31 protein-coding genes are annotated in these 44,305 nt (G+C 29.2%); 26 read left to right on the top strand and 5 right to left on the bottom strand.

The features are described 5' to 3' along the window. From KJQ99_RS01200 to KJQ99_RS01150, 11 genes are all read left to right on the top strand, one after another. Positions 1–483: LptF/LptG family permease (locus KJQ99_RS01200; RefSeq protein WP_214149764.1), on the top strand; the 483-nt coding region annotated here is incomplete at its 5' end. Between the two features lie 18 nt (positions 484–501). Then, a complete protein-coding gene (gene lysA, locus KJQ99_RS01195) occupies positions 502–1,713 on the top strand; it encodes a diaminopimelate decarboxylase (protein WP_214149763.1) in 1,212 nt (403 codons plus the stop codon). 4 nt (positions 1,714–1,717) lie between these two features. Then, positions 1,718–2,782, top strand: a complete 1,065-nt coding sequence (pheA, locus tag KJQ99_RS01190) for a prephenate dehydratase (RefSeq protein WP_214116008.1) — start codon at positions 1,718–1,720, stop codon at positions 2,780–2,782. Then, a complete protein-coding gene (gene fliF / locus KJQ99_RS01185; RefSeq protein WP_214115799.1) occupies positions 2,779–4,467 on the top strand; it encodes a flagellar basal-body MS-ring/collar protein FliF in 1,689 nt (562 codons plus the stop codon). The genes pheA and fliF overlap by 4 nt, the downstream gene beginning before the upstream one ends. Beyond that, positions 4,467–5,495 (top strand): flagellar motor switch protein FliG, encoded by a 1,029-nt coding sequence (gene fliG / locus KJQ99_RS01180; RefSeq protein ID WP_214115798.1) that lies wholly within the window; start codon positions 4,467–4,469, stop codon positions 5,493–5,495. The genes fliF and fliG overlap by 1 nt, the downstream gene beginning before the upstream one ends. After that, complete coding sequence (locus tag KJQ99_RS01175; RefSeq protein ID WP_214119882.1) at positions 5,495–6,277, top strand: FliH/SctL family protein; 783 nt, start codon at positions 5,495–5,497, stop codon at positions 6,275–6,277. The genes fliG and KJQ99_RS01175 overlap by 1 nt, the downstream gene beginning before the upstream one ends. After that, positions 6,267–8,072, top strand: a complete 1,806-nt coding sequence (gene dxs / locus KJQ99_RS01170; RefSeq protein WP_214115796.1) for a 1-deoxy-D-xylulose-5-phosphate synthase — start codon at positions 6,267–6,269, stop codon at positions 8,070–8,072. The genes KJQ99_RS01175 and dxs overlap by 11 nt, the downstream gene beginning before the upstream one ends. Next, entirely contained in the window at positions 8,069–8,578 is a 510-nt protein-coding gene (locus KJQ99_RS01165; protein WP_214119880.1) for a phosphorylase family protein, read from the top strand. Before dxs ends, KJQ99_RS01165 begins: the two co-directional genes overlap by 4 nt. After that, a complete protein-coding gene (gene rlmN / locus KJQ99_RS01160) occupies positions 8,575–9,639 on the top strand; it encodes a dual-specificity RNA methyltransferase RlmN (protein ID WP_214115794.1) in 1,065 nt (354 codons plus the stop codon). The genes KJQ99_RS01165 and rlmN overlap by 4 nt, the downstream gene beginning before the upstream one ends. Beyond that, a complete protein-coding gene (locus KJQ99_RS01155; protein WP_214149762.1) occupies positions 9,620–10,477 on the top strand; it encodes a helix-turn-helix transcriptional regulator in 858 nt (285 codons plus the stop codon). The genes rlmN and KJQ99_RS01155 overlap by 20 nt, the downstream gene beginning before the upstream one ends. After that, the gene (locus KJQ99_RS01150) at positions 10,477–10,851 is read left to right on the top strand and encodes a hypothetical protein (RefSeq protein WP_214115792.1); all 375 of its coding nucleotides are present in this window, start codon (positions 10,477–10,479) and stop codon (positions 10,849–10,851) included. Before KJQ99_RS01155 ends, KJQ99_RS01150 begins: the two co-directional genes overlap by 1 nt. 4 nt (positions 10,852–10,855) lie before the next feature. Here the strand turns inward: KJQ99_RS01150 and KJQ99_RS01145 are convergent, their stop codons facing one another. Continuing rightward, the gene (locus KJQ99_RS01145) at positions 10,856–11,626 is read right to left on the bottom strand and encodes a DUF5718 family protein (RefSeq protein ID WP_214115791.1); all 771 of its coding nucleotides are present in this window, start codon (positions 11,624–11,626) and stop codon (positions 10,856–10,858) included. A 95-nt stretch (positions 11,627–11,721) separates the two neighbouring features. Here KJQ99_RS01145 and KJQ99_RS01140 point away from each other — a divergent pair, with 95 nt between their 5' ends. Continuing rightward, positions 11,722–15,840 (top strand): hypothetical protein, encoded by a 4,119-nt coding sequence (locus KJQ99_RS01140; RefSeq protein ID WP_214149761.1) that lies wholly within the window; start codon positions 11,722–11,724, stop codon positions 15,838–15,840. A 32-nt stretch (positions 15,841–15,872) separates the two neighbouring features. Here KJQ99_RS01140 and KJQ99_RS01135 read toward each other — a convergent pair whose 3' ends face one another. Beyond that, positions 15,873–16,952 (bottom strand): Mrp/NBP35 family ATP-binding protein, encoded by a 1,080-nt coding sequence (locus tag KJQ99_RS01135; RefSeq protein ID WP_214149760.1) that lies wholly within the window; start codon positions 16,950–16,952, stop codon positions 15,873–15,875. A 51-nt stretch (positions 16,953–17,003) separates the two neighbouring features. Here KJQ99_RS01135 and KJQ99_RS01130 point away from each other — a divergent pair, with 51 nt between their 5' ends. From KJQ99_RS01130 to ychF, 8 genes are read left to right on the top strand one after another with little or no spacing between them, the layout of a single operon-like run. Beyond that, positions 17,004–17,909, top strand: a complete 906-nt coding sequence (locus tag KJQ99_RS01130; protein WP_214149759.1) for a lipoprotein N-acyltransferase Lnb domain-containing protein — start codon at positions 17,004–17,006, stop codon at positions 17,907–17,909. Positions 17,910–17,917: 8 nt separating this feature from the next. Further along, the gene (gene smpB, locus KJQ99_RS01125; RefSeq protein ID WP_214115787.1) at positions 17,918–18,355 is read left to right on the top strand and encodes an SsrA-binding protein SmpB; all 438 of its coding nucleotides are present in this window, start codon (positions 17,918–17,920) and stop codon (positions 18,353–18,355) included. A 32-nt stretch (positions 18,356–18,387) separates the two neighbouring features. Continuing rightward, entirely contained in the window at positions 18,388–18,828 is a 441-nt protein-coding gene (locus tag KJQ99_RS01120) for an RpiB/LacA/LacB family sugar-phosphate isomerase (RefSeq protein ID WP_214149765.1), read from the top strand. Next, positions 18,829–19,161 carry a hypothetical protein gene (locus KJQ99_RS01115; protein ID WP_214115786.1) on the top strand — a complete coding sequence of 111 codons (333 nt, stop codon included), beginning with the start codon at positions 18,829–18,831 and terminating at the stop codon, positions 19,159–19,161. It abuts the gene before it with no gap. Beyond that, positions 19,155–19,703 (top strand): adenine phosphoribosyltransferase, encoded by a 549-nt coding sequence (apt, locus tag KJQ99_RS01110; RefSeq protein WP_442862231.1) that lies wholly within the window; start codon positions 19,155–19,157, stop codon positions 19,701–19,703. Before KJQ99_RS01115 ends, apt begins: the two co-directional genes overlap by 7 nt. Before the next feature lie 2 nt (positions 19,704–19,705). Then, positions 19,706–20,356, top strand: coding sequence for a DedA family protein (locus KJQ99_RS01105; protein WP_250325095.1), 651 nt, complete (start codon positions 19,706–19,708; stop codon positions 20,354–20,356). Continuing rightward, complete coding sequence (locus tag KJQ99_RS01100) at positions 20,340–21,752, top strand: leucyl aminopeptidase (RefSeq protein ID WP_214115784.1); 1,413 nt, start codon at positions 20,340–20,342, stop codon at positions 21,750–21,752. Before KJQ99_RS01105 ends, KJQ99_RS01100 begins: the two co-directional genes overlap by 17 nt. Beyond that, positions 21,749–22,852, top strand: coding sequence for a redox-regulated ATPase YchF (gene ychF, locus KJQ99_RS01095; RefSeq protein ID WP_214119875.1), 1,104 nt, complete (start codon positions 21,749–21,751; stop codon positions 22,850–22,852). Before KJQ99_RS01100 ends, ychF begins: the two co-directional genes overlap by 4 nt. A 335-nt stretch (positions 22,853–23,187) precedes the next feature. Here ychF and KJQ99_RS01090 read toward each other — a convergent pair whose 3' ends face one another. After that, positions 23,188–31,275, bottom strand: a complete 8,088-nt coding sequence (locus KJQ99_RS01090) for a hypothetical protein (RefSeq protein ID WP_214149758.1) — start codon at positions 31,273–31,275, stop codon at positions 23,188–23,190. Between the two features lie 406 nt (positions 31,276–31,681). On the opposite strand from KJQ99_RS01090, the gene KJQ99_RS01085 reads away from it, so the two are divergent. Both KJQ99_RS01085 and KJQ99_RS01080 read left to right on the top strand, forming a co-directional pair. Further along, on the top strand, positions 31,682–34,075 hold the full coding sequence (locus KJQ99_RS01085) for a molybdopterin-dependent oxidoreductase (protein WP_214149757.1): 2,394 nt from the start codon (positions 31,682–31,684) through the stop codon (positions 34,073–34,075). A 1-nt stretch (position 34,076) separates the two neighbouring features. Beyond that, entirely contained in the window at positions 34,077–34,658 is a 582-nt protein-coding gene (locus KJQ99_RS01080) for a hypothetical protein (RefSeq protein WP_214149756.1), read from the top strand. A 44-nt stretch (positions 34,659–34,702) separates the two neighbouring features. Here KJQ99_RS01080 and topA read toward each other — a convergent pair whose 3' ends face one another. After that, positions 34,703–36,790 (bottom strand): type I DNA topoisomerase, encoded by a 2,088-nt coding sequence (gene topA / locus KJQ99_RS01075; RefSeq protein ID WP_214149755.1) that lies wholly within the window; start codon positions 36,788–36,790, stop codon positions 34,703–34,705. Further along, complete coding sequence (ciaB, locus tag KJQ99_RS01070; RefSeq protein WP_214149754.1) at positions 36,787–38,529, bottom strand: invasion protein CiaB; 1,743 nt, start codon at positions 38,527–38,529, stop codon at positions 36,787–36,789. The genes topA and ciaB overlap by 4 nt, the downstream gene beginning before the upstream one ends. A gap of 93 nt (positions 38,530–38,622) precedes the next feature. Here ciaB and KJQ99_RS01065 point away from each other — a divergent pair, with 93 nt between their 5' ends. The 4 genes from KJQ99_RS01065 to KJQ99_RS01050 all read left to right on the top strand — a co-directional run bounded on the left by KJQ99_RS01065 (position 38,623) and on the right by KJQ99_RS01050 (position 44,068). Beyond that, on the top strand, positions 38,623–39,438 hold the full coding sequence (locus KJQ99_RS01065) for a flagellar hook capping FlgD N-terminal domain-containing protein (RefSeq protein ID WP_214149753.1): 816 nt from the start codon (positions 38,623–38,625) through the stop codon (positions 39,436–39,438). Next, positions 39,435–40,982: a flagellar hook-basal body complex protein gene (locus KJQ99_RS01060; RefSeq protein WP_214149752.1), complete on the top strand. Its 1,548-nt coding sequence runs from the start codon at positions 39,435–39,437 to the stop codon at positions 40,980–40,982. Before KJQ99_RS01065 ends, KJQ99_RS01060 begins: the two co-directional genes overlap by 4 nt. A 386-nt stretch (positions 40,983–41,368) precedes the next feature. Continuing rightward, positions 41,369–43,822, top strand: a complete 2,454-nt coding sequence (locus KJQ99_RS01055; protein ID WP_214149751.1) for an autotransporter outer membrane beta-barrel domain-containing protein — start codon at positions 41,369–41,371, stop codon at positions 43,820–43,822. A gap of 93 nt (positions 43,823–43,915) precedes the next feature. Then, positions 43,916–44,068 (top strand): hypothetical protein, encoded by a 153-nt coding sequence (locus KJQ99_RS01050; protein WP_214149750.1) that lies wholly within the window; start codon positions 43,916–43,918, stop codon positions 44,066–44,068. Positions 44,069–44,305 lie beyond the last annotated feature (237 nt).

The raw sequence follows: 44,305 nt of genomic DNA, 5'->3' as shown, positions 1-44,305 counted from the left end.
GATAATAATTGGGTTTTAGAAGACGCAAAAGTTATGGAATTTAAATTAGGAAATAATTTTGATGATACCTTTATAATTAATCAAAATTTAGAAAAAGAAATGATTTTAAAAGATTTTAACCCAAGTTTGCTTGATAATTTAGGCACTGATGATAGTTCTTTAAAAGACGCATTTTTTTATCTTAATAATTTTGAAGCTAATAAAAACATAGCAAGAGCTAGTATTTATAAGCAAAGTATATTTTTATTATATGCTCCATTTTTTATGCTTATAATTTTTTACAATATTCCTATTATGCCAAGATATAATGATTTAAATATCTATGCTTCAACATATACAAGTTTATCTTTATTAGTTTATGGAGTTTTATTTTTGCTATTAAGATTTGCTAGTAATGGTAGTATAAATCCTGAACTAGCTATTCTTTTGCCAATAAGTATAATTATTGTATATTCATTAATGAAGTTTAATAAAAATAAGTGATTATAAAAGGAGCAAAAAATGGACTTTTTAAAACTTGCAAATGGTATTAATACACCTTTTTATTTGTATGATTTTAACGAGATTGAAAATAGATTTAATAGTATTAAAAAAGCATTTAGTGGAGCTAAAAATAATATTTTTTACGCGGTTAAGGCTAATTCAAATTTATCTTTATTAAAGTTTTTAGCGAATTTAGATAGTGGATTTGATTGTGTTAGTGCAAATGAGATTAGAAGAGCTTTAAAAGTAGGTGCTAAACCTTATAAAATAATTTTTAGTGGGGTTGGTAAAAGTGCAAGTGAATTAGAATTTGCAATAGAGCAAAAAATACTTTATATAAATGTAGAAAGTAGTGCTGAATTAGAGCTTTTAGAAAGTATTGCAAAGAGTAAAAACCAAGTAGTAAATATAAGTATTCGTGTAAATCCTAATATAGATGCAAAAACTCATCCTTATATTTCAACAGGTCTTAAAGAAAACAAATTCGGAGTTAGCCTAGATAATGCTAGGGCTATGTTTTTAAAAGCACATAAATCAGATTATTTAAATCCAGTAGGAGTTCATTTTCATATAGGTTCAAATATCTTAGAATTAAGTAGTATTATCCAAGCTGCTATTTTGGTAGAAAAATTTATAAAAGAGCTAAATACCGCAGGGCTAAATATTAAGTTTTTTGATATTGGTGGCGGAGTTGGTATTAAATACAAAAATGATGAAATCGAGCCTAATTTAGATGAGTTTGCACATATGATTAAAAATATTGCAAAAGCACAAGATTTGACAATTTGCTGTGAGCCAGGTCGTTATATTGTAGGAAATGCAGGTTATTTAGTAAGCAAGGTTTTATATGAAAAAATTAACGAAGGAAAAAGATTTGTAATATGCGATGCTTCTATGTGTGAACTAATTCGCCCAAGTTTATACGAAGCATATCACGAGATTTTAAGCTTTCCTAGTGTAAATAAGCTAAACGAAAGTAGCAAGGCTGATTTGGTTGGTGGAGTTTGTGAAAGTGGAGATTTCTTAGCAAAAGATGTAGTTTTACCACCTTTAGTGGCAAATGATTTAGTAGTTATTAAAAGTTCAGGAGCTTACGGATTTGTAATGAGCTCAAATTATAATTCAAGAACAAAGGTTGCTGAATATTCTTTATATAACAATGAGTTAAAATTAATAAATAAAGCTCAAAGTTTTGATGAATTAATAGCTAATGAATTATCTTGTTTGTGAGTATATTATGAATTTAGAAGAAATTAGACAAAATATAAATAAAATTGATGATGAAATAATTAAATTATTAAATCAAAGAATGGAATTTGTAAAGCAAGTTGGTATTTTAAAGCATAATGAAGGTAGTCCAATTTATCGTCCTGTAAGAGAAAACGAGATAATAAATAGACTAAGTGAAAACAGCAAAGGCTTATTGGAAAAAGACGCAATTAAAGCAATTTATCAAGAGATTTTTGCAATTTCAAGAAATCTTGAATTACCACAAAGAGTTGCGTTTTTAGGTCCAATTGGCACTTATACTCATCAAGCAGCAAGATTATGGTTTGGAGCACTTAGTGAATATATTGAGATTGCTACTATTGAAGATGTTTTTGTTAGTTTAAATAACGATGAAGTATCTTATGCAGTAGTTCCTATAGAAAACAATACAGAAGGTGGAGTTGGAGCTACTCTTGATTGTCTTGCAAAATACGATGATATTTTGATTTTTGCTGAAAATTATTTAGATATTCATCATTCATTCGCAAGCACAACTGATGATATAAGAGATATTAAAGTGATTTTTTCTCATCCACAAGGCTATAATCAGTGCAAAAAATTCTTAGAAGCTCATAATATTTTAGACATTGAGTTTGTCCCTACAAAAAGCACAGCCGCTGCTGCAAAATTAGCAAAAGATACGCCAAACTCAGCTGCAATTTGCTCAAAAATTGCAGCAAAATTAAGCGATTTGCCTTTAATGTTTGAATGTATTGAAGATAATAAGGCAAATAAAACTAGATTTTTAGTGCTTAGCAAACATTCTTGCGAAAAATCAAGCAATTCTAAAACATCAATTCTAGCAAATACAGCACATAAAGCAGGTGCTTTAGTTGATTTGCTTAATGAGTTTAAAGAAGCAAATATCAACTTAACTAAAATTGAATCAAGACCTTTAAAGAAAAAAGAATTTGAATATAGTTTTTTTATTGATTTTGACGGACATATTGATGATTTGAATGTGCAAAAAATCTTAAAAAATAAAACAAATATAAAATGGCTTGGCTCATATTTAAAGAATGATAAATGATTAAGCAATTTTTACAAGGAATAGGCAAGTTCTATTCGGGTTTAGAAAAAAAACAAAAACTAACTATATTAGCAGCCATTATTGCAACCGTTGCTTTTATAGTTTTTTTACTCGTATATAATTCTGGTAATAATAAAAACTACTCTGGATATTCTGTTTTATTTGATGAATTAGATACTAAAAATTCAGCTGCAGTTGTATCAATATTAGAAAAAAATCAGATAAATTATATTTTAAAAGATGAAAGCACCATTTTAGTTCCAAGTGCTGATGTTTATAAGCAGCGTTTAGAAGTGGCAAGTGCTGGAATTTTAAAGGATAATAAAGTAGGTTTTGAGATTTTTGATAAACAAGAATTTGGAGCTACTGATGAAGAACAAAAAATCAAGTTTAAAAGAGCTTTAGAAGGCGAATTAGCAAGAACAATTGAGAGCCTAAATCCTATTAATAAAGCTGCAGTTCATATTGCTTTTGGTAAAGAATCTTTATTTGTAAAAGAAAAAGAGCCACCAACAGCTTCAGTGGTTTTAAATATTAAAATGGGTATGAAATTAGGTCAAAAACAAGTTTTAGGGATTAAAAATTTAATAGCATCATCAGTAGCTGGTTTAAGTGTTGAGAATGTTAAAATAATTGACCAAAATGGAGTTAATTTAGGCGCTGATGAAGTAGGGCTTGATGTAGATGAATTAAACGCACAAATAAATTATAAAAAAGAATATGAAAATTCATTAGAGCAAAAGATTATAAATGTTTTAGCACCTGTTCTTGGTGGTTGGGATAGAGTTGTTGCTAGAGTTAATGCTGATTTTAATTTTGATAAGGCAAATAGTCAAAGTGAAGTGTTTGACCCAAATTCAGTCGCTAGAAGTGAGCAAAGTTTAGAAGAGAAAAAAGAAGGCAAAAAAGGTAAAGAAGTAGGCGGAGTGCCAGGAGCAATATCAAATATTGGACCTGTTCAAGGCATTGAAGATGGAGAAAATAAAGAAAGTTATAGCAAAAATCAAAGCACAATTAATTATGAAATATCTAAAAAAATTACAACCATCAAAGGTCAATTTGCAACCTTAAATAGAATTAGTGCAGCAGTAGTAGTAGATGGAAAATACGAAATTGATGAAAACGGCGAAGTAAAATATGTAGCAATTAGTGATGATGAGCTTAAAAAACTGCAAGGTTTAGTAAAAAACGCAATAGGATTTAATGATACTAGAGGAGATAGCGTTAGTGTTGATAATATTAGATTTAATAATATTAAAGCTCCAGTTCCACCATCAATTAAAATTACTAATTTCTTAGAAAGCTATATAATGCCGTTTATCCCACCTGCAAAATATATTTTTGCTATGGTGTTAATGTTTATATTTTATAAAAAGGTTATATCTCCGTTTATTAAGAAAATGCTTGAGGATAAGGTATTTACACCTGAAGAATTAGAAGAAATTAGGCGTGAAGAAGGTGCTGATGATGAAGAAGATGCGATAGAAAAATATCAACAAGCTAAGAAAAGAGTTGAAGAACAACTTGGAATTGACGCTGGATTTAGTGAAGATGAATTACAATATGATATTTTACTTGAAAAATTAAAAACTATTAGCACAGAAAAAAGTGATGAGGTTGCTATGCTATTTAAAAGTTTATTAAAAAACGATGCTGAATTTAATCAATCTCAAAAGGAAATGTAATGGCAAATTTAAGCAACGAACAAAAAAGCTTATATAATGATTTAAGTATTTTAGAAAAAATTGCAATATTTTTGGTTCTAATGGGAGAAGAGCCAAGCACATTAATATTTTCAAATCTTGATACAGATATGGTAATTGAAATCACAAAATATATTGCAAGTGCAAAGCAAGTCGATAGAGCAGTAGCTACTGCTGTATTAGAAGAATTTCACGCTTTACTTAAGTCAAATCAGTATATTAAAAATGGTGGTTTGGAATTTGCTAAAGAGATTTTATACAATACTTATGGGATTGAAGAAGCTGAAAAAATCTTATCAAAATTAGCAAAAACTTTAGATGGAAATCAAGCATTTTCTTATCTTAGCAATATTAAACCTCAACAATTAGCTGACTTTATCGTAAATGAATATCCACAAACAATAGCTTTAATTATTGCACATATGGAGCCTACTAGAGCAGCTGAGACTTTAGAGTTTTTTGAAGATAATTTAAGAAGTGAAGTAATCCATAGAATTGCTACTTTAGGTGATATTAGCCCAAGTATTATTAAAAGAGTTTCAACCGTTTTAGAGAGTAAATTACAATCTCTTACATCTTATAAAGTTGAAGTTGGAGGGACTAGAGCAGTTGCTGAAGTGCTTAATCGTCTAGGTCAAAAATCAAGCAAATCAACTATTGCATATTTAGAGCAAACTGATGAAAAACTTGCAACTACTATTAAAGATATGATGTTTACTTTTGATGATATTACTAAATTAGGCACAACAGCAATTAGAGAGATATTAAAAGTAGCTGATAAAAAAGATTTAATGATAGCTTTAAAAGGAAGCACGGAAGATTTAAAAGGTATGTTTTTATCTAATATGAGCCAAAGAGCAGCAGAGAGTTTTAATGAAGAAATGGGATTTTTAGGTGCTGTTAGGGTAAAAGATGTAGAAGAAGCACAAAGAAAAATCGTTGAAGTTGTTCAAAAGCTTAATGAAAGTGGAGTAATACAATTAGGCGAAAGTGATGAGATGATAGAATGATGAAAACTATTATTGATAATAAAGCCAAAGAGCATCATATTCAAAATTATAAATTTAAAATTCTAAGCTCATTTGATACTGATACAAGTGAAGAGCAGCTTAGTGAAGTTATTGAAACTCCACAAGAAATAAAAGAAGAGCCTGTAATAATTAAAGAAATTACTCCGCCACCACCACCGCCACCAAATCCAATCAATGAAGAAATGCTTAAAAAAATGGAAACTTTAAGCGATAATGTAGTAAAACTTCAAATGAAACTTGAAAAACAAGAAGAAGAATTTGAAAAAAGACTTTTAAATGAGATTGAAATAGCTAAAAAAAACGCTTATGAAGAAGGTTTAAACGCAGGTAAATCTCAAAATGAAGATAAAATAAACGAGCTTAGTATAAATGTATCAAATAGTATTAAAAAGCTTGAAAATAAATGCCAAGAATTAAGTGATTTTTGTGAAAAAACAAAAAGCGATTTAAACGAAGCTGCTTATTTAATAGCTAAAGAAGTAGTAAATAAAGAGCTAGAAACAAGTTCAGCAAAAATTGCTCTAGCTTATGCAAATACGATAATGCAAGGAATTGATAAAAGTATTAAGATTAAAATCAGCGTAAATCCTAAGGATTTTGATTATTTAAATAAAGAATTAAGTTCAAATAGGATTGAAATCTTAGCTGATGATGCTATTAATAAGGGTTGTTTGATTATTAATTCAGATACATTAAATACTCAAATTAACTTAAAAGAAAGATTAGCACAAGCAAGGAGTATGATATTAGATGAAGCGTAAAATTGAAAATATCAAAAGCCTTAATGAAAACGAATTAAAAGAATTATGTAGTGATATAAGAGCTACAATCATTGAGCAAGTTAGCAAAAACGGCGGTCATTTATCGTCTAATTTAGGCGTGGTTGAACTAAGCGTTGTTCTTCATCATTTATTTGATATAAAGGAAAATCCTTTAATTTTTGATGTATCTCATCAATGCTACGCACATAAAATATTAACAAATAGGAATTTAGAAAATCTAAGACAATTTAATGGAATTAGTGGTTATACCGAGCCAAATGAGAGCGAGTATGATTTTTTTATAGCAGGGCATTCATCTACTTCAATATCTCTTGCAACGGGGGTTGCAAAGGCTTTTAGTCTTAATAAAAAAGATGCAATTCCAATTGCTATTATTGGTGATGGGGCGATGGGCTGTGGATTAGCTTATGAGGCTTTAAATGAATTAGGAGATAGAAAATATCCAAGTATTATTATCTTAAATGATAATAAAATGAGTATTAGTAAGCCTATTGGTGCGGTTTCAAGATTTTTATCAAAAAGTTTATCAAGTCCAATTTATCAAAAATTTAAAAAAGGCGTTGAAGCAATGCTTGAATACTTGCCTGAAGGTGCTAGATATACTGCAAAAAGATTTGAAGATGGATTTAAATTAATCACTCCTGCTGGAATGTTTTTTGAAGAATTAGGACTTGAATATATTGGCCCAATTGATGGGCATAATATTGCTGATTTAATAACCGCATTAAATCTAGCAAAAAGTCTTAAAAAGCCTGTATTATTGCATATTCAAACAATCAAAGGCTATGGTTATGAGTATTCTTTAAATGATGAAGGTAGTTGGCACGGAGTTGGAGCTTTTGATATAAAAACAGGTAAGAGTTTAAGTAGCTCAAAAAAACCTAGTGCAACGGCAATTTTTAGTGATATTTTAGATGAACTAGCAAGTAAAAATGAAAAAATAGTAGGTCTTAGTGCAGCTATGCCAAGTGGCACAGGAATTGATAAATTAATAGCAAAATATCCTAATAGATTTTATGATGTAGGAATAGCAGAAGCTCACGCAGTAACTTCAATGGCTGCTATGAGTAAATGTGGTTTTATGCCTGTTGTAGCTATTTATTCAACTTTTTTGCAAAGAGCTTATGATAGTTTAATTCACGATTGTGCAATACTTAATCTTAATATGGTTTTTGCACTTGATCGTGCAGGGATTGTAGGAAATGATGGCAAAACTCATCAAGGAGCTTTTGATATTTCATATATATCTTGCATACCTAATTTTAAAATTTGTGCTCCAACGAATGCTAAAAGTTTTAAATTATTGCTTGAATACGCTACAAGTAAAGTTGGGCTAATTGCTATTCGCTATCCAAGGGGAAGTTTTGCTTTAGATGAGAGCTATGAGCCAAGTTTAAAAACTCATTTTATTAAAAATGTAAATTCTAATATAAGCTTTTTAGGTTTTGGAGAAGGCGTTGCAAAAGCTTTAGCAGTTAGTGAAGAAATCAATGCAAATGTAATTGATTTAGTATTTGCTAAACCACTTGATAAAGAGTTTTTATTAAATCTTGCTAAGAGTTCAAAAGAATGGCATATTTTTAGCGAAAGTGCAAAAATAGGCGGATTAAATTCTATAATTTCTAGCTTTTTAAAAGAATATGATTTAGACATTAAATTAATATCTTATGAATACGAAGATGAGTTTATAACTCACGGAAATACAAATGAAGTTATGCAAAGCTTAGGGCTTGATGCAAAAAGTATTATAAATAAAATTAAAGGCAATAAATGATAGTTAGTGCAGGAATAAGTGAGATTTATGATTACGCAGAGCCTATTGGATTAGGTAGTAATTGTTCTATAAAACTTAGCGAATTAATACTTAAAAAGCAGCCAAAAAGATTGATTTTTATAGGTTCAATGGGGCTTTATACTAAAGAAATTGAGCTTTTTAGCGTAAATGAGTTTAAAAGTGCTGTAAATATTGAATTAGCTATGTTAGATGATTTAGTTTATACCCCTATGAAAACTAATGAAGTTTCTAATTTAAATTCTTCTAATTATATTTGTAAAAATTACGAATACGCTAAGAAAATGAATGAAAAATACGGGATATTAGGCGAAAATATGGAGTGTTTTAGTTTTTTTGCGACTGCTAATTATTATAAAATCCCAGCTAGTGCAATTTTAGTAGCGACTAATTATTGTGATGAATTCGCACACGAAGAATATATAAAAAACATAGCAAAAGCTAATGAAATACTAGAAAATTACTTAGAAAACAAAGGACTTTTATGAAAGAATTATTAGATTTTTTACCAGAAGAATACAACCTTAGTCCAAAATATCTAAATAATGAATTAGCAAAATTTGTATATCAAAAATATATAAATGATTTTAGCGAAGCTACAAGTTTATCAAAAGCTTTAAGAGAGCAATTAAAAAATGAATTTAACATTATGCCACTTAGCTTAAAAATAGCTCAAACAAGTATTGATGGGAGTATTAAATTCTTATTTTCCTTGCACGATAATCACACAATAGAAAGCGTTTTGCTACCTATGAAAAAAGAAAGAATAGAAAATGGTGTGAAAAAAAGTGCAAAATACACTATTTGTATAAGTAGCCAAGTAGGTTGCAAAAGTGGTTGTGCCTTTTGTTTAACGGGTAAAAGTGGGCTTATTAGAAATCTTAGCACAGCTGAAATAGTAGCCCAAGTATTATTTATCAAAAAATACGCAAAAATTCCTTATGAGCAAGGTATTAATATAGTTTTTATGGGTATGGGAGAGCCACTTGATAATTTAAAAGCAGTTAGCAAGGCTATTAAAATCTTTTCTCATAACGATACTCTAGCAATATCACCACGCCGTCAAACAATCTCAACAAGTGGTCTTGCAAAGCAAATTGAAGAATTAGGCAAGATGAATTTAGGTGTATTACTTGCAATTTCGCTTCACGCTGTAAATGATACTTTAAGAGATGAATTAATGCCTATTAATAAGGCTTATAATATTGAAAGCGTTTTAAATGCGGTAAGGAATTTCCCAATAGATGCTAGAAAAAGAGTGTTATTTGAATATTTATGTTTAGGTGGGATTAATGATGATTTAAGCCACGCAAAGGCTTTAGTAAAATTATTACACGGAATAAAAGCTAAGATAAATTTAATTTATTTTAACCCACACGAAGGCAGTATCTATAAACGCCCAAGTGAAGAAAAAGTAATTGCTTTTAGAGATTATTTACAAGCACACGGACAAAACGCTACCATTAGACAAAGCAAAGGTCTTGATATTAGTGCAGCGTGTGGGCAATTAAGAAATAACGAGGATGAAAATGCAAAAACCATCATATAGAATAGCTCAAATATTAGTAAGACTTTATAATGAAGAGATATTAAATAAGCACGATTTAGCTGAAGAATTTGGAGTAAATGCTAAGACTATTCAGCGTGATATTAATGAAAGATTATCAAAATTACCAATAATTGCTAGAAGAAATGGGGATTATAGTTTAGATAAAACTTATATCAAAAGCAATCACGAAGAGATTAGAAAACTTATAAAAATATTTGATATTACTATGCTTCCAACAAGGCTTAGCGATGAGTTTTTAAACAATCTTTTTACTCAAAAAGAACTGCCAATTACTAATATTAAAAATAACGAAATTGATGATATTAGCAGTGTTTATGAGAGCTTAACTAATGCGATTTTAAATAAGGTAAAAATTAAAATAACTTATAATGCAAAAGAAAGAATTCTAATGCCTTATAAATTAGTAAATCATCAAGATATTTGGTATTTATTAGCTTGTGAAGAAGCTGAACTTAAAAGCTTTACTTTATATAAAATCAAAAATTTATTAATCACACAAGAAGAATTTATCCCAAATGAAAGCACACAAGAGCTGATTAACAATAATTCAAGTAGTTTTATATCAAATAATATTACAAATGTTATTTTAGAATTAGATTGTGTTGCTAAAGAATATTTTTTAAAAAGAGCAATATTAAAAAATCAAAGAATAATCTCAAGCCATTTAGATAAAATCATAATAGAAACAGAAACAAGCTATGAAGATGAGATTATTAGGCTGGTTTTTAAGTGGATTCCACATATTAAAATTCTTGAGCCAAAAAGCTTAGCAAATGAGTGCAAGGCTAGAATTAAAGAATATTTAAAGAATATATAATGCAAAAGCAAAAGATATTTGAAATAATTTGTAATGAGTGCAAAGAAAAGCAAATTAGCATAGTAAATATTGAAGGATTTAGCATAATAAACGAAGAGATTTTTTGCCTAAAAAGCTCAAATAAGATTTCTTATAATGATTTAAGATATATTGATTTTGCTTATATTTTATTAGAAATTAACACTAAAAATAGTTTAATAAATGCTTTTAGTATAGCTGCAAAATTAGTAAGCGATGATTATGAAGAACATAAAGAATTATTAAAAAAATGCTTTTTGCTCTTAGATGATACAACACATTTTAAAGACCTTGAAAAATGCTTAATAATGTTGCAATTAAAAGAAAGTTACGATAAGTTAGAAGATAAATTCTAGTAAATTATTTACTAGAATTATTGCTTTTTACTATTTGATGAAGGCAAGAGCCATCTTTAACATTTATAAATTCATCATTTTTAGAAATAGCTACAAAGATTTCATCATTATTTTTTAAATAGTGTTTTTCTCCAAAAGGAGTATAAGATAAAGCACCTAAACATATCAATAAATTTGCAGGCTTACTAGCTATTAAAGGTCTTATATCTTCAAGGGTTGCTATGTCTATTTGATTATTTATAGTATCAATTAGCCAAGTGATTAATGTATTTGAATAATAAAAATAATTTTTTATATAATCTTCGTTTGCGTATTTTATTATCTCATTATCTCTTTTTAAATAGCAATGGATTTTATAATCATTTAATTCATCAAGATTATTTAAAGGAACTAAATTCCCAATACCTTTACTAGCAGTTGAGAAGTTCTTTTTAGAAGATATTTTATTTTCATTTACTCTTTTACTAGCGTCATTAAACGCTGCATAAAATTGTGGTTTTAAATCACTTAGTTTATCATTTTCATAAAAAGCTTTAAAAATTACACATAATTCAGGCTCAATTTGAACAAAATCTCCATCTAAAATAAGCTCATTTTCACTAATACAAAATCTCTTTAAATATTCTTTATCACTATCTTTAGAGTAGAATGGAAACACACCTTTAGGTGCAAAATCACTTGTGTGTAATTCAGTAAAATCTTTAGCTTCGTTAGCTTGATTTAAATGATTAGGCACATTTCCTATCACACCTAAGCATAAATAGTCTTTAAACATTATTTTTCCTTAAATTGAAATATTTTTATAATTTATAGCATTAATTGATAAGTTTTATGTAAAATAAATATACTTTTTTTATTTTAGGAGAAAATATGAAAAAAACGATATTTCTATCCCTATGTGCGATAAGTGTATTGCACGGAAGTATGGTAACAACAGAAAATAAAATTAAAGGTATTTTTATTGGAAATGTTGATAATGCGTATGGTGCTGCACATACTAAACTTGAATTAATACAAGACTTTTATAACTATGGTCGTGATAATGCAATCATTGGTTGTCTTCACGGAAGACCTGGTAGTGATGCTTGGGCTTATTATGATTGTGCTTCTTTAATGCAAGTGTATAGTTATAAAGATGGTAGTGGAAATCCTGAAGCAGATAATGCAAATTATAGAGATAATGTGTATTGTATGGTTGATGGTAGTAATGATTTAGGAACAAATAAAATTCCAAATGCTAGTGATTTTATTGCAAATATTAATAAAGCTAATCTTGATAAAGGATTATATGTTTCAAAAGACAAGATAAGCCCAAGTATTAAATATGATACTACTATATATCAATATAGTTTAGGAAATTATCAAGAATCATATAAGGATTTTGGTGTAAATACTACAGGTAGATTATTAGTGGTTGCTAACAATCAAAAAGAATACAATCCATTTAGTTTTTATCTAAGCGATAATATTAATCTTGGCTCTTTTCCTAATGATTTTAAAAACTTCGTAAATCAAAATCTAGGCATACAAAATGGACAAATGATACCAGGAACAGGCTCAAAACGCTCTAGTATGTATCAAAGTTGGGCTCTTTTAGCTCAAAGAACAATATCAGGTGGTAATGATAGAGGTCCTTGGTGTAATCAGATTTATCATTGGGATAATCGTAATTTTAAAAATGGTAAAGGTTGTGGTTCTAGCGATTGGAATAGTTTAAGTGCTCATGGAAAATATGTTAGATTTTTCCATTCTTTATGGGGTTTAGGTTATCAATTTAGAGCTTCTACTGCTAGTGACCATGTTTATGATATGAAAACAGGTATGGCTCAATATGGTGGAATAAAAAATGAATATGGTCAAGTAGTTCCTTTTGGAATTAGTGGAGACCTTTATGGTTCTGCAGAATTTAGAGGGGATGATTGGCATGTTAGACATTATCCAGAAGGCTATAAAAGAGATTTGTATTATCAAACTTATAATTTAAGAAAAATAACTGAAGCAATTACTTTAAAAAATATAAGTTTATACGGAACTAATGAGTTTAATAATAAAGATAATGTGTTTCCTTTTTTTAATAAGAATTTAGACCAAGGTAGCAATAATTCTAATGCTTTTGGTAATAATAATAAGATAGGAAAATGCTATTTTATTAATTTACAATATTATGGAAGTAAAAATCAAAATGGTTATGCAAAGTTTGAAGCTATGCAATCTAGCAAATTATTATGGAATAAACCAGCTAATGAGTTTTTACAAAACTATATAAGTAGTTTAGATGGTAAATATGCAATCGCTAATTACTCAATAGATAGAAGCAATATTTATACTAGAGCAACTTCTGGTGAAGAGCATATATTTACTTTAAATACTAGACCTACAAGTTTTAGATATGATGATGCGAAAAAATACGGCAATTCTTCAAATGGCAAAATTGGTGCTAGGTATTATTTACATTTTTATCCTGACGCTGATGGAGCTAAAACTACTGAAATTGATAAAAATTTAGTTCCTAGAAAAGCAAAAGTTGAAAATTTACCAAGTAGCTTTAATGATAAAGAATTTTATGTTGTAACAGAGCTTAAATACGGAGTAAATAATAATGCTCAATTATCATTTACATACGAAGGCGTTGATTTAGACCCTAATAGATTAGGCTTTGAAAATAAACAAGAATGTGATGTAAGTAGTGGTAAAAACTGCTCTAATATGAAATTTAAATTTAAAGATTTCAAATACAAAACTTATAAATTAAGCAAAACTGATGGCGGCTTTAGAGTAATTAGCGAAGATAGTGAAAAGAATGGCTATTTTTCAAGTGAATACACAACTGATGTTATGGCATTAAGAGTTGATGAAGGGTTATTAGATGCAATTAAGTATAAATCTGGTGAATCAATACTATTAGAACTTACACTTGATAGAGGTTTTTATGCTGATGATAGACCATTTTTTGAAACCAATTCAAATACTATTATTAATGCTAAATCATCAGGTAAGTTCTATGTAATTATTAGTGATATTAATTTTAATGCTAGTAATGTAGATTTTGGTTCTATTTGGAATAAACAAGACCCTGATAAAATGCCTGTATTAAACAGCACTAGCACAGGTTTTAATCCTACGACTGCAAATACTAGAATAGCTGGAAAACCTGTTTATTTAGGTATTCAAAGTGCAAAATCATCAAATAAATTAAATAATATTGACAATTTTGTAACTTTTGATGTAATAGATGCAAATACTAATAAAATAATTAAATCAGCAAATCTTACTTATTATGACAATGGAACAAGCAAGGTTAATATTAGTCACGAAAATGATTATTTAGTAGGTAATCCAATATTTACTCAAACAGGATTTAGTGGTGCTTATCCGTTTTATAATGGCGTTGTTAGAATTGATGATTTAAAAGTAGGTAGATATAAAGTATGCTATACAATATATTCTAAATCTCAAGTTCAAGAAGAAATCAATAAAAATAATAACAATAAAGACGCTAAAAGCCTAATTGAAGTGCCTGTTAAAGCTAGAAATTGCACTAATGATTTTAGTTTAAGACCTGCTTTAGTTGAATACACTACAAGCACTACATTTACAGCTGGAGAAAATGCTCTTGCAGGTGGAAAAGTAGCAGTATTTAATGCAGGATTAAAAGATGCTGATGATAAGCTAATAGTAACAAATGAAGAATTTGCTTTAACAAAAACTACTTTAAGTGTAGAAGATAGTCAAGGTAAAAATTATGATTTTAGTTTAAATGCAACTAATAAAAATACTATATCTGATAGCAATGAAGTTGCGTTTGTAAAAGACAATAATAATACCTATAAAATCAATGACGCAGTTGTAAATTTCCCATTATCAACTGATGCAAAACTTAAATTATATGAAGGTAAATTCACAAAACCAGATAGTATTAAAGGTTTATGTAATGCAAATGCTGTCAATAATAAAGTAGATGAATATGGAAAAGTAGGTTGTTTAATTGATAGTAAAAGTGCTATAAGTATTAATTTTGCTAGCACTAAGGAATATGTTTTAAGAACTCCTATAATAAACAATGCCTTTACAGATGAAAAAACATTCTTTAAGAGTGAAGTAGGCGATAATAATAGCTTAAAGATTTATTATGTATTTAATAATTTAGGTGTTAAGGATACAAATAGCTTAAATTATGTATATCATAAATTTAGCAAAGACCATAATCTTGAGTATGAATTAAATTTTGATAATACTGATAAACAAGCTAAAGATAGATATTTAGTAAATATTGATGAAAATTATACGGATAAAAGCTTTAATACCACAATTAATGGTGCAAATCAAATTCTAGTAGATAGAGTTATCATTACAAAAGATAAGTTAAATAAAGATTTTGATAAAAAATTAGAAGATTTATATAATGATACAAAGACAAATAACATTAATGCTGTTATAGCTGGATTTGCTGCACCAAAAGATAAAATATCTGTAGATTTAGAATTAGCTTACACTAAATACAAAAAAACTCCAGATAATAAAACAATAGATACTAATGCAAGTTTAGCTAAGCCAAGTGTTGCTGAGTTTTCATTATTAAAATCATCAAAAGTTTCTTTAGATGGAGCTAGCACTAATTTAGCTAATGAATACTCATTTATCTTTACTAATGTTACTTATAAAGATAATAAAGTAACAAATACTGACAAAATTACTTTAAATCCTACAACAGATTTAGAGCTTTATTATTTAAATAAGAAAAACGAAAGAACAAAAATACCTTTAAAGAGTTCTTTATATTATAAAGACGCTGGTGCTATTATTAATGAATTATCATTTAATGCTGAATATGGCTCAAGCTTTTCTAAAAATCCAAAAACAGGCGAAGTAACTATCACACTAACACCTGATAATGCTAAAAAGCAATACATTAAAGAAGTAATTAATCTTAATAATACAAGTGATTTACATGGTGGTAAGTTCAGTTTAGAATTTACAAATGCTAAGTAATTTTAAGAAGGGTTTAAAAACCCTTCTTTTTATTAATGACAAGCCGGAGTGTTTGTCGTTGGTTGAATACTAGAATTATCAGCTTTAGTAGTGTTTAAAAACTCAATTAATTTAAATGCAGCTTCTTCATATCTTTTTGCTACTATTGAATTTGGCTCACACATAGAAATAGGCTTACCACTATCTCCACCCGTTCTAATTGATAAATCAATAGGAATACAAGCTAAAACAGAGCAATCATATTCATGAGCTAAATTAAGCGCTCCACCTTTACCAAAAATCTCATGCTCAACATCGCAATTAGGACAAATAAAACCACTCATATTCTCAATTACACCAGCTACAGGTATATTTAATTTATTAAACATATCTAAAGCTCTTTTACTATCATCAAGACTTACTGCTTGTGGGGTGCTAACGCAAACTCCCGCACTAACAGGCACGCTTTGAGCTAGAGTAATTTGTGCATCACCTGTTCCTGGAGGCATATCAAGTAATAATACATCAAGCTCACTCCATAACACATCGCATAAAAGCTGTTCAATTGCTTTCATAACCATAGAGCCTCTCCACATTAATCCTTGTCCTTCTTCAATTAAAATTCCCATACTCATAAACTCAATTCCATAAGCTTTAACAGGACGGATTTTATTGCCTACTACTACAGGTTTTTCGTTTTCAGCACCAAGCATTCTTGGCATATTAGGACCATATATATCAGCATCTAGCACTCCTACTTTTTTACCAAGTTTTGCAAGTGATAATGCTAGATTTAGAGTAGTTGTACTTTTGCCAACTCCGCCTTTTCCACTACTAATCATCACAAAATGCTTAATTTGTGGAGCTAGATTTTTGATTTTTGGTCTTTTTACTTCTGGCTCTTCTAATTTTGGTTGAATGATTTTAAGCTCAAGTTTATAATGATTATTTCTAGCTATTGCTTCACATTCATTTCTAATAGCATTTGCTATTTGCTCACTTGCAGCTGGAATTTCAATATCCATTAGGATAATATCTCCTGCTAATTCGCACCTTTTTACAAAACCAAAACTTACAATATCCTTTTGAAAATTAGGATATTTGACATTTTTGAATAGTTCAATTATTTCCATTTTTTCTCCTTTTTTTACCTTTTATGCTAACAAAAAAAGTAAAATAATAAGATGAAATTTGTATTTTTATTAATTATTAGTATTTTTTTAAGAGCAAGTGATATTAGTGTTTGTTATGTAAGTGATAGCTACAAGCGACTTGATACTATGTTTGGGCATATATTTTTAGCTTATAACAATAAAGCGGCTAGTTTTAATCTAAATAGTAATTTAAATATTAAAGATAATTTATCAGCACTTTTTGGAGTAGAAGGCATTATGCAAATTTTGCCTAAGGATAAATTAATTAAGTTTTATGAAGATGATGAAAGACAAGTAAAATGCTATCCGCTTAATTTAGATGATAGCCAAGAAGCCAATCTATCAGCTTTATTTTATGAAGATGAGATTTATGATACTTATACATTTTTGCATAAAAATTGCTCATCAGCTTTAAGTATGTATGCCAAAAACTATGGTGTTAATCTTAAATCAAGCCTAATTCCAATTCGTTTTGTATCGCTTAATACTGATTATAAAAAGAACTTTCATAAAGTAGGATTATTTTATGAATATGATAAAAAAAATAGCCTTGATTTTGAGATAAGTATTCTTAGTCTAAATGATAAATTATCTCATAGTTTAAACATATTAAACTTTAATAAAAATTATATAAGCCCTATAAAAATTAGCGAATACGAAAAGATTAGCTATGAATTTGAATTAGGAATTAGATATAAAAAGGCTAGGGTGTTTGCTAATTTTTTCTTAGGGTATTATTATGAAGGTTTTTTTATAGGGGCTAATAATTACGGCTTAAACATAGGTTATTTAAAGGATTTTGATAATTTTGGTATAAAAATTAGTGCTGATAAAAAACATATAAATCTTAATACTTATTTTGATTATAAAAATTATCGTTTAAGTTTAATTGCTAATCAAAATTACGCTAAAATCGGTCTTATATACTCATTTTAAGGATAATAATGAAAAGCGTTGCAGAGAATAAAAAAGCAAGATTTGAATATAGCATAATTGATACTTATGAATGTGGTTTTGCCTTATTAGGTAGCGAAGTTGTAGCTGTAAGACACGGCAAAATCAATTTAAAAGATTCTTTTGTAAGGATAATCAAAGGTGAAGCTTGGCTACTTGATAGCCACATAGGTCATATGAATACGGCGAATAAATACTTCACTCACGAAGATAGAAGAGCTAGGAAATTATTGCTTCATCGTGCAGAAATTGATAAATTAATAGGTAAAATCAGCACAGATGGATTTACTTTAGTAATACTAAATTGTTATTTTAAGCGTGGGATTTTGAAAGGAACTCTAGCTTTAGCAAAAGGAAAAAATCTTCACGACAAGCGTCAAGCAATCAAAGAAAGAGATTTAAAACGAGAAGCAAGAGCGTATTATTAATTAACTCTTAAATATTAAACTAAAATTATTTTATATTAAGGAAAAATATGAGAATTTATTTTGCAAACGACCACGCAGCAACTAAGTTAAAGTTTAGTTTGATTGAATACTTTAGTAAAGAATACGAATGTATAAATCTTGGTTGTGATAGTGATGATAGTGTGGATTATCCTGATTATGCTAATAAATTAGCAAATGAGCTTAAAAACGATACAAATTCAATAGGTGTTATTATTTGTGGAAGTGGTATAGGAATTAGCATAGCGGCAAATCGTCATAAGCATATTCGTGCAGCACTTTGTCATTGCGAAGATTATGCAAGATTGGCAAGAGAGCATAATGACGCTAATGTTATATCTTTAGGCGCTAGATTTGTTGATTTTGAACTTGCAAAAAAATTAATCATAACCTTTATAAATACCCCATTTCTTGGTGGAAGACACGAAAATAGAGTAAAAAAATTAGGGCAATAAATGTTATTTATTTGGATGGTTATTACTGCTTTAGTTTGTATATGTATTTATTTTTTAGTGATGACTTATTATTATAAATCATTACTTAATAAAGAAAGAGCCTCAAAAGAGTTTTTAAAAACTAATTTTGATGATACAGAAGTGGTTATGAGAAAGCTACAAACACAACTTCAACGCTCTTTAGGAAATATAGATGTATTAAATGAAGAATTAGATAAGGTAAAAAGTGAATTAACAAGCCTTAGGACAAGAAATTCTCAATATCGCTTAGAAAATAATAAATTAAATACAAAAATCAAAGAATTAGAAGCAAAAATTGAAAGCTTATTATAAGGATTAATATGAATATAGAAAAATTATTAAATGAGAAGATAAAAAGATATCCAAACTACCCAAAAGAAGGAATTGTATTTGCAGATATTACCACGCTTTTAGCAGATAAAGAAGGTTGGCAAGTTTTAATAAATCACTTAAAAGATAAATATAAAGATGAAGAATTTGATTTTTTAGTAGGAGCTGAAAGTCGTGGCTTTATTTTTGCAGCTGCATTAGGAGCTATTTTAAATATCCCTTTTGTTCCAATTAGAAAGAAAAACAAACTCCCAGGAGAGCTATTAAGTATTGAATATGATTTAGAATACGGCAAAGATAAAATAGAAATGAAAAAGGACGCATTTTTAGGTAAAAAAGATGTAAAAGTTCTTTTTATGGATGATTTATTAGCAACGGGTGGCACTAGCATTGCTTGTATGAAATTATTAAAATTAGCAGGTGCTAAAGAGATTAAGAGTTGTTTTTTAATAGATATAAATATCGGTGGATATAAAGCTTTAAAAGAGCATTGTGATGATATTTATTGCATTTTAAAGGATTAGCAATGGATATGATAATTAATTTTATAAATTCCTTTTTTGCTGACCCTGAGGGGGTTTTAACTTCCTTATTTAGAGATAAAATCGTAATTGCTAGTATTATTATATTTTTATGGTGCACGCTAGAAGGCGAAACTGCATTAATACTAGCAGGACTTGCAGCTCACGGAGAACATATTCATATAGGACTTATCACATTTATAGCAGGTTGTGGGGGATTTTTGGGCGATCAGATATATTTTTATATAGGAAGATACTCAAAAAGCTATATTAGAAAAAAGCTAAAAACACAAAGGCGAAAATTTGCAGTAGCACAGATTTTACTTCAAAAATACGGCTGGCCTATAATATTTATTCAACGCTATATGTATGGTTTTAGAACCGTTATTCCTATGAGTATAGGGCTTACTAATTATAGTGCAAAGAAATTTGCAATAATTAATTTTATTTCAGCTCAAGTATGGGCTGCTATTACTATTTTTATAGTGTATATTTTTGGCGAGCATATATGGGAGATTATTAATTGGGCGAAAGACCATTGGTATTTGGCAGGAATTTTAGTTGTAGGATTTTTATGCTTAATTTTATATGCTTTTAAAAGTTTAGAAAATAAATTATTAAGTAAGAAAGGTAAAAAAAATGAAAGTAGTATTTAATGAAAAAAATACTGATTTTAAAGTTTGTTTGATACAAAACAAAGATTTAAGTAGATTTGATGATAAAGAATTTTTTGAAATAAATGATTATAAAGGAGTTGGAGCGATTTGCAACCTAGCTAAAAGAACGCTTTATGTTGGCTTAAACGATGAATTAACTTATGCTAGTTTTATAGCTAGTTTAGGTAGTGCTATTAAGAGCATTAAGAACTTAAATATAAAAAGCATTAGCCTTGAATTTATTAATCTTGGTTGTGAGTTTTATAGTGCTTATGCTCATATTTATGCTGTTATTTCATCTTTATATGAGTTTAACAAATATCATAAAGAGCCTAAGAATTCTAAAATAGAATTAATAAGCCTTGAAACACAACAAAACGATGATATTCAACAAGGCGTTGAGCTAGGTAAAGTATTAGCAAATGCTTGTGAAGATGTAAAAAATATAGTAAATGAAATTCCAAGCACTTATAATCAACTTAGTTTTGAAAAAGACGCTTTAAAATTAGCTAAAGAATTTGATTTAGAATGCAATGTTTATAGCGATGATTATTTACAAAAAGAAGGAATGAACGCATTTTTAGCAGTAAATCGTGCAAGTAGTTATCCTGCAAAATTAATCCACTTAGCTTATAAACCACAAAACGCTATTAAAAAAATAGTTTATGTAGGAAAAGGACTTGTATATGATACAGGTGGGCTAAGTCTTAAACCAGCTGATTATATGCTAACTATGAAAGCTGATAAGAGTGGTGCAGCTGCTGTTTTAGGTATTTTAAAAGCAGCTAGTATGTTAAAACTACCTTATGAAATACACGGAATTATAGGTGCAGCACAAAACTGCATAAGCGAAAAATCATATATGCCTGATGATGTATTAATTTCAAGAGAAGGTGTAAGTATAGAAGTAAGAAATACTGATGCTGAAGGAAGATTGGTTTTAGCAGATTGCTTGAGTTTTGCTCAAGATTTAAAGCCTGATTTATTAATAGATTTAGCTACTTTAACAGGTGCTTGTGTGGTTGGGCTTAGCGAATATACAAGTGGTATTATGGGATATAATGAAGACTTGCAAAACGAGTTTTATAATAATTCAAAAAGAAGTGGCGAATATACTTGCGTTTTACACTTTAATCCACACATTAAAGAGCTTATCAAAAGTAAAATAGCTGATGTTAGCAATACAGGTAGCTCAAGATATGGTGGAGCAATTAGTGCAGGAATGTTCTTAGGCGAGTTTATTAGAAAAGAATATAAAGACAAATGGTTGCATTTAGACATTGCTGGACCTGCCTATGTAGAAAAAGTGTGGGGCGAGAATGCTTATGGAGCAAGTGCAGCTGGAGTTAGAATGAATATTATAAACTTACTTAGAATGGCAAGGAGTGCAAAATGAGCCTTAGCGTAGGTATTGTTGGACTTCCTAATGTTGGTAAAAGTACGACTTTTAATGCTTTAACAAAGGCAGCAAACGCTCAAGCAGCAAATTATCCATTTTGCACCATTGAGCCAAATAAAGCTATTGTTGAAGTGCCTGATGAGAGATTAAAAGTCTTAGCAAATATAGTAAATCCTGAAAGAATAATGCACTCAATGATAGAATTTGTAGATATTGCAGGTCTTGTAAAGGGTGCTAGCAAAGGCGAAGGTTTAGGGAATAAATTCTTAGCAAATATTCGTGAAACTGATTTGATTTTACATATAGTAAGATGTTTTGATGATGAAAATATCACTCATGTTGAAGGTGGGGTTGACCCATTAAGAGATATAGAAATCATAAATCTTGAATTAATCTTAGCTGATATTGAACAACTTAATAAAAAGCTTGATAGACTTAGCAAAGAAGCAAGAGCAAATCTTAAAGGTGCTAAAGAATGCCTTGAATTAGCACAGGATTTATTAAAACACCTAGAAGATGGCAAATTAGCTAGTGAATATGCAAATCGTGATAGCGAAGCTTTTATAACTTTAAATAAAGAATTAAGATTACTTAGTGCTAAAGAAGTAATTTATGGCGTTAATGTAAGCGAAGATGAATTATTAGATGATAATGATTATGTAAAAAAGGTGCGTGAATATGCAGCCAAATCAAATCATAGTGTTTTAAAATTATGTGCTAAGCTTGAAGAAGATTTGGTTGGAATGGACGAAGCTGAAGCTAATGAGTTTTTAAAAGAATTAGGCGTAAATGAAAGCGGTTTAGCGGCTATTATTAGGACAAGTTTTGCTAAGCTTAATTTGATTTCTTATTTTACTTGCGGGGTTAAAGAAGTTAGGTCTTGGACTATTCATAAAGGCTATAAAGCTCCTAAGGCTGCAAGTGTAATTCATAATGATTTTGAAAAAGGCTTTATCAAGGCTGAAGTAATTAGCTATGATGATTTTGTAAATTGCGGTGGCGAAGCAAAAGCTAAAGAAGCAGGTAAATTACGCTTAGAAGGTAAAGATTACGAAGTAATTGACGGCGATATAATGCACTTTAGATTTAATGTATAAATCTTATTAGCAAGGCTTAAAAGTCTTGCTAATCTTTTAAAAATCTTTTTTATTTATAGAATTTAGAAAAGATAAAAATCTTTATAAGCAAACTTAAAATACTCAAATAAAACATTAAAATACAAGTTAAAAATCTTTATAAGTTAAAAATATTAAAAATATTATTGATTGAAGATAAATCAAATACAATTAAAAGTCTTGCTAATCTTTTAAAAATCCTTTTTTATTTATAGAATTTAGAAAAGATAAAAATTTTTATAAGTTAAAAATATTAAAAATATTGTTGATTGAAAATAAATCAAACAAGACCTAAAAAAGTCTTGCTTGATTTTAGATTAGAAATTATAAGAAAATCCTAAGTTTATATTGTAGTTATTATTAAAGTGATTTGTAATGCTCTTAGCAAAATCTAAATTAATGTTAGTATTAACACTAGGTTTATAATTAGCTCCGAATTTGATTTCAAATCCTCTATCTTGAACCCTTTCAAAATAATAAGTCATACCATCATTAGCACTATTACTTGGACTTTCGTTTAAGTCTTTAATATAAGCAAATTCAGTATTTAAACCTACTTTATCATTGATTTTAGCACCAGCTTTAATACCTGCTTTTGCAGTATATTGAGCTGCTTGTTCTGTTTGAATTCCTAATACTGCTCCATCAATATTTACTTTTGGATAGCGAGTAGCTATTAATTTAACATTAGGTTCTACATAATAATCAGAGCCAAATCTTTGTCCTACTTTAACTTTTGCTTGCCATAAATTATCATATCTTGTAGTATTTATCATCGCTAAATCGCTCTTATAATTACCCTTTAAAGTTAGTAAATCTAAGTCATAATCAACGAAAAATCCCGAATTAAAATTCGTGCTAGCATAAAGTCCAATGCCAGTTATTCCAACATCAGTGCTTAATGCTTTATTAGCTTTTAGTTTTGCTTTAGAAGCTTTTATACCATAAGCTACATCAAGATTTTTTAAAGATACTTTATTATCTACTCCGACATTAACTCTGCTACCTTTTAAATTATTTGAATCTGTTTCAAAATAACCATAATCAGAATTTATCCAAAAACCTTTATTTTTATCATCATTTCTTAAGTAATTAAATCTTAAGTCATTATCATCAATATAATATCTAGCAACATAATATGGTGTATACATTATGTTTTTAATCGCACTTGTAACAGCTGGGTCAAGATATTCTAAAGTCAATAAATCCTTATCATCAGCACTAACCTTACCAAAACCTTTTAAAGCTTCTTTATCTATTTCTAAATTAGACCTAATGCTATCTTTATTAATTATTGGGTCTTTATCTGTTAAACCTAAACTCCATACTCCGTCTTTACCTATTTCATCAAAGCTTAAAACCTTAGTATTATAAGTAGCTAAAACGGTTTTATAAGTTACTTTAAAATAAGCTTTATCTTTTTCATTATCTTCTTTTTTACCATTTACAATAGCAATAGGAACTCTTGTATTTATTAACTTACTTAAGTTCGTATTGTATAAAACGATTTCATTATTTTCTCCTAAAGCTTCTTTATTTACTATGATAGGACCACTGAATTTATCTTCTAAACTAGTATCAATTCCACCACCATAAATATAAAACTTAGAATTATTAGCATTTAGAGTATTAGTTACAACTTGTGCTTGAATGTGTGAATTATCCACTATTAAATTATCAGCTCTAATTCCACCTATACCATTGCTATTTGTATTAGTAGCTCTTATTGTTGAATTTTTGATTGTATAAGTGCTATTTTTTAAATCGCTTGTCTTATCATAAGTATTTGTAGCCAAATCATCAATGCTTGATATAGGTTTAGTTCCTGTAATTTCTATGAAGGCATTATCAGCATTTAGCGTATTTGTTTTAAATGTGTTTGCAGTGAAATTACCTGAAATCTCTGAATGATTATGCACTAAAATATCTTTATTAAAGGTATTATTTAAGTTCGCATTTATATTGCATTGTTCTACATTGTTATTATAAATTCCATTGCTAGTGTTTAATGTCCCACACTTATTATTGTCATATTTAATAGCAGCATTAATAATAGAATTATTTACATTCAATTCTGAATTATTTGTAATATCTTCGCTTACATTTTTAACATTTGTAAGACTTAAAATACCGCCATCATCATTTGTAATTTTGGTTGCTAATTCGCCTATATTATTAAAGTCTAATTTAGATTTATCCCCATTATTTTTAATACTCGTTCCAGCGATTTTATCAGTATTATTAATGCTTAAATCTCCGCCATTTTGATTTGTAATATTATTAAATGATTTAATATTATCTAATACCACTTTAATAGCTTCATTTACTAAATCTTTCATAGAAGCATTGCTTAATTTAGTATTGCCTTCGCCTTTTAGTGTTAAATCATCATTAAATGTTGAATTATTTAAATTATTTGTCCCACCATCTATTGTAGTTTTATTGTTAAATTGTGAGCCATTATCTTTTACATTCTTAGCTATAACTTCGCCATCAAATGTAGTTTGATTAGAATCTAGGCAATCTACTTCTACTTTTCCTTTAAGAGTTGTCGTGCTATCTGGTTTAAAACAAGCTTTATTTCCTTTAACGCTTATATCATTTTTTAAAGTTGAATTACTTACTTTAAATTCCCCACTAGCATTTAATTTAGCGTCTAATTTAGACTTATCATCAATATTTTTAATATCCAAATTATTCGCATTAAATGTAACATTTTTGCCTATATTAACACCATTTTTACCATCAATATTGCTTAAGCCTGTGCTAGTGATTGTAACAGGAGTTGTATCATCGCTACAAATACTAGCTTTGTTATTTAAATCCAAATTCTTAGTATCAATGCTAGAGCAAACTTTAGCATTATTAGTTAATGTGGTTTTTCCATTATTTGCAGTGATTATTGCGTCTTTTCCTTTAAACTCCCCACCACTAATAGTAATATTCCCAGAATTTGAAGTAGCTTTAATATTATTTGATTTAGTGTTGTTTAAATTAATATCATTATTTGCATTTAAATTCGTATTATCTTTTATAGTTGCATTAGTTACATTGATATTTTTATCTGCTTTTAAATCAGCATTAACTTGCGTAGGCTCGCTTCCTTTGACTGTGATATTTTCTTTTGAAGTTAGTTTAGAATTAATCTTGCTTGGATTATTCTTATCATCTGAAGTTACAACAATATCTTTTATAGCATTAATTGTCGCATCAATTACGCTATTTGCTATATTTGCCATTCCTTGCAAGATAATATTAGAACTCTTATCATCTTTACCTATTTGAGAATTATTAGCATTAAGATTATTAGCATTTACATTACTTGAGTTCAATGTAGCATTTGTAGCTGTAATATTATTAGCTTTATTAATATCTGCATTTATCGTTGTATCTTTTCCTAAAGTAATATCATTAGCATTTTTTATAGTAGAGTTAATGGTAGTTTTCTTATTAGCAGCAGGTGGTTCTGGACTAATTCCATTATGCTCTCCTAGATTTTGAGCGTCATTGCTTAAGATTATATTACCTGCTACATCAATATTTCCGCCAGAAACTTCAGCCCCATTTGCAATTAGTAGCGTTCCACTAGGATTTTTGCTAGTTAAATCTCCTTTTATAGTAGCATTATCAATTGTAGCATTGTTAAAATTACTATCTGCATTAATCACTGCACCTCTTCTAGCTACTAATTCATTAGTTTCTATTGCTTTATTAATTGTAGTAGTTGTGTTATTAGCACAAGAGCCACCACCTATTATATCTACTCTACCGCTACTATTAATATTTGAATTAATAATAGAACCATTTTGCACGGTAACTAAATTAGTTCCTTTAATTAAACCATCATTAGTAGTAGAGCAATCTATTAAGGCTTTATTTGTAAATAATTCTCCTAAAACATTTACAACTGATTGTTTAGTAGCTGAAAAATCACTAGAATTACCATTATTTAAAGTTACGCTAGATGAACTTATATCAGTATTTTTTGCATTTAGAGTATTTGTTGTTATATTTTTAGAATTTGTAATGCTTAATTTCTCATCAGCTTTAATTAAATTAGCATTAATTCCTTTAGCTTCTTGTGTATTTAAGATATTAGTATTTTTAGCACTGATAGTATCTCCAGTAAATTTAACATCATCTAAAGTTAAATCATTTAAGCGTTTGCTAGTATCATTGCCTATATTTGCATTAGCTAAATCTACATTTTTAAGATTTAATGTATCATCTACATTTGCTGCATTTATATTAGAATTACTAATCTTAGAATTAGCAATTTTTAAATTCCCATCAATTCTAACATCATTATTTTTATTAGCATCTTTATTTTGAATGTTTAATTTTTCTAAAAGCATATCTTGAGCTAATTGTAATAATGTTTTATTAGCTTTGATTGTAGTTTCTTTTGAATTGTCTAATTTAGAATTAATGAAATTAACTTCATTAGAAGTTAGATTTCCCGATAAATTAGCGTCTTTTATAGTAGTAGTGCTTTTGATATTTACATTACCACTAAGTGTAGCTTGATTTCTTACTTCTAAATTATCAGTATCTTCAATTGACGCTAATACTTTTGTATCTTTTCCATCTATTATGATTTTACCACCATTAGTATTTGTGCTAAGCTTTGTGCCTTCGTTGATTACGCTTTTGTTTTGTAAGGTTATTGTATTAGCATTTATGATAGCATTTTCTGTTTTTGAATTATCAATCGTTATATCTTTAGCTTTTAAGCCACCTTGTATAGTTGAGCCATTATTTACTTTTATATCAGTAGCATTAATTTGTGAGTTTGTTTTAGTGCTACTATCGTTTAAAGTAACGCTATTAGCATTTACAACACCACTTTCTCCTAAAATAGCTCCACTTTCAAATTCTGCTGTAGTAGTTATTGTAGAATTAGCATTTAATGTAGCACCATCTTTTACAAGCAATTTATTAGCATTAATTGTCCCTTTTATATCGGTATCTTGAGTATCTGTTACAGGAGCGTTATCCATAAGCATTTTATTACTTAAAATAACGCTTCCACTATTTGTTATAAACTTAGCATTTTCATCTGACTTAGCTCCATATCCTAAGAGTATATCACTATTTTTAGATTCTAATTCTCCGTTTATAGTCCCCCAATATGCTTGGATTTTATTATTTGCCTTAATTGTTGCAGTTTTTTCTACATTTGCATTTAATAAATCCACACTATCATCTATATCTAAAATACCTTTTATATTTCCACTTCCTATTCTTGCACTATTTGCTTTGATTGTTTTATCTGCATTTAAGGTAGCATCACTATACATATTTAAAAATCCACTTGCATTTATATTGGCATTGATTATTGTATTTGTTTCATAAATGTCTATATTTTTAACATTTATAATATCTGCATTTAGCTTACTTCCATAAGATATTTTTGCATCACCACCTATATCAAGGGCTGAATTAATTTCGCTATTATTTTCTATATCTACATTGCCAGTTGATTTAAAGCTATTTCCATTATAAGTTGAGTTTTGAAAATAAGCTCCGTCTGTATTGATATTTGCACCACTAACACTTGCATTAGTAGATTTAAAATAATTACTTGTAAATTCTCCACCACTAACATTAGTTTTGTCTTTACCTAATTCTCCAATATTAATAGAATTTGTGCTAGTAAATACTCCACCATTTACATTGCTACCTGATTTAACATATATATCATTTGCATTTAATTCTCCGCTACTTACATTACCACCAGAATTAATGTTTATAGTGTTATTTGCAGTGATTTTACCACCACTTACATTGCCACTAATATCAGCTTGATTTGTAGCGTTTAGCTCTGATGAGCCACTTATATTTCCGTTTTGATTTAATTTAATATTAGCAGCTGTGTGAGTTCCTTTGCTTACATTTGCACCATTTTCAATGATAATATCAGCTCCTGCTATGGTATTGCCTTGTATATTAGACTTGCCTTTATAAGTAACATTATTAAACTTACTTTCTAAATTAGCGTTTTCGCTTGTATTTGAATTATCTAGCGTAATACTTCCGCTTTCAGCTATGATTTTACCCGATTGGATATTTGAGTTATTGTTAATATTTACATTTTGGTTGGCAAGAATATCTGAATTACTATCTGTATTATCTAAAGTTACACTGCCTTGAGTTGATGTTACTTTTGTTTTTGACATTAAGGCTTTATCGGTTTTATTATCCTTAATTGTTATATCACTACCACTTTTTAAGGTTACTAAATCTAGCTTAGAATTAGTTATATTTATTTTATTTCCACTTTGAGTAGACCAAATACCACCATCTTTAGTGTTGTTTGAAGTAAGATTTGAATTAGTAATATTAATAGTTGAATTTGCTTTACCTACAACTATATGCTCAAAATTAACATTAGAATTATCTATCTTAACATTACTATTTGTGCTTATTCTTCCGCTAGTAGTTACAGAGCTTTTCTCTATTGTAAGATTATCAGCGTTTATTCTATCCCCACTTATATTTGCATTATCTGTGATAGTTAGTTTTTGTATAGCGTGTGTTGAAGTGCCACCCGTTGTTCCTATATTAACATCAGTATATTTACCACCTTTGATATTAATCCCACCTGTTGTGCTGCCTTTTTCTTGTCCTATATCAGAATTACTCGCAGTAACATTTACAAGGTTTAGAGTTTTATTTTGACCGCCTATTATATTAACAGCGTTTTTGCTAGTTCCAACGATTTTAGTGCCTGTTATAGTTGTATTATCTCTAGTAAAAGTAGCAGCATTATTATCTTTTGTATTTATCGTGCCATTTAGTAAATTAGAATTTATATTAAAGCCAGCTGAATTGATATTAATCGTATTATTAGTGCCTAGACTATCAGCACTATCACTACCTAATGTTACATTTCCGCCATTGTGAGTAATAGTATTGCCACTTGTATTGCCATTAATATTTAAAGTCCCGCTATCACTTGTAATAGTTGAATTATTAACATCTTTTGCAGTTAAAGTCCCACCTTTATTATTTATGGTTGATTTATTAATTTGATTTTTAACTTCTAATGTTCCACCACTATTGCTATTTATGATTGAATTATCTTTAACATTATTAACGCTTAATTTTCCGCCAGTATTACTATTAATAGTTGAGCCTATAACATCGCCTGATATAGTTAATGTATTTTCTGTATTACTATTAATAGTTGATTTGTTTGTAACATTTTTAACTTCAATTTTAGCACCATTGCTATTGATAGTTGAACTATCTATATTGTTTGCTACCTTTAAAGTCCCGCTAGTTCCATCAATTGTAGAACCTACTATATTATTTGTAACATTAATAGTCCCACCATTATTTTTAATAGTTGAGTTAGTTATATTTTGATTTACTGTAAGATTTCCACTATTTTCATTATTTATAGTTGAATTATCAATATTATTTGTAACATTAATAGTCGCACCTTTGCTATTGATAGTAGATTTATTTGTGATATTTACCGCAGTTAAATTCCCACCATTACCATTGATTGTTGAGCCATTAATCTCGTTATTAACAGTAATAGTTCCACTCGTGCTTGTTATTGTAGAATTATTGGTAATACTTCCCGCAGTTAAATTCCCACCATTACCATTGATTGTTGAGCCATTAATTTCATTTGTAACATTAATAGTTCCACCAGTTTCGCTATTGATGATGGAATTATTATTGATATTTTTAGAAGTTAGAGTTCCGCCTTTGCTATTAATAGTTGTAGATGAAATAGTTTCAGCGTTTAGATTACCGGCTTTATTTTCTAACTTAGAAGTAGAAGAGCCATTACCTTCTAAGGTATTTAATGTCATATTTCCATTTATGTTATGTAAAAATGTATTAGTTAAACTTGTTTTACCATTTACTATAAATGTTGCACCATTATTATTTACTAGATAAGTGTCATTACCTATTAAGTTGCCTTCTACAAGTAATTTTGCATTTAGATTTTGCATATATATGCCATCTTTACTACCTAGTTCTGTTTCTAGCATATTTGCTGGGTCATTTAAATCTCCTATTACAGTTAAATTATTTTTGACAGTCATAGAGCTAGTTTTATTCATCCATAAGGTGCTTCTTTCTTCTTTGTTTTTATTGTTTGTATCTATATGTGCTTTACTATCGATAGTAAAATTCTTAAAAGTTCCTTCAAAGCTATCTTCTGGGTGAAAATCACCACCACCTTTCATAGTAAAATTGGTATTTTCAGCACTTGTTCCATTGGTAAAAATTATATTTTTTACATTTGTTTGTTTAATGTTATCGATATAATCATCATTATTTTGAATAGTTAAAATTTTATTATTATCAGTGCTTACAGTCGCTGCTTGAACTGAACTAATTATCGTAAATGCTAGTAATGACATTCTTATGGTCTTATTCATATGAAATCCTTAAAAAGTTGCTTGATTTTTATTAATGCTAAAAAATTGATATAAATCAAGGTATTATATTTATAAATTGAAAAAACAAAGCTTAAAAAATGATAATTTTGCAACAATTTTTGCTAAATTTTTCGCAATAAAATACTTAAATATTACAAGTTTTCTAATAGTAATTTAGTTGTATTTAAAATGCTTTATATATTGTTGTAGTAGATAAAATATTAATTTATAAAAATTAAATAAATATTTAAAATCTTAAATATTTATTAGTTTTAATTCTTAGTGATAAAAACATAGCTTTAGAATTTCAAATTCTAATTATTCAAAGAAGACTAAAAATACCTTATAACTTTATGATAATACTTACTATATAAAATGTTCTTTTATATTTTAAAAAGGAGAAATTATGGCAATTTCAAGAAGAACATTCCTTAAAGGTTCAGCAATTACAGCTAGTGCGATTACTTGTCCTTTGAGTGCTGATACAAATTTTTATGATATCAAGCAAATCCCACACGCTACACATTTTGGTGCATTTACAGCCGAAGTAAATAGCGAAGGAAAAATAATCAATCTTATCCCACACGAAAGTGATAAAAACCCAAGCGTAATCACTAAAGCTATCATAGATAGAACATATTCAGATACAAGGGTAAAATATCCAAGTGTTAGAAAAAGTTTTTTAGAAGGTAAAAATCGCCCTGATTTAAGGGGTCGTGAGCCTTTCGTTCGTGTTAGTTGGGATGTAGTGCTTGATTTATTATATAAAAAGCTTAAAGCTACAAAACCTGAAAATATCTTTAACGCAAGTTATGGTGGATGGGGTCATGTTGGCTTACTTCATAATTGTAACGCAGTTGCAGGTAGATTTTTTAACACCGTTTTAGGTGGAGCAATAGGCACTGATGGAGAGTATAGTAACGGAGCAGCGGGTAAAGTAAATACTGCTATAGCAGGGGATTTAGAAGTTTATAGTTTGCAAACAAATTACGAGCAAATGATTAAAAACTGCGAAGTTTATGTAATGTGGGGTTGTGATATTTACAAGGATAATCAAATAGATTTTAAGGTAGCTAATCGTGAGAATGATAGTTGGCTTAAAAAATACGCAGCTAGTAATATAAAGTTTATTAACATTGACCCACAATACACAAAAGCAGCAGAAATTACAAAGGCTGAATGGATAAAAATCGTCCCAAATACCGATGTTGCAATGATACTTGGAATGTGCCATTATTTATATACAAGTGGAAAATACGATAAAGAATTTATAGCTAAATATACAGATGGATTTGATAAGTTTTTACCATATTTACTAGGTAAAACTGATGGAGTAGAAAAAACTCCTGAATGGGCGGCTAAGATTTGTGGAATTGATGCGACTAAGATTAAAGAATTATGCGATTTATTCGTTAGTAAAAGAACATTTTTAGCAGGTAACTGGGCAAATCAAAGAGCACATCACGGCGAGCAAGCTGACTGGGCTATCATAACTTTAGCTTGTATGATTGGTCAAGTAGGACTTGCTGGTGGTGGATTTGGCTTTTCTATGCATTATTGCTCGGCTGGTGGAGCGTTTAGTGGAGCGTTACTTCCTGTTGGATTACCACAAGGAAAAAATAGCGTAAATATAAATATCCCTGCAAGTCGTGTAAGCGAAGCTATCCTAAATCCAAATAAAACTATCAATTTTAAAGGCAAAACCTTTACATATCCAGAGATTAAAATGTTTTATGTAGCAGGTGCTAGTGTTTTAGGTCATCATCCAAATACTAATGAATTAATTCATGCTTTAAGACAACTTGAAACAATAGTTGTTCATGAGCCTTGGTGGACGCCGATGGCAAAAATGGCTGATATAGTAATCCCAGCTACAACAACACTTGAGCGTGATGATATAAGTTTTGGTGGTTCATATTCGCAAGATTGGGTATATGCTATGAAAAAAGTAATCGAGCCTGTGTATGAAAGCCGCAATGATTACGATGTTTTCTATGAATTAGCAAAAAGATTTGGCGAAAGAGAATTGGCTAAGTTTAGTGGTGGCAAGAAAGACCATTTAGAATGGATAAGAAGTTTTTATGAGAAGAGTGATTGTATAAATGAAATGGAATTTGATGAGTTTTGGGAGAAAGGCTCACTTCATTTTGAAATTCCAAAAGAAGCTTATGAATTTGTTCGCCACGCTGATTTTAGAAAAGACCCAGTGAATAATAAATTAGCAACAGAAAGTGGAAAATTCCAAATCTATTCACAAAAATTTGCTGATTATAATTTACCTGATTTTAAAGGTCATATAACTTGGTTTGAACCGGCTGAATATTTAGGAAATCAAGAATTAAGCAAAAAATATCCATTCCATTTATTAAGCCCACACCCAAGATATAGAATTCATTCTCAACTTGATAATACTTGGGTAAGAGAGCTTTACAAAATTCAAGGTCGTGAGCCTGTAGTAATTAATACTGAAGATGCTAAAAAGCTTGGTATTAAGCACGGCGAAGTGGTAGAAGTATATAATAATCGTGGTAGATTATTAGCTGGTGCATTTTTAAGTGATGATATTAGAAGTGGCGTTGTAGCTATTCAAGAGGGTGCTTGGTATGACCCTGAAGATGATAAAGATAATGCAAGATGTAATCAAGGTCATGTAAATGTGCTTACTTCATCTCGCCCAACTTCTCAAATGGCACAAGCAACTAGCGTAAATACTTGCTTAGTAGCGATTAGAAAACTTGATAAAAATGAAGCTGTTAAACCATATAAAAACACAACACCACCAACAATTATAGGAGCGTAAAATGAGAAAAATTATAGGATTATCATTAATTACTTTAAGTGCTTTTGCATACAAGCCTGATTATCAGCAAATATTTTTACCAACTCCTGCAAAAGTTGAGACAAAAAAGCAAGAATTTGCTAAAGATATTAGATTTATCTTAGATGAAAAAGCGACAATGCTAGATGAAAATCAAAAGCAAATCGGAACGATTTATGAAGGAACTATGGTTAAGCTAATTGAAACTAAGGGAGATTTAGCTAAGGTTAGTATTAGTGGAGAAGTTGTAGGAGATAAATTAGCTTTTAATAAAAATGCGGAATTTATCTATTTAGAGAGTAAAAACGCTAAGCCTGAAATGAGCTTTTGGGTAAAATCAAGCTCTTTAACTACTGATAAAGACGCTGCTTTTGAAGGTGTTGAGGTGTTTTATTATGATTCTTGCACGAGTTGTCACGCAGCACACGCTCCAAGCGAACACGCAATAGATGAATGGGACGCTTATTTAGGAGCAATGCAAATGAATGCAAAAATTACTGACGAGCAAAAGGATAGAATATTACGCTATATGCAAGCACATTCTAGCAATGGAGCTTTTAAGTAAATTAAAATAGAATTTGTAATTAGGATTAATTACAAATTCTTTTATTATTTTTCTATTTTTATTTTACAATCTAAGCACTCTATAAATGTGCCTTTTTTAAGTTCTTTTATAATCATTATTCCGCCACAATTAGCGCATTTTTCTTTAGCTAGTGGGTATGAGCTAATGAAATTACACTTAGGATAAGAACTGCACCCATAAAATGCACCCCTTTTAGAAAATCTTTGCACCAAATCGCTACCACATTTAGGGCAAGGGACATCTAGTTTTACTAATTCTTTTTTAGGTTTTTCTTCTTTGTTTTCGGTTTTTGTATCGTTTAAATTCCTTGAATATTTGCATTTTGGATAACCACTACAAGCTACGAATTTACCGAATTTGCCTTCACGAATTAGCAATTCTTTACCACAATCAGGGCAATTTTCTCCTAGTTTTTCTACTTGTTTTTGACTTTGAATACTTGTTTTTCCATCGTTGATTTTAGTGATAAATGGCTCATAAAATTCATTTAAAACCTCATCTAAATCACGCCCATGAGTTGCAATCTCATCTAAACGCTCTTCCATATTGCTAGTAAATTTCGCATCTACTATTTGCATAAAATGTTCTTCTAAAAATTCTATGATTTTTTCGCCTTTTTCTGTAGGGATTAGTTGTTTTTTCTCTAACTTCACATAATCTCTATCAATTAAAAGGCTTGTTGTAGGTGCGTAAGTGCTAGGACGACCTATGCCTAATTCTTCAAGTTGCTTAATAAGACTTGCTTCGTTGTATCTTGCAGGTGGTTCTGTGTGTAAGGTCTTTATTTTTGAACTTTGTAAAGTCATTTTATCGCCTTTATTTAAAGCAGGTAAAATCTTATCTCCACTAGCATCATCATTCAATCTTAAATGTCCATCAAAAAGCACTCTTCTTCCACTTAGTTTAAACTTCGCCTTATTACTTGTGATATAAATTGTATTGTTTTCTATCTTCGCATCAGCCATTTGAGTCATTAAAAATCTATCATAAATTAATTTATACAATTTATATTCATCAGCCTTTAAATACTCTTTAGCAATTTCAGGAGTAAAGCTAACATTAGTTACACGAATAGCTTCGTGAGCTTCTTGAGCGCCTTTGCTCTTAGTCTCATAAACTCTTGCTTTAGTCGGTAAATATTCTTTGCCATAGTCTTTTGCGATTTGTTCTCTTGCTGATTTTATTGCTTCTTCGCTTAAGTTTAAGCTATCAGTTCTCATATAAGTAATTGCACCCATAAATCCTGCGTGAGTTTGAACGCCTTCATATAAAGTCTGTGCTAACATCATAGTTTTTTTAGGAGAAAAACCTAATTTAGAACTAGCAGCTTGTTGTAAAGTAGAAGTCATAAAAGGTGGCTTTGGACTATCTTTACGCTCTTTTATACTGATTTCATCTACGATAAAATCCGAGCTTTTAATGTGTTTTAGGATTTCTTCGGCTAAGGCTTTTTCAGTAATGCTTGTTTTTGATAATTTCTTGTTATCAAATTCTATTAATTCTACTTCTAAATCTGTTTTAAACTTAGTATCAAGCTCATAATACTCAATGCTTACGAAATTTCTTATTTCTCGCTCTTTTAAGATAATTAATCTTAAAGCCGCACTTTGAACCCTACCAGCACTAAGTTTGCTTGCTACCTTGCTTGATAATAAGCCACTTAATTTAAAGCCCACAATTCTATCTAGCATACGCCTAGCTTGTTGAGCATTTACGCTATTTAAATCTATTTTTCTTGGGTGTTTAATAGCGTTTAAAATAGCGTCTTTTGTAATTTCGTGAAAAACTATTCTATCATAGCCTAAAACATCTCCGCCTAAGATATTTGCTAGATGATATGCAATTGCTTCTCCTTCTCTATCTTCATCGGTTGCTAGTAAGACTTTAGCACCTTTGCTAAGGCTTTTTAATTCTTTTACTATGTTTGAGTGAGTTTTACTGATTTCATAATTAGGTTTAAAATGTCCATCTTCTATATCAATTCCTAATTTATTTTTAGGCAAATCCCTAATATGACCTTTAGACGCAATTACGCTATATTCACTACCTACAAATCTTGAAATTGTTTTAGCTTTGCTTGGTGATTCTACTATTATTAGGGTATTACTCATTCGTTCTCCTTGATTAAAACATTGGCAAATTCATCATATAATTTTCTATATTCATCGCCAAGTTTTACTAAATCTTTATTTGTGCTAATGTATTCTAAATCCTTTAACACTGCATAATCTTTTAAAAAATTATTTGCATTTTCTTTTTTAAGATAAGTTTTTGCAAGTTCGTTATATACATTTAAAAATTCCTTTTGAAAATCTTCAAATTTTTCTAAATCAACACTTAATAAAGTATCATTTGAAAAGCTTAAAACCTTGCTTTTAAATAATATTGCTAAAAATATCAAACCTTCACAATAATAAGGCTCTATTTCTTTAGTGCTTTTATAAGCCATTAAAGATACTGCTCTACTTGTTATATTTGCTAATAAGGCCTTTTTGTATTTTTCATCAAAATGATTGCAAAAATCATATATCCCACCAGCACTTGCTTTAAATTCTTCAATATTTTTAAATACTCCATTAGTATTCATTAAGCTTTCTGTATCGCTACCTATAAAGAAAATATGTCCTGCTTCGTGTCCAATGGTGCTAATCTCATAAATCTTTTTCCATAAAAACTCATCATTTAATACGCTTTTATTGTAGTCGTTAAAGGCTTTATCAAATACTTTTTGATTTAGCATTGTTCTTGGTTTTGATTTTGTTTTTTTATAGACAAAATCTAAAAATGCAAATATTTTTTTGCCATAATTTGCTGATACAAATTCATCATTTGGCACAACTTGAGCTGAAAATAAGCCATTTAATTCTGCTCCATAATAAAGTATAGGTTTGCTAATATGAAGTTCAATTTTGTCTAAATTAGCTAGGCTTAGATTTAATGCGTTTTGATTAGTTATATTAGCGTTTTTATAAGCTTTATTTAAGCTATTTTTCATCTTATTAACAAAACTTTCACTATTAAAATCATAATTATCATCAATTCTAATATCCCACTCAAGTGCTACTGAATGAGTAAAAGCGTCTTCGTAATATTCTAAAAAATGCCCAACTTGAATGAAGTCTTTTGCCCCCATCCAAGCTATTTCAGCATTTTGCCAAGGCTTTAGGCTAAGCTCTTTACTCATTAAAGCATTTTGCAAGGCTTTAAGATATTTTATATATGCTTCATTTTTATGATTTAATTTAAAAAACTCATTAAAGTATTCATCAATCTTTTTAAATTCTTCTTCAAAATATAAAGAATATGGTAAAAGCTCTGGTTTAGTATCCAAATTAATTGCTATTGCATAAATCCTAGTAGCTATTTCATCATTTTCATCAAGATAATAAAGCTTATTATTTTTTATAAACTCATAAGGATTTTCTAAACTTTTAAAAAATTCATTATTTTTTTCAATTGCCTTATCCCATTTAGGCTGAATACTATTAAAAACAAGACCGATTTTATGCACTAGATTTAATAAATCTACATAAAATTTATCTAAACAAGGGCTTAATTTTTCAATGATTTTTATATGTCTTTGCTCGTAAAATTCTTTTACTCTTTTATATGCTAAATCTTTTGCTTTTGCTAAGTTTATATTATTTTTTTTGCAAGTATTTTCATAATTTGTAGTATTTAGCTCAATAATTCTTAATAAATATGAATTGAAATTCATATCATTTATCTCTAAGCCAAGTTCTTTTAAATCATTATTTATAAGTCTTGCTAAATCGTGATTGCTTGATGAGTTTAATTTGTATAATGAGAATAATTCTTCTTCGTGCTCTTTTATGATTTTTCCTAACATTTTTGCTCCTTTTTTCGCATTTTGCCAAAAAATATTTAAATATGGAACACACTTTGCTATATAAGTAAAAATATTTTTAAACAAGGATAGAAAATGGCAATTTCACCTATGAATAATACTGCTATGAGTGTTAATACAAGTATCGCTGCACAAAATGCTAATACGCTTTCTGATAAGCAAAAATCAGAGGGCTTTAGCCTTGATAATACCATTCATACAAGTGATGTAAAAAAGCAAGAAGCAGATGCAAAAGCCTTAAAAGAAGCCGATGGGACTAATCCAAATTCTAAGATTTCTCAAGAAGCTTTTATGAGATTATTGCTTGAAGAATTAAAGCATCAAGACCCAACAAGTCCAATGGATAGTGATAAAATGCTAACTCAAACAAGCCAACTAGCAGCTCTTGAAACTCAAGAAAAAACTAATAAAACTATGGATGAATTAGCTAAGAGAATGGAATTACTTAGCAATAGTGTAGGAATTGGTATGATTAATGCGGTTGGTAAAATGGCTGTGCTTAAAAAAGATACCTTTACTCACGATGGTAAGGCTGTTGATTTGCCGTTTAACTTATACTTTCCAAATGGTGCTCCAAATGATGTAGTAATAGGTGTATTTAACTCAAATAAAGAGCAAATTGACGCAATTAAAGTTGATAAAGACATTATTCAAAAAGGTAATAATAATTTTATTTGGGATACTAGATATGAAGATGGAACTATTAGAGAGAAAGGCGATTTTAAATTCGTAGCTCAATATGAAGATGAACACGGAAATATAGTTCAAATTCCTAGCGGTTATTTTAAGGTTGATGGGGTTACTTTTGAAGATGGCAAGGCTTATTTAAACGCTTCTGGTATTAAAATTAGCTTTGATGATATAGCACAATTTCAGGATGAAAAACTATGATGCGTTCATTTTATAACGGGGTTAGTGGGGTAAAAACTCATAGTTTTGGAATGGATTTATTAGCTAATAACATTTCAAATATAAACACCGTTGGCTACAAGGCTGCTATGCCTGAATTTAAAGACATATTTTATCAAACAGGCAATGATGTTGGTGGCTTAAATAATTTTGGGGCAAATCAAGTTGGACTTGCTGCAAGTGGTTTAAGCTCAACTTTTTCTCAAAAACAAGGAGCTTTAGTTTCTAGTCAAAATACCTTTGATGTAGCACTTGAAGGCAAGGGATTTTATGGCATAAAAGATTACGATGGTAATACTTATTATACTAGAAATGGGGCTTTTAATATTGATAGCGATTTTAATTTGGTTGATAGTTTTGGAAGATTTGTGCTAGGGACTATGAATGCTGGATTTAATGCGAGTGCTATGAGTGAAAATATTAAAGAAATGTTTGGAAAAGTTAGTTCAAATGCTGGTTTTACAATATCTAATAATGATTTAGATATTAAACTAAACGCACCAAACGCACAAACTCCTATAGCATTACCAAGAACACTTTTTATGAATGCAGTAGCAACTACAAATGTAAATATTAAAGCAAATCTTAGCAATGCTTTTCATGAAGAAGATAAGTATATAAATCTTGATAATATTGAATTAGAAATTGATAATAATAAAAGCACTTTTAAAGCAAGTAATCTTGAGCCTAATGCTAGAATTTTATTAGAAGTTGATAGGGGAGATGGAAGCGATACTATAGAAGCATTTGCTGATGAGTTTGGGAATTTAGAAAAGACAATTAGCGGGAATGTAAATAGCTTTAGTGCAAGGCAAGTAAAGACTATTAATGTAGGTGCTAATAATAAATTTGATATAGCAACTTATGATGCGAATGGAAATATTAGAAAAATTGATTTGCAAATACAAGCTATTGATAAGCTTAATTTCAAAGCTACTGCTATTTTAAAAGATACTCAAGGAAATACTATTAGTGAAGCTAGTGGGAATATTATTTTTAATACTGATGGTTCATTAAATACAAATGAATTAAATCAAATAGATGGAATAAATCTAAATCTAGGAAGCCCAAGAGTTGATGGCAAGGGTGGATATGATGGATTAACTTGTATTGATAATGCAAAAATAGAGCATTATGTAGAAGCAAACGGCTATCCAGCAGGAGTTTTAAAAGATTATGCTATTGATGAAAGGGGTAATATATTAGCTAATTTTACCAATGGTAAATCTCAAGCTGTAGCTAAGTTTGCAGTGTTTAATTTCGTAAATGAGCAAGGCTTACATAAAAATGGAGAAAATGAGTTCAGCACTACTCCTGATAGTGGAAATCCTATATTTTTTACCGACGCAAATGGTAATGTAATAAACTCATATAAAATCAAATCAAATTATTTAGAGCAAAGCAATGTGGATTTAGGCACGGAGCTTACTCAAGTGATTATTTTTCAAAAGGCTTATGAAGCAAACGCTAAGAGTATCACAACAGCCGATCAAATGCTAAAACGCGCAATAGAGATGAAAAAATAATACAAAATAAATTATATTTAGCACAATTTTTCGTGTTTAATATAATTAAAAATATATTTTAAATAAATTATTTAGTATAAAAATATTTAAAAATTGTGTGTTTTATAATTAATTTAGAATTTAAAATATGTATTTTTGTGTTATTGTCTTTTTAGATAAAGTTAATTTTTATTTTCTTTAGCTTTTAATATATAAATTAATTTTTATTAATATTTGAAATATTAAGAAAGTATTGTAACTAGGGATTTTAAGAAAAATTTTATGAATAAAATATAATTTAAAAAATCATAATTTTTATATGTTTAAGTTTTATTTAATAAATTAAATATATAGTTCTCGTGCAAATTTATTCAAAGGAGACACAATGAAAAAACGTAACAAACCTGTTGCTGGGGGGGGGTATTTTAAAGTTATCTCTTGCAGCTAGTGCATTAATTTTCTCTCAAGGCTTAATTGCTGATGAGCTACAAACTTCAAATCAAAACACACAATTAGAAAATCCAAAGGAAACAAACTTACAAGGTATAAATTCATCACCTTCAAACTCAACTGGAACTCCAACTGCTGAAAATAAAGAACCTTCTGTAGAGAATAAGGAACCTTCAGTTGAAAACAAAGAACCTTCAGTTGAAAACAAAGAACCTTCAGTTGAAAACAAAGAACCTTCTGTAGAGAATAAGGAACCTTCAGTTGAAAACAAAGAACCTTCTGTAGAGAATAAGGAACCTTCTGTAGAGAATAAGGAACCTTCTGTAGAGAATAAAGAACCTTCAGTTGAAAATAAAGAACCTTCTGTAGAGAATAAGGAACCTTCTGTAGAGAATAAGGAACCTTCAGTTGAAAATAAAGAACCTTCTGTAGAGAATAAGGAACCTTCTGTAGAGAATAAGGAACCTTCTGTAGAGAATAAGGAACCTTCTGTAGAGAATAAGGAACCTTCTGTAGAGAATAAAGAACCTTCAGTTGAAAATAAAGAACCTTCTGTAGAGAATAAGGAACCTTCTGTAGAGAATAAGGAACCTTCTGTAGAGAATAAGGAACCTTCAGTTGAAAATAAAGAACCTTCTGTAGAGAATAAGGAACCTTTAGTTGAAAATAAAGAACCTTCAGTTGAAAATAAAGAACCTTCTGTAGAGAATAAGGAACCTTCTGTAGAGAATAAGGAACCTTCAGTTGAAAATAAAGAACCTTCTGTAGAGAATAAAGAACCTTTAGTTGAAAATAAAGAACCTTCTGTAGAGAATAAGGAACCTTCAGTTGAAAATAAAGAACCTTCTGTAGAGAATAAAGAACCTTTAGTTGAAAATAAAGAACCTTCTGTAGAGAATAAGGAACCTTCTGTAGAGAATAAGGAACCTTCAGTTGAAAATAAAGAACCTTCAGTTGAAAATAAAGAACCTTCTGTAGAGAATAAGGAACCTTCTGTAGAGAATAAAGAACCTTCAGTTGAAAATAAAGAACCTTCTGTTGAAAATAAAGAACCTTCTGTAGATACAAAAGACCCTGATGAGCCGAAGAAAGAAGGTCAAGTAGATGAAAATCAAAAAGATGAAGCAAGTAAAGAAGATGGTTTAAAAGCTGAAGATACTCCAAAAGTAGATGAAGTTCCAAAAACTGAAGATAAAAAAGAAGAAGTTAAAGAGCCAGAATCAAGCAAAGAAGATACAAATAAAGAAGATGCAAATAAAGGTGAAGAAGATAGCAAAAAAGATGAAGCTACTAAACCAATCAAACCTGATGTAAGCACACCAGCTGTCCCAGAGAAATCTCCTGAAGAAGTTAAAAAAGAGCAACTAATCAAACAAACAGAAGAAATAGTAAAAAATCTAGGCAATCTAGGAAATATGGCAAAAGATAAAGTAAATGAACTTGTAACTATCCTAGTAGATAGCGGAGTAAAAGATTTAGCGACATTTAATGCAAATAATTTAGACGCTACTACAAAAGCAAAAGTTCAAACAGCAGCAAATGCAATAGCAACAAAAGTAATTGATAATGAAAAATCAAATATCACAAGCAATGCTCTAGGTGCGTTTAATGTGCAAATTAATAATATGAATAAGCGTTTAGGTGAGATTAGGGGATTAAATTCTGATATTGGAACTTGGTTTAGAGCTTATGGCGGAAGATTTAGCGATAGTAGCAATCATATTAATTTCTACTCAACTCAATTTGGTGCTGATAAGATGAGTAATTTAAGCGATGCTGATGTGATAACTGGTGCAATGATAGGATTTGATAAAGTTAATGCTGATACTAAGGCAAATGGCTTTAATATTGGTGTATATGGAAGTTATATCCATAATAATGGTTTATTTGTTGATAGCGTTTTAAAATATGCAAATACAAGCTTTAAAAAGACTGGCGTAGAGTTTAAAAAACAAAACTCTGTATTATTAAGCGTTGAAGGTGGATATAGAGCTAAGATTAATGAAAAAGCTTATGTAGAGCCAAGTTTAGAAATAATCACTGGTCGTGTAGGTAAATATGAAGCTAAGAGTAAGGCTAATACAATAAGTGTTAAATCATTTACGCCAATTATGATTAAGCCACAAGTTTATACAGGTATAGAACATAAAGACTTTGTATTTAGAGCTGGAGTTGGTGCTGTAGTTAATGCAAAAAAACAAGAAGCTGATATAGTAATCAACAATATCGTAAATGGAATTGATGCAAAAGCTAAAACTAAGTTAAATAGCAATAATCACGGATTTGCAAGTGTAGGTGGTAGCTATAAAGTAAATGATAATCTAAGAATTAATTTAGGCGTAGAAAAGAGCTTCGGAAGTAAGTTCAAAAAAGACTATGAAGTAAATGCAGTTATTAGATATACATTCTAATTTGTTTAAAGCTTAAGGTATTTAAACCTTAGGCTTTAAAATAAAAATAATTTAGTATGATATTTTTATATTTAAATTATTAAAGGAGTTTTGATGGCTACAAGTAAGGATTATTTGGAGTATGTTTTAGACTTATTTGATGGATTGAATATAAGATATAAATATATGTTTAGTGAATATATGCTGTATTATAAAGATAAGGTTATAGGTGGTATTTTTGATAATCAGTTATTATTAAAGCATTAAATATATAAATGAGCTAATTTTATTACCTTTTAAAAGAGCAAAATTAGATATTTTGTTATAAAGAAGATAAAGAGCTTTTGAGTATGATTGTAATAGCAATGGTTGATGAATTGCCAAATCCTAAAAAGAAGCTTAAAAATAGTAAAGATTGTATTAGTAATTAAAATATTTATAAAAATTCTTAATTTTTAAATTCTCATAGCTATTTTGATTGAAATCTTGTGAAAAGTATTTAAT

The organism is Campylobacter sp. 2018MI13 (assembly GCF_018501135.1).
GTDB lineage: Bacteria > Campylobacterota > Campylobacteria > Campylobacterales > Campylobacteraceae > Campylobacter_E.
This window is presented reverse-complemented; position numbering and strand designations above follow the sequence as displayed.

Excerpts from the sequence above, each read along its gene's own strand:
- dxs (WP_214115796.1), top strand. The coding sequence starts at position 6,267 with ATGAAGCGTAAAATTGAAAATATCAAAAGCCTTAATGAAAACGAATTA.
- KJQ99_RS01050 (WP_214149750.1), top strand. The coding sequence starts at position 43,916 with ATGGCTACAAGTAAGGATTATTTGGAGTATGTTTTAGACTTATTTGAT.
- KJQ99_RS01065 (WP_214149753.1), top strand. The coding sequence starts at position 38,623 with ATGGCAATTTCACCTATGAATAATACTGCTATGAGTGTTAATACAAGT.
- KJQ99_RS01165 (WP_214119880.1), top strand. The coding sequence starts at position 8,069 with ATGATAGTTAGTGCAGGAATAAGTGAGATTTATGATTACGCAGAGCCT.
- topA (WP_214149755.1), bottom strand. The coding sequence starts at position 36,790 with ATGAGTAATACCCTAATAATAGTAGAATCACCAAGCAAAGCTAAAACA.
- KJQ99_RS01135 (WP_214149760.1), bottom strand. The coding sequence starts at position 16,952 with ATGGAAATAATTGAACTATTCAAAAATGTCAAATATCCTAATTTTCAA.
- KJQ99_RS01100 (WP_214115784.1), top strand. The coding sequence starts at position 20,340 with ATGAAAGTAGTATTTAATGAAAAAAATACTGATTTTAAAGTTTGTTTG.
- KJQ99_RS01085 (WP_214149757.1), top strand. The coding sequence starts at position 31,682 with ATGGCAATTTCAAGAAGAACATTCCTTAAAGGTTCAGCAATTACAGCT.
- KJQ99_RS01140 (WP_214149761.1), top strand. The coding sequence starts at position 11,722 with ATGAAAAAAACGATATTTCTATCCCTATGTGCGATAAGTGTATTGCAC.
- KJQ99_RS01090 (WP_214149758.1), bottom strand. The coding sequence starts at position 31,275 with ATGAATAAGACCATAAGAATGTCATTACTAGCATTTACGATAATTAGT.
- KJQ99_RS01145 (WP_214115791.1), bottom strand. The coding sequence starts at position 11,626 with ATGTTTAAAGACTATTTATGCTTAGGTGTGATAGGAAATGTGCCTAAT.
- fliG (WP_214115798.1), top strand. The coding sequence starts at position 4,467 with ATGGCAAATTTAAGCAACGAACAAAAAAGCTTATATAATGATTTAAGT.
- KJQ99_RS01080 (WP_214149756.1), top strand. The coding sequence starts at position 34,077 with ATGAGAAAAATTATAGGATTATCATTAATTACTTTAAGTGCTTTTGCA.
- KJQ99_RS01130 (WP_214149759.1), top strand. The coding sequence starts at position 17,004 with ATGAAATTTGTATTTTTATTAATTATTAGTATTTTTTTAAGAGCAAGT.
- fliF (WP_214115799.1), top strand. The coding sequence starts at position 2,779 with ATGATTAAGCAATTTTTACAAGGAATAGGCAAGTTCTATTCGGGTTTA.
- smpB (WP_214115787.1), top strand. The coding sequence starts at position 17,918 with ATGAAAAGCGTTGCAGAGAATAAAAAAGCAAGATTTGAATATAGCATA.
- ychF (WP_214119875.1), top strand. The coding sequence starts at position 21,749 with ATGAGCCTTAGCGTAGGTATTGTTGGACTTCCTAATGTTGGTAAAAGT.
- ciaB (WP_214149754.1), bottom strand. The coding sequence starts at position 38,529 with ATGTTAGGAAAAATCATAAAAGAGCACGAAGAAGAATTATTCTCATTA.
- KJQ99_RS01115 (WP_214115786.1), top strand. The coding sequence starts at position 18,829 with ATGTTATTTATTTGGATGGTTATTACTGCTTTAGTTTGTATATGTATT.
- rlmN (WP_214115794.1), top strand. The coding sequence starts at position 8,575 with ATGAAAGAATTATTAGATTTTTTACCAGAAGAATACAACCTTAGTCCA.
- KJQ99_RS01155 (WP_214149762.1), top strand. The coding sequence starts at position 9,620 with ATGCAAAAACCATCATATAGAATAGCTCAAATATTAGTAAGACTTTAT.
- KJQ99_RS01105 (WP_250325095.1), top strand. The coding sequence starts at position 19,706 with ATGGATATGATAATTAATTTTATAAATTCCTTTTTTGCTGACCCTGAG.
- lysA (WP_214149763.1), top strand. The coding sequence starts at position 502 with ATGGACTTTTTAAAACTTGCAAATGGTATTAATACACCTTTTTATTTG.
- KJQ99_RS01060 (WP_214149752.1), top strand. The coding sequence starts at position 39,435 with ATGATGCGTTCATTTTATAACGGGGTTAGTGGGGTAAAAACTCATAGT.
- KJQ99_RS01175 (WP_214119882.1), top strand. The coding sequence starts at position 5,495 with ATGAAAACTATTATTGATAATAAAGCCAAAGAGCATCATATTCAAAAT.
- KJQ99_RS01150 (WP_214115792.1), top strand. The coding sequence starts at position 10,477 with ATGCAAAAGCAAAAGATATTTGAAATAATTTGTAATGAGTGCAAAGAA.